Raw genomic sequence first — 57,671 nt, forward strand, 5'->3', positions numbered from 1 at the left:
GAGCCATTCGCTCATCACGACGCGCTGACAGCCGCCAGAGAAAAGCCAGCCGCCAAAAGAAAAGCCGCCACCCGAAGGTGACGGCTTGCATGAGCGTCGGCGCCCGTGAATCGACCAATGGCTGGCTAGAGCGCCGGTGTCGATATCAGCGAGAGCTGCGCGGCCAGTGCTCCAGCATGTCGGCCAGCACGCCAGCAGGCGCCTCTTCGCTGATCACCGCGCGGCCGATGCGCTCAAGCAGGATCAGGCGCAGACGGCCATCGACATTCTTCTTGTCCAGCTGCATGTGCTTGAGGAAGTCCTCGACGCCCATGTCTTCCGGAGCCGCCAGCGGCAAGCCTGCCTTGGCGATGATGTGCGAGACACGCTCCACATCCGCACTCGACAGCCAGCCCATGCGCGCCGAAAGTTCAGCCGCCATCAGCATGCCGGTGCCGACGGCTTCACCGTGCAGCCAGGCGCCATAGCCCTGATCCGTCTCGATGGCATGCCCGAAGGTGTGGCCCAGATTGAGCAGCGCACGCACACCCTGCTCGGTCTCGTCCTGCGCCACGACATCCGCCTTGATGGCACAGCTGCGGCGAATGGCGTCACCGAGCAGGGTCTCGTCCAGCGCCATCAAGGCCGTCATGTTGTCTTCCAGCCAGCTCAGGAAGCTTTCATCCCACAGCAGACCATACTTGATGACCTCGGCCATGCCCGCTGACAGCTCACGCTGCGGCAATGTCTTGAGGCTTGCGGTATCGATCAGCACCAGACGCGGCTGCCAGAAGGCGCCCAGCATGTTCTTGCCACGCGGATGATTGACGCCGGTCTTGCCGCCCACCGAGGAATCCACCTGCGACAGCAGCGTGGTCGGCACCTGGATGAAGGCCGCGCCCCGCTGATAGCAGGCCGCCGCGAAGCCGGTCATGTCACCGATCACACCGCCACCAAGGGCGATCAAGGTGCAGCGGCGATTGAAGCCGGCCTCGAGCAGGGCATCCCAGATCAGGCCGATGCTGGCCATATGCTTGGTCTGCTCACCGTCGTCGAGAATGACCTCGCGGATATCGAGCCCCTCGCCCAACGAGGCCTTCAGTGCGTCCAGATACAGCGGTGCCACCACGGTGTTGGTGACGATCATCACCTGACGCCCCGCAAGGTGCTCACGAATCAGATCACCACGTGCGGTCAGGCCCGGCCCGATATGAATGGGGTAACTACGCTCGCCGAGCGCGACATCAAGACGATGAGCAGGTGCCAGGGACATCAGAATTCTCCTTGGGCGAAACAGATGACAGCGACTGATGCCCACCAGGGCCACCAGCCGCTGATGAGACTAGCCAGGGGCGTGCAGCGGGTCCGCCAGCGCCTTGATACGGCGACGGATCTCGTTGGTGACCGCCCGAGGACTGCGCCGATCGGTACGCACGATGATATCGGCCGTCTCGCGGTAGAGCGGGTCACGCAACTCGAACAGCCGCTTGAGCACCCGCCCGGGGTCATCCTGCTGCAACAGCGGACGATTGCGATCACGGCCGGCTCGCTTGAGCTGCTGCTCGACCGGCGCGTAGAGATACACGACGGTGCCGCGTTCGCGCAGTACGCGCCGATTGGCCTCCGCCATGATCGCGCCACCACCGGTGGCCATCACGACTTCCCTGAGCGAGGTCAGCTCATCGATGACAGCCTGCTCACGCTCACGAAAGCCGGACTCGCCCTCGACGTCGAAAATCCACGGAATGCTAGCTCCGCAGCGGTCTTCAATCACATGGTCGCTATCGCGAAATTCACGATGCAAGTCGGCCGCCAGCAGGCGGCCGATAGTGCTCTTGCCGGCCCCCATGGGGCCGACAAGGAATACGTTGGGAATCACATGCATCAGCGCACCGCCAGGCCGTCCTCGATGATCTTCGGGGTAATGAATACCAGCAATTCTACCTTCTCGTTGGACTCTTCGGTATAGCGGAACAGATTCCCGATCACCGGCAGGTCTCCGAGGAAGGGCGTCTTGAAGACGCTGCGAATCTGCTCGGAGGTCAGAATGCCACCCAGCACCACGGTTTCGCCATCATTGACCAGCACCTGCGTCTCGATTTCATTGGTATCGATGGCCGGTTCGCCATTGAAGCTGTCATCGGAGACATCGTCATTGTTGATCAACAGATCCATGATGATGCGGTTATCAGGCGTGATCTGCGGCGTCACTTCCAATGCCAGCACCGCTTCCTTGAACTCGATGTTGGTCGCGCCGCTGGAGGTCGCCTCCTCGTAGGGAATTTCCTGACCCTGCTTGATGACGGCCTTCTTCTGGTTGGCGGTGATGATCTTGGGCTGGGAGATGGTCTGGCTCTTGCCTTCGCTTTCCAGCGCCGAGAGTTCCAGGTCCAGCAGGATATCGCCGGACAGGTAACCGAAGCTGAAGGTGCTTCCCGGACTGCTATCATCCCCCAGATCTACGCTTAGACCACCGTTGCTGGTCGTACCGGTAGACGCGCCTTCCAGGCCGAACTTGCCGTTGCTGCTGTTGGAAAGCCCCCAATTGACACCAATCTCGCTGGAGACGCTGCTGCGCGCAATGACGATGCGCGCTTCGATCTGCACCTGACGCACCGGGATATCGAGGTATTCCAGCGTGCCGCGAATGGACTCGAGCGTGTCGCGGGTGTCCTGGATCAGCATGGTATTGGTGCGCTCATCGACCATCACGCGGCCCCGCTCGGACAGCAGACCGATACCGCCTTCACCGCGCAGCAACGCCGCCAGGTCCGCCGCCTTGGCATAACGCACCTGGATGTATTCGGTGGTCATCGGCGCCAGTTCCTTGACCTGCTGATTCGCCTCGAGCTCCTTGCGCTCGAGTGCCGCCAGCTCTTCGGCCGGTGCGACCATCAGCACGTTGCCCATGCGACGACTGGCCAGACCGTTGGACTTGAGCACCAGATCCAGCGCCTGATCCCAAGGCACTTCCTTCAGGTTCAGGGTCACGTTGCCGGTGACGTTGTCACTGGCGACCAGATTGAGCCCCGTAAAGTCAGCGATGATCTGCAGCACGGAGCGCACTTCGATGTTCTGGAAGTTGAGCGAGATCTTCTTGCCGGTGTAGGGGAACTTGTCCTTGATGCGCTCCGCCTGCTCTTCACGCGTCAGCGGTTTGACCTCGAGCACCAGCTCGTTGCCTGCCTGGGTGGCCAGCTGGGTGTAGTAGCCACTGGCGTCCACCACCATACGCACACCATCACGGGTACGCTGCGGATCGATACGGGTCACCGGCGTGGCGAAATCGCCGACATCCAGCACCTGATTCATCTCCGGCGGCAGCTTCACGCCCTTGATGTCGACATAGATCTTGCGTCCGCGCTCGGTGACACGTGACTCGACATTGGAGCGATTGAAGTTGATCACGACGCGGCCTTCACCATCCGTGCCACGTCGGAAATCGATACCACTGACGGCCGGCTCGCTTGCCACTTCCAGGGCACGGTTGTCCGGCGGTACGCTGGCGGCGTTCGCCTGAGAGGCAGTCGCAGGCTGAGCGCCCGGCGCACCGCCCTGCTCGCCGACGATGACGTAGAGGCTGTTGCCCTCGGTGCGCGTGACGTACGGCTTGGACTGGTTGAGCTTCATGACCAGGCGCGTGCGCGAGCCAGCCTCCAGCGCCACCAGCTCGTCCACGCCGCTGAGCCCCAGATCGAAGCGACGCTTGTCGAGCTGGCTGCTGGTATCCAGGAGGTCGATGGTGATGCGCGGCGGCGTCTCGATACGGTAGCCCTTGACCTCCGGCACTCCACCGACGAAGTCGAGCTTGAGCTCCATACGGTCGCCCCCGAGGGCGGTGAAGTTGAGGTCCTGCAGCGATGACGCGGCCATCGCCACATTTGCCATCAGACTTCCGACTGCCGCCAGCCCCAGCAGACTCATTCGTTGCAATCGCGTCATGTTCCCTAGTCCCCTGTCTCGCCGTGGCTCCGTTCAACCGTCGGGCTGATCGCGCCTTATTCTTATCGAAGCGTTATGGTGTCGGTCGTCAACTCTTGCAGGTCGACCGTTCGTCTTCCGTGACAATATGGCTACTGCCAACGCCAGTGATCTCAACCACCTGTCGACACGGGCTCTTTCAGCGCCATGGCGCGAGACCGCTCTATCCAACCGCCCTGACCATTGGGTACGATTTCCACCATATCGATCTGCGTATCACCGATACGGGTGATCCTGCCGAAGTTGCTGCCCATATGGTTGCCGACCCGCACACGCTGGACTTCCTGCTCCGGCGTCAGAATCAATGCCGAGCGCGCGCCATCGACATCCAGCGTCCCGACCATGCTGAGCTGTTCCATCGGCCAGGCTTCCAGTGGTTCACGAGGGCGATCGAGGTCCGGTCGCACACCGTTGTCGACGGCCGTCAGCTCCTCTTCGGGCTCCGGCAGGCGTGACTGGAAAGGACTGCGTGCATCCGCCATGTCATAGGTGACGGGATGATACTCGGGTTGCGGCGGCAACTCCTGCACCTTACCAGAAGGACGCCCTCTCAATGACTCGAGCTCCCCTTCCAGCGCGCCCAGCTGCGGGTCTCCACAACCCGCCAGCAGAGTGACCAGCAACACAGTTCCCATCACGGTATTTCGACGTGTCATCAGGCTCATTGCTTGCCTCCTGATGTTGCCGGGGTCTGACGATAATTGTAGGTCTTGGCCAGCAGCGACAGCTCGAGGTCATCGCTGTTGGCGACCGGCGTCAGCACGAAATCATGCAGCGTCACGATGCGTGAAAGCCCCGCGACACCGGAAATGAAGGCGGCGATACGATGATAGTCGCCGCGCACCTTGATATCGAAAGGTTGCTCGACGTAGAAGTTGCGATTCTCCGCCGGCTTCAGACGGATGTACTCGACCGCCAGCTGGTTGTTGATCGCCGTCTCGCTGATGTCATCCAGCAGCGCCGGGACTTCCGCGTCGGTGGGCAGCATTTCCAGCAGCTGCCCCATGCGAGACTCCAGCTCCACCATCTGCTCGCGCATGGCCGGCAGGTTGGCGGCCTTGAACGCCTTGCTCTCGAACTGCTGGAGCAACTGACTTTCCTGGGCACGCAGACGCTCGAGGTCATCCGCCTTGGGCGCCGCAAGAAACCAATGGGACGCCCAGAACAGGGCGCCCAGCACGATGAGCGCCAGCACGGCCTGCAGCGTGACCGGCCAGATGCCGGCTTCCTTCAGATCAAGATCACGAAAATCCGTCGACTTGAGGCGGCGGATTTCAGCATCGATGAAACTCATCGCCGACCTCCTTTCTTGTCATTTTCCGCATCGGAAGCGTTCAGCGCCGCCCCCATCGGGCGCTCCGGAATCATGATATTGAAGCTACGCTGACCGTCGTCATTGCTCTGCACATCGGAAAGCGTCGGGGTGCCGAAGGAATCCGACAGGGCAATGGCGCGCATCAGGCCGGAGACCTGACGCGTGCTTTCCGCCGTGCCATTCGCCTTGAGCTGGCGCCCGCTACGACTGATGCTCTGATACCAGGCACCGTCCACCAGAGACGTCACCAGCTGATTGAAGATCCGAACCGTTTCCGGACGCGAGAACTGCAGACTGCGGATCAGCTCTATCTGGTCGAGCATCTGGGTGCGGCGTGCCTCGATGTCCTCGACTTCCTTGATATCACGATTGAGGCGGGCCATTTCCTTCTCGATGAAGGCATGGCGCTGCTGCTGCGCCTCGAGCTGACTCTGGTAATACTCACTCATGCCATAGCCGCCACCGATGCCGACGACAGCCGCCAGCGCCAGTATGCCCATGAAGCGCTTGCTGCGCTTCTCACGCCGATCTTCACGCCAGGAAAGCAGGTTGATCTCGATGGTCATGAGCGCTTCCTCATCGCAAGACCGCAGGCCGTGAGCATCGCCGGGGCATCGCCCGCCAGCGCCTGGATGTCGACGCGCGGATTGACGCTCATGTGAGTGAATGGGTTGGCCATGATCACTTCAAGCCCGGTGTGCTCCGCCAGGCCTTCACGCAGCCCGGCGATGGCGGCCGTACCGCCCCCGAGCAGGATGCGCTGAACCTCGCGGCGCTTGCCAGCGGTGTAATAGAGCTGCAGTGAGCGTGCGATCTGCTGGATGAGCGTCTCGCGGAACGGACCCAGCACTTCGCTGTCATAGGTATCCGGCAGGCCGCCCCGCTTCTTGGCCAGACCCGCCTCATCATTGGAGAGATCGAAGCGATTCATGATCTCGTCCGTCAGCTGACGCCCCCCGAAGACGGCGTCGCGACTGTAGACGATGCGGCCATTCTGGATGACGTGGAAGGCGGTCATCGTCGCGCCGATATCGACGACGGCAACGCACTCTTCGTTGTCGTAGGTCGGCGGCAACTGATGACGCAGCTCGCCGAAGGCGCGCTCAAGGGAGAAGGTCTCGACATCGACGGCAGCCGGCTCGAGGCCGGCCTGGGAGAGTGCCGAGGTCAGCTGATCGACATCCAGGCTGCGACACGCCACCAGCAGCAGATCCTGCTGATCGGGATTGCGCGGATTGACGCCCAGATGCTGGAAGTCGAACGCGACATCGTTCAGCGGAAAGGGAAAGTGCTTCTCGGACTCGAGCGCGATGCGCTGCTCGATCTCATCATCGGCGAGGTTGGCCGGGAAGCTCAGTGTCTTGGTGATGGCAGCACTCGCGGGAACCGCGACCACGGCCCGCTTCGAGCGCGGCTGTGCCTGCTCGACCGCGCGCTTGATGGCGAGCACCACTTCGTCCATGTCCCGTATCCGTCGCTCCACGACTGCGCCTTCCTTGAGTGGACGCACCGCATAGCTATCGATCTGGTATCGATTTCCTTGCCTGGACAGCTCCAGGAGCTTCACCGTGGCCGACGTGATATCGACCCCGATGAGTCCCTTGCCGGCGGATTTGAGTCCCAGCAATTGGCGTTCCCCTGCTCTGATGACGATCTTGCCAGACTGGCTGGCCGCCGGTTCCCTGACGACGTTGCCGCGACACCCTCTATCATTCCAGGATGTTACATTATGTTTCCCAGAATAACACAACAGGCGCGCAAGTCAGGGTTCAACGCTGGCCGCACCTGAACCCGCTACTTATAATGCCCCAGCAATGGAATTGCCAATCACCGCGCAGCCACTCGCTCTTCTTACCCACGGACCCTGTCTTGCCCATGAAGCTATTGAGACGACTATTTTCGCCAGTGTTCTGGCTGCTGCTATCACTATGTGCCGCGGGACTTCTGGCCATCGTTGGCGCTTCGCTGTACTTCTCGCCGGGCCTGCCCGACGTCCATCAGCTTCAGGACACCAAGCTGCAGACGCCGCTGCGCATCTATACCCGCGATGGCAAGCTGATCGGCGAATACGGTGACCAGCGCCGCATCCCGGTCACCTACGACGAGATTCCCGAGACCTTCGTCGACGCCCTCCTCGCCGCCGAGGACAGCAACTTCTTCTCCCACCCGGGCATCGACCCCAAGGGGCTGGCGCGCGCGGCCGTGCAACTGGCCTCCAGCGGCAGCATCCAGTCCGGTGGCAGTACCATCACCATGCAGGTGGCGCGCAACTATCTGCTGACGCTGGACCAGACGTTCACGCGCAAGATTCGCGAGATTCTGCTGTCGCTGCAGATGGAAGAGATCCTCTCCAAGCAGGAGATCATGGAGCTCTACGTCAACAAGATCTTCCTGGGCCATCGCGCCTACGGGATCGCCGCCGCTGCGCGCACCTACTACGACAAGTCCCTGGATGAACTGACACTGGCAGAGCAGGCCATGCTGGCCGGCCTGCCCAAGGCGCCGTCGAGCTTCAACCCGCTGACCAATCCGCAGCGCGCACTGATCCGTCGCAACTGGATCCTGCTGCGCATGAAGGAGCTGGGTTACATCGAGCCGCAGGCCTATGACGAAGCCGTCAAGGCGCCGATCACCGCGGCACGCCACTCCTCCAGACCGGAGGTGCAGGCACCCTACGTCGCGGAAATGGCGCGCAGCTTCGCCGTCGACCGCTTCGGCGACAAGGCCTACACCGACAACGTCCGCATCACCACGACGCTGGACAGCTCGCTGCAGCCAATGGCACGTGATGCGCTGATCAAGGGGCTGATCGCCTACGATACCCGCCACGGTTGGCGCGGGGTCGAGGAATCCGACATCGCAGCCTCCCTGGCGGAAGCCCAGGACCAGACCGATCAGGCCGGCCTCGAGGAAGAACTCTCCAAGTCGCCGGAAGTACTGGAAACCGCCAGGCAGGCAGCCCAAAAGAGCGAGAAGCGCATCGCCGGCATCGACCGAGATGTCTCGAACTGGCTGAAAGTGCTCGACCGTACCCCGGATTACGGCCCGCTGAAGGCCGCCATCGTAGTGGAAAGCACCGGCAAGCAGATGAAGGTACTGCTGGCCGACGCCACAGCCGTGACCCTCGACTGGGACGGTCTGAAGTGGGCGCGTGAGTACAAGAGTGCCAAATGGCGTGGCGGCGTGCCGGGCTCGGCCGCCGAGATCGCCAATGCCGGTGATCTGGTACGCGTGATCAAGCAGGACGACGGCTACCGTCTGGGCCAGCTGCCGGACGCGCAATCCGCCATCGTCTCACTGGACCCGGAAAGTGGCGCCATCCTCGCCCTGCAAGGTGGCTTCAGCTATTCCGCCAGCAAGTTCAACCGCGCCATCCAGGCACGCCGCCAGGCAGGCTCGATCTTCAAGCCGTTCGTCTATCTGTCCGGGCTCGAGCAGGCCGGCATGTCACCGGCGACCATCATCAACAACGCCCCCGTCGTGCTTCAGGATGGCGGCAAGGTGTGGCGTCCGGAAAACGCCGGCGGCAAGTTCACCGGCCCGACCCGCATCCGCGTTGGCCTGTATCGCTCGCTGAACCTGGTCTCCGTGCGTCTGCTGCAGACGGTCGGCCTCGACAAGACCCTCGACTTCCTGGTCAAGCTGGGCTTCCAGCGTGACGAGCTGCCCAATGGCCTGTCACTGGCCCTGGGCAGCGCCTCGCTGACCCCGCTGGAGATGGCACGCGGTTACGCCGTGCTCTCCAATGGTGGTTTCCGTGTCGAGCCCTGGTACATCGATACCATCACGCGCGGCAATGACGAGATCGACTACGAGGCACATCCGGCGGTCGCCTGCGCCAACTGTGCACCGGGCATGGTCACCGTCAATCGTGACGGTCGCCAGTACCCGCTGGCCGAGCGTGTCGCCTCCCCCGAAGCCATGTACCTGATCCGTGACATGATGCAGGATGTCATCAAGCGCGGTACTGGCCGTGGCGCGCTGGCGCTGGGTCGCGATGATCTGGCTGGCAAGACCGGCACCACCAACGATCAGCGCGATGCCTGGTTCTCCGGCTTCAACAGCAAGCTGGTGGCCACTGTCTGGGTCGGCAAGGACTCCAACGACACCCTGGCCGAGTATGGCGCCCAGGCTGCCCTGCCCATCTGGGTCGACTACATGCGCGGCGCCCTCAAGGGCATGCCGTCCTCCACCATGGAGCGTCCGGACAACATCGTGACGGCGACCATCGACCCGGACTCTGGCAAGCGCCTGCGCAGCGGCCAGTCCGGCGGCATCAGTGAGCTGTTCCGCAAGGATAATCTGCCGCCCTACAAGGAACGCACCATCCGCAAGGAACTGGAGCAGGAAAGCGGTTCGGAAGGCACCGGAACTTTCGAGGCCATCTTCTGATCTGATCTCCAGCCCTCGCCCGCCAACCTAATCGGCAGGGGGAGAGCCCAAGGAAGAGCGGCCGCTGGTCGCTCTTCTGCCATCTGAGCATTCAAAAGGCTCCCCCGTGTCGCGCCCCACTGGTAGCGTGCGGATGATGCGCCAGGCCGCCTCGCTCAGCACGCGTCATCTCACAAGTCACATTCCCGATGATGATGTCATGCCACAACCATGCCGGAGTTCGCATGCTTCACCCACTGCCCACACTGCGCAGGACCGCGTTTCTGTGCCTGGCCCTGCTTCCCCTCGACACGGCTGTCGCAGACGACCTCTTCTATGCACCGCCACCCGCCAGCGAGGACTCTGAGCCCTTCAGCGGCCAGGCCGAGCTGGGCTTCACCAAGCTGTCGGGCAACTCGAACAGCGAGACCCTGCTGGGCAAGACAAGCCTGTCCTGGCACCTGAAGCCCTGGACTCACACCTTCCGAGTGGAGGCCAAGCGCGTCTCCAGCAGCGGCGAGACCACGACCGACAAATACCTGGTCGGCCAGCGCGAGCGCTACGACCTCAGCGACGACCACTACGCCTTCGGCCTACTGCGCTGGGAGAAGGAGCGCTTCTCCGGCTACAACCACCAGGTCACCTCCATCGTCGGTCAAGGCGTCACACTGCTGGATGGCCCCGAACACAACCTATCCCTCGAGGCCGGGCCGGGCTATCGTTTCGATGACATCACGGCGGGGGATCACGAGAACTACCTGCTGGGCTATGGCGCCATGGACTATCGCTGGCAGCTGTCCGACACCTCCAAGTTCGAGCAGCAGTTCTCGGCGGAGGCCACGCGCGAGAACGTGATCAGTCGCAGCTATACCGCGCTGACGGTCGCCATCAATGCAAGCCTCGCCCTCAAGCTCTCACATGAGATCGAGAACAACACCAACCCGCCCGATGAATCGGACGCCAACACCGATACCACCACGGCGGCCTCCATCCTCTACAGCTTCTGAGCAAAGCCTACCCTCGCCTAGGCACAAACCATGCCTGCCGGTGGCTCATGCCCGCAATGCATGACGGAAAGCAGCCACCAACAAAAAGCCCTCCCCGGAGGCTCCGGCGAGGGCTTTTTCATATCTTGCATCACCTTGGCGACGCTACCAACCGGCCATCAGGCCGTAGGCACTCAACCGTAGACCTGGTCTGTGCTGGTCAGCGGGTAATGCGCCGGGAACGGCTTGCGCGCGACACCGGAATCGATGGCCGCCTGGGCCACAGCAGCCGGCAGACGCTCGAGAAGACGCGAGTCCATCGGCGTCGGGATGATGTAACCCGGGCCGAATTCGAGGCTATCGATCTCGTAGGCATCCAGCACATCCTGGCTGACCGGCTCACGCGCTAGGTCTTTCAGAGCGTGGACGGCAGCCAGCTTCATCTCTTCATTGATACGCGTCGCACGCACATCCAGCGCGCCGCGGAAGATGAACGGGAAGCCCAGCACGTTGTTGACCTGGTTCGGGTAGTCGGAGCGACCTGTCGCCATGATGACGTCCGGGCGTGCTTCGCGAGCGGTATCCGGGTGAATTTCCGGATCCGGATTGGAGCAAGCAAAGACGATCGGGTTGGTGGCCATCTTCTTGAGCTGCTCAGCCTTGAGCAGGTTCGGGCCGGACAGGCCGACGAAGACGTCGGCGCCATCGATGGCGTCGTCCAGCGTGCGCAGCTCGGTCTCGGTGGCAAACATCGCCTTGTACTGGTTCAGGTCGTCCCGGCCGCTGTGGATCACGCCCTTGCGGTCGAGCATGAAGATGTTCTCGACCTTGGCACCACTGGCCACTAGCAGCTTCATGCAGGCGATGGCGGCAGCGCCGGCGCCCAGGCAGACGATACGCGCGTCTTCCAGCTTCTTGCCGGCGATATCCAGGGCATTGAGCATGCCGGCCGCGGTGACGATGGCGGTACCGTGCTGATCGTCATGGAAAACCGGGATGTTGCACTGTTCGATCAGCGCCTGTTCGACTTCGAAGCACTCCGGTGCCTTGATGTCTTCCAGGTTGATGCCACCGTAAGTGGTATGGATGCGACGCACGGTGTCGATGAAGGCCTGCGGGCTTTCCGCATCCACTTCGACATCGACGGAGTTGATACCAGCGAAGCGCTTGAACAGCACGCCCTTGCCTTCCATGACCGGCTTGGAAGCCAGCGGCCCCAGGTTGCCCAAGCCAAGGATGGCAGTCCCGTCAGAGATGACCGCGACCAGATTGCCCTTGCCGGTGTACAGGTAGGCGTTTTCCGGGTCGGCGGCGATTTCGCGGCACGGCTCGGCAACGCCCGGGCTGTAGGCCAGCGCCAGGTGCTTGGCGGTCTCGGTCGGCTTGGTCAGCTCGATGGAGAGCTTCCCGGGAATCGGTTCGGCGTGATATTGCAGTGCTGCTTTCTTCATGGCATCAGACATGCGTGTCATCCGGTATTTTGGCGGGGGTTGGCTGCTCCAGAATATAGAAAAAGACACTTCTGAACAACCGACGCAACTTGCTGTTATGCATGACTTTAAAACGAATGTTTAAAAAATGTTTTAGCCATTCGTCTAACGTTATGGATGCCCTATCCAGCCATAAACCTTTCCTTATCACTGACAGGATTTCTCGTCGATTTTGCCCCTTGTTGACGCCACGATTCGCGCAAGATCCTCGATTTTCGACCGCTCACCGACGCAACCCGCCATTCCCGGTACGCTTGATGCAGAGGCAGAGCAGAAAAAGTGCCAAATCGGAAACAATCTTTCCCTTCAGCAAGTACAGCGCAGGGGTGACATCTCCGCAAGGGCGTCTCGAACCAGCTGTCGTGGTCGCGGCCCTCTTCAGAGGGGCCTGAACGACAGACACAAAAAAACCCGCTCGTGAGCGGGTTTTTCGTCCATGACGCTGCAAGAGGCGCAGCGCCATGAAAGCGACAAGCAGCTGAAGGTATCAGCGCTTGATGGCAGCACCGAAACGCTTGTTGAAGCGCTCGACGCGACCACCGGTGGTAGCCTGCTTCTGCTTGCCGGTGTAGAACGGGTGGCACTCGGAGCACACGTCAAGCGCGAAAGCCTGCTTGGAAGTGGTACCGATTTCGTGCTGCGCGCCGCAGGAGCAAGTTGCGGTCTGGCGCTGGTAGTCCGGATGGATACCCTGTTTCATGATGTGTAACCTCAGGTCGCTGTGCACCGCCACCTGATCACTTGCCAGGCACCGTACACGGGTTTTGGATTGAACCGGTCATTCCGCCGTTTCCGACGGAAGGCCGGGCATTTTACCAGTCATCTGCCGCAAGACCAAACTTTGTGCCGTTTATTGCGAGCAACACTCTGTAGACTGCGTGCCACGGCATATTCCCGTTTTCCTGAATGCTTCATATCACCTCATATCCGGATACCTTGCGTGCCTGACACTACCGACAAGACTGCGACTCACCTGCCGGGACCTGTGCTGGGCATCGCGATTCCCGGCCCGCTGCGCGATCTGTTCGACTACCTGCCATCCCGCCAACCGCCCCGCCACGGCTGGCAGGTGGGCCTGCGCGTGCGCGTCGAATTCGGGCGTCGCCAGCTGGTCGGGGTGATCGCCGAGCTGCGCAGCGACTCAAGCTTCCCCATCGACAAGCTCAAGCCAGTCAGCGAAATCATCGATGACGAGCCGCTGCCGGCCGACTGGTTGTGGATATGTCAGTTTACCGCGCGCTATTACCAGCACTCGCTCGGCGACACCTTCGCCCAGGCGATGCCCTCGCTGCTGCGTCAGGGGCGCGCCCTGGAGGCGCGTACCCGTGAGCGCTGGACGCTGACCGACAAGGGCCGCACCACCGAGCCGGCAAGCCTCGGGCGAGCCACCCGCCAGATCGCGTTGCTGGGACTGCTCGCCCAGCATCGTCATGGCCTGGTGCACAGCGCCATCACCGCCCAGGGCTTCACCCGCCAGCAACTGGAAACCCTGCGCGGCCGCGGCTACATCGAATCCCGCGAGGAGCCGGTGACCGGCGCCACGCCGGAGCAGGCCAGCAAGGGCGTGCTCGCCGAACCCAGCCTGGCCCTCAACGATGAGCAGTGTCGCGCCCTCTCACGTCTGCACGACGGCCTGAGTCAATTCTCACCCACGCTGCTGGAGGGCGTGACCGGCTCCGGCAAGACCGAGGTCTACCTGCAGCTGATCGAGGCGGTGCTGGACCGCGGCGGCCAGGCGCTGGTGCTGGTGCCCGAGATCGGCCTGACGCCCCAGACGCTGGAGCGCTTTCGCAGACGCTTCCGTGTGCCGCAGGTGATGCTGCACTCCGGCGTCAGCGATGGTGAACGCCTCGATGGCTTCGAAGCCGCCCGCAGCGGCCGGGCGCGCATCGTGATCGGTACCCGCTCCGCCATCTTCACGCCGATGGCCAGACTCGGCGTGATCATCGTCGACGAGGAACACGACGGCTCCTTCAAGCAACAGGACGGCCTGCGCTATCACGCTCGCGATCTGGCGCTGGTGCGCGGCAAGCAGGAAGGCATCCCCGTGGTGCTCGGCAGCGCCACGCCATCCCTTGAGAGCCTGCGCCATGCCCGCGAGGGGCGCTTCACGCATCTGCACCTGCATCAGCGCGCCGGACGCAGCCAGCCGGCCCGACTGCATCCGGTCGACCTACGCGGCCGCATGACGCTAGGCGGTCTCTCGACCCAGAGTCTGGAAACGATCGAGAAGCGCCTCGCCCAGGGCGATCAGGTGCTGGTATTCATCAATCGACGCGGCTTCGCGCCGACCCTGACCTGCCATGCCTGCGGCTGGATCGCCGAATGCGACAACTGCGATGCCCGCATGACCCTGCATCGCCATCCGCCCCAGCTGACCTGCCACCACTGCGAGCGCACCCGCCCGCTGCCGGACGCCTGCCCGGCCTGTGGCAGTGGCGACGTTCGCCCGCAGGGCGCAGGCACCGAGCGTACCGAAGAGCTGCTCGGCGAGAAATTCCCCGACATGCCGGTGCTGCGCATCGACCGCGACAGCACCCAGCGCAAGGACGCCATGAGCGAGGCGCTGGCGGTGATCCGGCGCGGTGAGCCCTGCCTGCTGGTCGGCACACAGATGCTGGCCAAGGGCCACCACTTTCCTCACGTCACCCTGGTGGTGGTAGTCAACGCCGACAGCGGCCTCTACGCCGCCGACTTTCGCGCGCTGGAGCAGTCCGCGCAGCTGCTGGTGCAGGTCGCGGGTCGCGCCGGACGTGCCGAGCGTCCCGGCGAGGTATTGATCCAGACCCGCCACCCGGAAGACCCCAACCTGCTGACACTGATCCAGGCCGGCTACCCGCAGCTGGCGGGAGAGTTGCTCGAGGAACGTCGCATCGCCCAGCTGCCGCCCTTCAGCCATCTGGCGCTGCTGCGCGCCGAGGCCAGCGACCAGCAGCAGGTCGAGCAGTGGCTATTGAAGGTGGGTAGCGCCCTGCGCCAGCACCTCGAGGCTGCCAATCTCAAGGTGGATTGCCTCGGCCCGGTTCCCGCGCCGATGGAGCGTCGCCAGAATCGCTATCACGCCCAATTGCTGTTGCGTTGTGCGAAACGCGGCCCATTGCATGAAGCGGCGGCCTGGCTGGTGACGCTCTGCGAGCAGGACCGCGACGCGCGCCGCCTGCGCTGGTCGCTGGATGTCGATCCCATCGGCATGGCCTGAGCTCATTGCCAGCGGCGTGACAGCCCTGCACGCCGCTTGCGATGAACTGACCACTATCCCTGCTGGGCGCGGAATGCGGCGCGATTGATCACGACGGTTTATGCAAGCCCCAGGATCGGTGATAATGCCCGCCATCGTGCAGCGACATCCGCACTCCCCCATTGCCCGCAGGCCTGATGCCTGCAACCGCCTGCTGTATGGCACGCGGTGCGACCCGAGCCGTGAAGAGACCGATATTCCATGAAAGAGACGATCATCGAACTGCTGGGCCAGGCCCTGGAAACCCTCAAGGCCGACGGCACCCTGCCCGCCGACGCCAGCCCGCAGATCAAGGTCGACCCGACCAAGGACAAGAGCCACGGCGACTACGCCAGCAATCTGGCGATGATGACGTCCAAGGCCGCCGGCATGAAGCCGCGCGATCTGGCCGAGAAGCTGATCGCGGCGCTGCCGGCCTCCGATGCCGTCTCCAAGGTCGAGATCGCCGGCCCCGGCTTCCTGAACTTCTTCGCTGACACTGGTGCGGTAGCCGACATCGTGCGTCGCATCTTCAGCGAAAACGACAGCTTCGGTCACAGCGATGCGGGCGCCGGCGAGAAGGTCCAGGTCGAGTTCGTCTCCGCCAACCCGACCGGCCCGCTGCACGTCGGCCACGGCCGCGGCGCCGCGGTCGGCGACGTGCTGTGCCGACTGCTGGCCGCCACCGGCCACGATGTCACGCGCGAGTTCTACTACAACGACGCCGGCGCCCAGATCAACAATCTGGCACTCTCCGTCCAGGCACGCGCCAAGGGCCTGGGCCCGGACGACGCCAGCTGGCCGGCCGATGGCTACCGCGGTGACTACATCAGCGAACTGGCCGCCTCCTACATGGCCGGCGACACCGTCGAAGCCGATGGCAAGCAGGTCACCGGCGCCGCGGATACCGATGACCTGGAGGCCATCCGCGTCTTCGCCGTCGCCTACCTGCGTCACGAGCAGGACCTCGACCTCAAGGCCTTTGGTGTCGAATTCGATGTCTACTTCCTCGAGTCCTCGCTCTACCGCGACGGCAAGGTCGAGGAGACCGTCAAGCGTCTGGTCGACAACGGCTATACCTACGAAGACGATGGCGCCATGTGGCTGCGTACCACCGACTTCGGTGACGACAAGGACCGCGTGATGCGCAAGCGTGACGGCGGCTACACCTACTTCCTGCCCGATGTCGCCTACCACCTCGACAAGTGGCAGCGAGGCTTCACCCAGGTCATCAACGAGCAGGGTGCCGACCACCACTCCACCGTGACCCGCGTGCGTGCCGGTCTGCAGGCTCTGCAGGCGGACATTCCCAAGGGCTGGCCGGACTATGTGCTGCACCAGATGGTCACCGTGATGCGCTCCGGCGAGGAAGTGAAGCTCTCCAAGCGTGCCGGTAGCTACGTGACCCTGCGCGACCTGATCGAGGAAGTCGGCCGCGACGCGACCCGCTACTTCCTGGCCGCACGTCGCGCCGACTCCCAGCTGACCTTCGACATCGATCTGGCCCGTTCCCAGTCCAATGACAACCCGGTCTACTACATCCAGTACGCTCACGCCCGCGTGCATAGCGTGCTGCGCAAGGCCAGCCGCGAAGAGAAGCCCTTCGACGAGGCCCTGGCCATGGCGCAGCTCACCCTGCTGACCAGCGATCAGGAAAAGGCCGTGATGAACCGCATGGCGCAGTTCCCGGATGTCATCGCCCACGCCGCCAAGGTCCGCGAGCCGCAGCAGCTCGCCCAGTACCTGCAGGACCTCTCCTCCGACTTCCATACCTGCTACAACGCGGTGAAGGTGATGGTCGAGGACGACGCGACCCGCAATGCGCGCATGGCGCTGGGTCTGGCGACCGCTCAGGTCATCCGCAACGGCCTGGCCCTGCTGGGTGTCAGCGCTCCCGAGGAGATGTAAGCCATGGCTGCTCGCCGCCCCGCCAGCAAGAAGCCCGCCTCCCGCCAGGGGGCGAGCCCCCGTCGGCAACCCGCTGCCAGCCAGAGTCGTGGTCTGCCCGGCTGGCTGTGGGGCATCATCGGTCTGATCGCCGGCTTCGCTCTCGCGCAGTACTTCGAGAAACAGGCTCCGCGTCTGCCGGTCGCGGCCATCGTGCCCAAGGCCAACACTCAGCAGAGCGGGCAGCAGAACGGACAACAGAACGGGCAGCAGGCCGCCAAACAGGGCAACCAGCAGCAGAGGGAAGCCGCCGAAGAGTCCGCCGGCAACATGCCGACCTTCGAGTTCTACACCCTGCTGCCGGAAACCGAGGTGATCGCGCCCAAGGTGGATGAGTACAAATCCACGCCGCGTCCGGGCAGCGCCGAGAGCACCAAGAAGACCGAGGCCTCGCTGACCAACTACATGTTGCAGGCCGCGTCCTTCCGCGAGATGAGCGATGCCAGGAAGCTGGCCGGCAAGCTCAAGGACCTTGGCCTGCTGGCCAAGGTCAGTGATGTCAATGCCTCCGGCGGCACTGTCTGGCACCGGGTGCAGGTCGGCCCCTACAAGGACACCCGCGAGCTCAATCGCGCCCAGGACCTGATGAACACCCAGGGCATCGAGCCCCTGTTGATCAAGCTGCAGTAAGCCAGGCGTGAGCCTTGCGACAGACGGGCCCGCTCATTTTTGAGCGGGCCCGTTGCATGAGGGCGCAGACCAGGGCCGATCGCAATCAACGCTGAGTCGCCGATGACTTGAAACCCGTATCGGCGCCCCCATCTACAGCATTCCGGTGAGACATCAGGCCCGCGTGCCGCCCATCAGGCGGTGCAGGAGCGCGGCAAGCAGTGGCAAGCGCCAGACTGACGATCACCACCCGTTTTACGCGACGAGGCCACGGCCTCGTCTGCCCAGAAATGCCATGCCCGGCCCCGTTCACCTTATTCCAATCGCCGGCATGCTCTCTCAGGAGTTATCCATGACCACGATCGTCTCCGTGCGTCGCAACGGCCAGGTCGCCCTGGCTGGTGACGGCCAGGTATCCCTTGGCAACACTGTCATGAAAGGCAACGCCGCCAAGGTGCGTCGTCTGTATCGCAACCAGGTACTGGCCGGCTTCGCCGGCGGTACCGCCGATGCCTTCACGCTGTTCGAACGCTTCGAAGCGCAGCTCGAGAAGTATCAGGGCCAGCTGGTGAAGTCCGCCGTGGAGCTTGCCAAGGAGTGGCGCTCAGACCGCGCTCTGCGCAAACTTGAGGCCATGCTGGTGGTCGCCGACAAGCATGCCTCCCTGATCATCACCGGCAATGGTGACGTGGTCGAGCCCGAGCACGGCGTGCTGGCCATCGGCTCCGGCGGCAACTACGCCGAGGCCGCCGCGCGTGCCCTGATCGAGAATACCGAGCTTTCCGCCCGCGAGATCACCGAGAAGTCCATCTCCATCGCGGCCGACATCTGCGTCTTCACCAACCACAATGCCATCATCGAGGAGCTGTCCTGAGATGTCCCAGATGACCCCGAAGGAAATCGTCAACGCCCTCGACCAGCACATCGTCGGCCAGCCGGAAGCCAAGCGTGCCGTGGCCGTCGCCATGCGCAACCGCTGGCGCCGCATGCAACTCAATGACGACCTGCGTCCGGAAGTCACGCCGAAGAACATCCTGATGATCGGCCCGACCGGTGTCGGCAAGACCGAGATCGCCCGTCGTCTGGCCAAGCTGGCCGGTGCGCCCTTCCTCAAGATCGAGGCGACCAAGTTCACCGAGGTCGGCTACGTCGGCCGTGACGTGGAATCCATCATCCGCGACCTGGTCGAGGTCGCGATGAAGCTGGTACGCGAAGATGCCATGAAGGAAGTGCGCGACAAGGCCGAAGATGCCGCCGAAGAGCGCATCCTCGACGCCCTGCTGCCGCGTGTGCGTGGCGAAGAGTACGACGCTGCCGCCAACAACAGCAGCACGCGCCAGATGTTCCGCAAGAAGCTGCGCGAAGGTCAGCTGGATGACAAGGAAATCGACATCGAGCTGAGCCCGGCCAGCCAGAGTCTCGATTTCGCCACCCCGCCGGGGATGGAAGAGATGACCAGCCAGCTGCAGTCCATGTTCTCCAACATGGGCAAGCAGCAGAAAGAGAGCCGTCGCATCACCGTCAAGGAAGCGCTCAAGCTGGTTCACGAGGAAGAAGCGGCCAGAATGGTCAGCGATGAAGACCTCAAGAGCCGTGCCATCGAGGCCGTCGAACAGAACGGCATCGTCTTCCTCGACGAGATCGACAAGGTCGCCAAGCGTGGCGAATCCGGCAGTGGCGGCGATGTGTCCCGCGAAGGCGTGCAGCGCGATCTGCTGCCGCTGATCGAGGGCTCCACCGTGTCCACCAAGCACGGCATGGTCAAGACCGACCACATCCTGTTCATCGCCTCCGGTGCCTTCCACCTGTCCAAGCCGTCGGACATGATTCCGGAGCTGCAGGGCCGTCTGCCGATCCGTGTCGAGCTCAACGCCCTGACGCCGGAAGACTTCAAGCGCATCCTGACCGAGCCGTCCGCCGCCCTGATCCGTCAGTACAAGGCCTTGCTGGCGACCGAAGGCGTCGAGCTGAGCTTCGCGGACGATGCCATCGAGCGCATCGCCCAGATCGCCTATCAGGTCAACGAAGGCACCGAGAACATCGGCGCGCGTCGTCTGCACACCGTGATGGAGCGCCTGCTGGAAGAGATTTCCTACGAGGGCGGTGATCAGGCCGGCGAGCTCAAGGTCGATGCCGCCTATGTCGATGCCCGCCTGGGTGATCTGGCGCGTGATGAAGACCTGTCGCGCTACATCCTCTGACGACACGCTCACGCGCCTGACAGCCCCTCATGGAAGCCAGTCCCGTTCCTGAGGGGACTTCTGACGCCCGATCCGGCTTGGCCCGGATCGGGCGTCAGTGCATCATGCGCACCAGACACATCGACCGGCCAAGCGCCGCGCTCGACGCCTATCTGCCTTCGCCATGCCGCCCTGCGCCACCGCGCGGCATGCCAAGCCCGAGGATGCCCCGATGAGCCACGACACCCCCAGGAATGCCGCCGCGTCCCACGACGCTGATCCCAGCGGCCAGCAACGCGACTACCGCCTCAACGAGCGCCATGCCCGCGATGGCGAAGAGGCCCCGGTACCGACACGAGTGCACTACCACAAGTCACAGCGCGAACTGGAACTGGGCTACGCCGATGGCCAGAGCTTCCGCCTGAGCACCGAATTCCTGCGCGTGATGTCGCCGTCGGCGGAAGTGCGTGGCCACGGTGTCGGCCAGGAAACCCTGCAGGTCGGCATGCGCTACGTCGGGCTGACCAACATCACCCAGAGCGGCCGCTACGCGCTGAAGCTGCACTTCGATGATGGCCATGACAGCGGCCTGTATACCTGGGAATACCTGTGGGAACTGGCCAATCGCCGCGACGCCATGTGGGCCTACTACCTGCGTCAGCTAGAAGAGGCCGGCGCCTCGCGCGAACCACTGGGCATTCCGCTCAACCAGCTGTAAGCCACTGATGTCACTGGCGCGGCAAGATGTCCGAGTCGACGTCTTGCCAAAAGACAGCCCGCTGGCCAGCGGTTACAATCGAGCCACTGCGAAAGCTCACCATATCGTGCTGACGTCGCCACGGCGGCGTCACAACAGGGGAAGTCATGGACAAGCGTACGACTCACTTCGGTTATCAGGAAGTTGCCGTGGACGAGAAGGCAGGCCGCGTCGCGGATGTCTTCCACAGTGTCGCCGCCAAGTACGACGTGATGAATGACCTGATGTCGTTCGGCATCCACCGTCTGTGGAAGCGCATCACCCTGGAGCGTGCCGGCGCCCGTCCCGGCCAATCGGTGCTGGACATCGCCGGCGGCACCGGTGACCTGACGCTGAAGTTCTCGCGTCTGGTCGGCCCGAAAGGCCGCGTGGTGCTGGCCGACATCAACGCCTCGATGCTCAACGTCGGTCGCGACAAGCTGCTCGACCGTGGCGTCGGTGGCAATGTCGAATACGTACAGGCCAATGCCGAAGCCCTGCCCTTCCCGGACAACACCTTCGACATCATCACCATCGCCTTCGGGCTGCGCAACGTCACCGATCAGGCCAAGGCCCTGCGCTCCATGCAGCGCATCCTCAAGCCGGGTGGCCGCCTGCTGGTGCTGGAATTCTCCAAGCCGGTCAACCCGCTGCTGTCCACCGCCTACGACCAGTACAGCTTCCGACTGCTGCCGAAGATGGGCGAGATGGTCGCCGGAGACGCCGACTCCTACCGCTACCTGGCCGAGTCCATTCGCATGCACCCCGACCAGAAGACCCTGGCCGGCATGATGGAAGAGGCCGGTCTCGAGCGTGTCGAGTACACCAACCTGACGGGCGGCATCGTCGCGTTGCACCGCGGTATCAAGCTCTGAGGCTGTCATGGCATTGCTGACCCCCCTGCTGTTGGCGACCGCTGAGCGGACGCTGAATCAGCTGCTGGCTCGCGACCCGGCCTCGACGTCGCGCCTTGAGGCACTGGCAGGCCGACGCCTGCTGGTACGTGTCGAACGCCCCGCCTTCGACCTGCTCGTGCATTTCGACCTGCAGGGCCTGCACCTGTTGCGCCTGCCCCAGGCCAACGAGAGCGATGGCGACGTGGTGGTGGAGCTCGACATGGAGACCGCCGCCGCCCTGCTGTCCGGTGAATCCATCGAGCGCCTGATGTTCGAGGGCCGCCTCGCGGTGCGTGGCCGCATCCATCTGCTGGAAAGCGCCCGTGACCTGGTGATGGACCTCGACCTGGATTGGGAAGGCGCGCTCAGTGAGTGGTTCGGCGAAGCCCCCGGCCATAGCCTGGCCAACGGCCTGCGCAGCCTCGGGCGCTTCGGCCTGATCAGCCGCCGCGAGCTGGAGCTGGACCTGCGCGAGTACCTCACCGAGGAGGTGCGCTGGCTGCCCGGTCAGGCGCAGATGCGGGTCGCGCGTGACGAGCTGACCGAGCTGACCCAGTGTCTGGATCGCACCGAAGCGCGTCTGGCGCGGCTGCGCCGTCATCTCGAGACCGCCACCTCTCATCAACCTGCCGAGCGGGAGTGCCAGCCGTCGTGAGACTCTATCGCCTGCTGAGCATCCTGTGGGTCATCGCCCGCTACCGCCTCGACGACCTGGTGCCGCCGGGGCGCGTGCCGGCCCTGCTGCGCCCGCTGCTCAAGCTGTCGCCGCTGCGTCTGTTCCCCATCGGCAGACGCACGCGCGGCGAGCGTCTGCGTCTCGCGCTCGAGGCCCTCGGCCCGATCTTCATCAAGTTCGGTCAGATGCTCTCGACCCGCCGCGACCTGCTGCCGCCGGACATCGCCGACGAACTCAAGCGCCTGCAGGATCAGGTGCCACCGTTCGAGAACCAGGTCGCGCGGGAGCTGGTCGAGCAGGAACTCGAGATGTCGGTCGAGGAAGCCTTCGCCGAATTCGAGGCCCAACCCCTGGCCTCCGCCTCCATCGCCCAGGTACATGCCGCACGCCTGCACGATGGCTCGGACGTGGTGGTCAAGGTCATACGGCCGCGCATCGAGGAAGTGATGCGCAAGGATATCGGCCTGCTCTACATGTTCGCGCGCCTGTTGATGAAGGCCTCACCGGAGGCCCGCCGCCTGCGCCCGGTCGAAGTCGTCGCCGACTACGAAGCGACGCTGTTCGACGAGCTCGACATGCACAAGGAGGCCGCCAACACCTCCCAGCTCAAGCGCAACTTCCTCGACTCGCCGCTGCTCTACGTCCCGGCCATCCACTGGCCACTGACGGGCCGCCGCGTGATGGTGCAGGAACGCATCCGCGGCATCCCGGTGGCCGATATCGAGGAGCTGACCGCGCAGGGCACCGATCTCAAGAAGCTGGCCGAGCGCGGCGTGGAAATCTTCTTCACCCAGGTATTCCGCGACAACTTCTTCCACGCCGACATGCACCCCGGCAACATCTTCGTCTCGCGCGAGAACCCGCACGACCCGCAGTTCATCGCCATCGACTGCGGCATCGTCGGCAGCCTCACCCGCGAGGACCAGGACTATCTGGCCCGCAACCTGTTGGCCTTCTTCCGCCAGGATTACTACGAGGTCGCGGCGCTGCACATCGAGTCCGGCTGGGTCGGCGAAGGCACGCGCGCCAACGAATTCGCCGCCGCCATCCGCGCCGTCTGCGAGCCGATTCTCGAGAAGCCGCTCAAGGACATCAGCTTCGGCCAGGTTCTGCTGGGGCTGTTCCAGACCGCGCGCCGCTTCAACATGGAAGTCCAGCCACAGCTGGTGTTGCTGCAGAAGACACTGCTCAACATCGAGGGCCTCGGCCGCCAGCTGTATCCGGACCTCGACCTGTGGGCCACCGCCCGCCCCTATCTGGAGCGCTGGATGAAGGAGCGCGCCGGCCCCAAGGCGTTCTGGGCCGAGATGGTCAAGCAGGCACCGGAGCTGTCACATCAGCTGCCCCAGCTGCCGGCGATGGCTTTCCAGGCCATGCAGCGCATCGAGGACGAGCATCGCGCCCGCCAGCGCCAGACCGAAGCACTGGCGACCCTGCGGGACCGCGTCAACCACGCCTCCAGCACCGGCTGGCGCCTGCGTGCCGGCGGACTGCTGCTCGCCATCGCCTTCGGCTGGCAGCCCCTGATGGCCTGGGCGGAGACCCAGCCCGTGACGGTACTGGTGGGCGCAGGCCTGGGAATCGTGTTATTGCTGTGGCGCTAGCCGCAGGCAGACATGATGGCCTGACTGGCCCGGCGCGCAACGACACTTGCCGCCCCATGGGACGCAGTGCAATATGAATGACATATAACACTTGCATCCTGAGTCGCCTGCCCACGCCGTGCCGTTTGCCGTGCAAGATGTGCCGTCAGCGCAGAACTCGATGACTTAACGCAAGACCCAAGCTTTCAGGAATGATGATTCATGAGTGATATTCTCAACCGTCTGTCAGTGGTACTGGCAGAACGGCGCGACGCTGACCCGACCTCCTCCTATGTCGCGAGCCTGCACCACAAGGGCCTCAACAAGGTACTGGAGAAGATTGGCGAAGAGGCGACCGAAACCGTACTGGCCGCCAAGGATTTCGCTCACGACGACGTGGACTCGCAGCGTGCAGTGATCGGTGAGACCGCTGACCTGTGGTTCCATTCACTGGTCATGCTGTCGCATCTGGGGCTGGATCATCAGGAAGTGCTGGATGAGCTGGCGCGCCGCTTCGGTGTTTCCGGCCATGATGAAAAGGCCGCTCGCGGCCAGTGAAGGACCCATATCATTCCGGCGCAAGCCGGCTTTCCGGCAGAGGTGCCAGCACCCTGCAAGTCTCAAGGCCCAATGACCCGGTGTCAGCGGCCCAAATGGAGAATTCCCCATGTTAGGTGGCATCAGTATCTGGCAGCTTCTCATCGTGCTCGGCATCATCATCCTGATCTTCGGAACCAAGAAGCTGCGCAACGTCGGCTCTGATCTCGGCGGTGCCGTGAAGGGCTTCAAGGGCGCGATGAAGGAAGAAGAGAACAAGAGCGACGAGCCGACAGCCCAGCAGAAGGTCGCGCATGAGGAAAAGCGTGGCGACACCATCGATGTCGAGGCCGAGAGCCGCGATACCGCTGACAAGCGCTCGTAACCCGCATGTTCGATATCGGCTTTTTTGAACTGGCATTGATCGCGCTGCTGGCGCTGATCGTGCTCGGCCCGGAGCGTCTGCCCCGGGCCGCCCGCACTGCGGGTCTGTGGCTGGGACGCATCAAGCGCAGTGTCTCGGGCATTCAGCAGGAAATCAGTGCCCAGCTGGAAGCCGAGGAACTGCGTCAGACACTCAACGAGCAGAAGAAGCAGCTCGATGAGACGCTCGCTCATGCGCGCAACGAGGCACGCGATGTCGAGCGCGGCATCACCGAGTCCAGCACGCCCCGCGATGCAGGCGCTTCCGGCGCTGAGACAAGCCCCCGTCCTGCCGAGAATGGTGCGCCGGCCACCGAGCCGAGCACTGCTTCCGACACCCGTGAATCACGAGAGCCACGTTCCTGATGAGTGATCCACATGCCTCACCGTCAGGTGGTCAGGGCGACGCCGCACATGCGCCGCTCATCGAGCATCTGATCGAGCTACGCTCACGCCTGCTGCGCGCCACCCTGGTGGTGCTGGTGGTATTCGCCGCGCTGTACGGCTTTTCCAACCAGATCTACCTGTATGTCGCCGAACCGCTGATGGCATTGCTGCCACCGGGTTCGCAGATGATCGCCACCGAAGTGGCCTCGCCCTTCCTGGCGCCCTTCAAGCTGACATTGGTGGTAGCGCTGTTCCTGGCGATTCCCGCCGTGCTCCATCAGGCCTGGGCCTTCATCGCGCCGGGCCTCTACGAGAACGAGAAGGCGTTGGCGTTGCCACTGCTGGCCTCCAGCATCCTGCTGTTCTATGCCGGCGCGGCCTTCGCCTACTATGTCGTCTTCCCACTGTTGTTCCAGTTCTTCACTACCACGGGCCCCGAGAGCGTGGCGATCATGACGGACATCAATCAGTATCTGAATTTTGTCCTCAAGCTGTTCTTCGCCTTCGGGGTCGCCTTCGAGATCCCCATCGCGACCTTCCTGCTGATCTGGACTGGCGCGACGTCCGTGGAAGCCCTGAGCAAGAAGCGTCCCTACATCGTGATCGCCTGCTTCGTGGTCGGCATGCTGCTGACACCGCCGGACGTGATCTCACAGTCACTGCTGGCGATTCCGATGTGGTTGCTGTTCGAGGTCGGTATTCTGGCCTCGCGCCTCTTCAAGCGTCGGCGTGCGGTCTCAGACGATGAGGCATCGCAGGACACGCCCTGAACGTGGCTGCCAGCAGTTGGGCATTAGAAACAGGGCGCCCGAAACAGAGCCTCAGAATCAAAGCATCAAAACAGAAAGCCCCGCCGGTGAACCGACGGGGCTTTCTGTTTCTAGGGTTTTTTGTTTCCAGGGCTTTCTGAGGAACTTGCTCATACCAGGCGCGCGCTATCACGCCAGACGCACCGGCGTGTCGAGGTCAGTCCTGCTCGGCGGCACGCGCCTGGTCTTCCTCGATCCAGCTGTCGATACGCTCGACCAGCTTGAAGATGCCTTCGGCCGCCTCGGAGATGCGCTCCGCCAGCATGTAGGCGGGAGTGGTGACGATACGATTGGCGGCGTCGACCACGATATCCGTCACCTCACAGCTCTTGTGCAGGCCGCCCTGAGCGCTGATCGCCCCGGAGACACTGGCGTCGTTGCCGATGGTGAGCGAGATGCCCTCACCCAACAGCTTGGGCACCATCACCGGTGCGATGCACATCACGCCGATCGGCTTGCCGGCCGCGTGGAAGGGCTGTACCGCGTCCTGCAGGCCGTCGACGAGTTCGAGGTCCTCGCCCTTGACGGCAAAGTTGCTGAGGTTCTTGGCGGCGCCGAAGCCACCGGGCAGGATCAGTGCATCGAAGTCGTCCGCTGACAGCTCTTCCAGCGGGCGCACCTTGCCACGTGCCAGACGCGCGGACTCGACCAGCACGTTGCGGGTCTCCTCCATCTCGTCGCCAGTGCCGTGATTGATCACGTGATGCTGCGCGACATCCGGTGCAAAGCACTCATAGGCAATGCCCAGCTGATCGAGACGCAGCAGCGTCAGGGTAGTTTCGTAGATCTCGGAGCCATCAAAGACACCGCAACCGGATAGGATCAGGGCTACCTGCTTGGTCATGGGTTACTCCATTGACGATGAGCTGTGCGCGGCGATTGCCGGACAGGTCAGAAAAGACTAATACAAGCGCGTGACTGATTCGAATACCGAGCCTCATTTCATGCCCGGCGTCATGCCAAGCACAAGACGCTTCAGCGGCACCGAAGCTGCGCGACCGCCACGCGGCAGACAGTGACAGGCGTGCAGGCGAGGCATGTCACTGCGCATCCTCTCAAGACTATGGGCGGCCCTGGCACAACTCAAGTGCTGCTCCTCGTCCACTCGCATGTCATCAAGGCTCTGGTGCCGGAGGCTTGCCGCAGTTGTCCGGAGGGGTCTGTCAGGCCCAACACCCGCCCCATCAGGGCCGTGCATGAGGCGCGACACCGCGACACATCTCCTGCGCCTGTGGCCACAAGTCAACGCTGATATACTCAATTGACCCTGCCACAGGGACGACGGCTTCCGTCACGGGCCACCCACTTGCAGGCCGCAAGCCAGGTCTTCTCGTCGCCCGACAGACGCCTTGTCGTCATGTTCAGCCCCTGCTGGCACCTCACGTGACCGGCCTTGCCCCATGACCGCTGGCATCACTGTAATATTAATGAAATATTATAGACCTAGACTGCCTGCGACCATCACGGGAGCGGACCACCCGACCCGGAGAGCATTTCTTGAGCCAACGTACCCCGCGCCAGTTTCCTGCGACTCGTATGCGCCGTATGCGCAAGGACGACTTCTCTCGCCGCCTGATGCGTGAAAATCAGCTGACGGCCGATGATCTGATCCTGCCGGTCTTCGTTCTCGAAGGCTCCCAGCGTCGTGAAGCCGTGCCCAGCATGCCGGGCGTCGAGCGCCTATCCATCGACCTCATGGTCGAAGAATGCCGCGCCGTCCACGCGCTGGGCGTACCGGCCATCGCGCTCTTCCCGGTGGTCGATGCCGAGGCCAAGACGCTGTATGCCGAAGAATCCTACAACGCCAACGGCCTGGTGCAGCGTTGCGTGCGCGCCTTGAAGGAAGCGCTGCCGGAGCTGGGCGTCATCACGGATGTCGCGCTCGACCCCTACACCGTTCACGGTCAGGACGGCATCCTCGACGAAGACGGCTACGTGCTCAACGACCGCACCGTCGAGACCTTGATCAAGCAGGCGCTGTCACACGCGGAAGCCGGTGCCGATGTCATCGCGCCCTCCGACATGATGGATGGCCGCATCGGCTCCATCCGCGCCATGCTGGAGCAGGAAGGCCTGATCAACACGCGCATCATGGCCTACTCGGCCAAATACGCCTCCAACTACTACGGCCCGTTCCGTGACGCGGTCGGTTCGAGCGGCAATCTGGGCAAGGCCGACAAGCAGACCTACCAGATGGACCCCGCCAACAGCGACGAAGCCCTGCATGAGGTGGCGATGGACATCGCCGAGGGCGCTGACATGGTGATGGTCAAGCCGGGCATGCCCTATCTTGATGTGGTAACGCGTGTGAAGCGCGAACTGGAAGTGCCGACCTTCGCCTACCAGGTCAGTGGCGAATATGCCATGCACATGGCGGCCTTCCAGAACGGTTGGCTGGATGCCGACAAGGTCATTCTCGAGTCGCTGATGTGCTTCAAGCGTGCGGGTGCCGACGGCATCCTCACCTATTTTGCTCGCCAGGCGGCCGAGTTGCTGGCGCAGAAAAACCGCCTTTGACAACCCCGGCCATTGCGGATGCGGCTGACCGGGATCATGGAGTTGATGATGGAACAGACGCCCAAGCAAGACACCGACAACAACACGGCGACCCTGCCGAAAGTCGCTGACAGTCGCGACAAGGATGCTGCCCCCAAGGCAGCATCCACCCCACGGGAAGGCGAGATCGAGCTGGCGGCGGATGAGCCGCCGGCTCAGGAACCGCTGCCCCTGCGCGTCAACCGGACGCGTACCGGTATCCATGCCAAGGCCACCCCCTCCCCCGAAGCTGATCTCAGCGATCCGGCGCTGTACTTCAATCGCGAGCTGTCCAACCTGCAGTTCAACATCCGCGTACTCGAGCAGGCCAGGGATACCTCGCATCCGCTGCTCAACCGCTTGATGTTCCTGCTGATCTTCACGTCCAACATGGACGAGTTCTTCGAGATTCGCGTGGCAGGTCTCAAGCATCAGATCGCCTTCGATCGCACCGATCCCGGCTGTGACGGCATGCTGCCGAGCAAGGTGCTCGATGAGGTGTCCCGCATCACGCATGAGCAGGTAGAACGCCAGTACCGCATGCTCAACGAGGACCTGATCCCCGCGCTGGAAGAGCAGCACATCCGCTTCCGTCGTCGCAATCAGTGGAACGATGCCCAGAAGGCCTGGGTGCGCGATTACTTCGAGGAAGAGATCCAGCCGGTCATCAGCCCGATCGGTCTCGACCCGTCGCACCCGTTCCCGCGCCTGGTCAACAAGAGCCTCAACTTCATCGTCGAGCTGGAAGGCAAGGATGCCTTCGGCCGTGAAGGTGGCCTGGCCATCCTGCCGGCCCCGCGCTCGCTGCCGCGCCTGATCCGCATCCCGGATGGCCTCGTCGAGCCGGGGTACACCGAATACGTCTTCCTGTCCTCGATGATCCACGCTCACGCCCAGGAACTGTTCCCGGGCATGAAGATCAAGGGCTGCTATCAGTTCCGCCTGACCCGCAACGCCGATCTCTCGGTGGATGCCGAGGATGTCTCCGACCTGGCCTCCGCGCTGCGTGGCGAGCTGCTGGCGCGCCGCTACGGCGACGGGGTGCGTCTCGAGGTGGCCGACAACTGCCCGGAAGCGCTCTACACCTTCCTGCTCCAGCAGTTCGATCTGGAAACGCGCGACCTCTATCAGGTCAAGGGCCCGGTCAACCTCAACCGCCTGATGGAAGTCATCGGCGACGTCGGCCGCGAGGACCTGCTCTACGCCCCGTTCACCCCGGGTATTCCGAAGGCGCTCAAGGGCGACAACAGCCTGTTCGATGCGATCCGTCGCGAAGATATCCTGCTGCATCACCCCTTCCAGTCCTTCTCCCCGGTCGAGAACCTGCTCGCCGAGGCGGCACGTGACCCGAACGTGCTGGCCATCAAGCAGACCCTCTATCGCACCGGCGCCGACTCCAACATCGTCTCCTCGCTGGTGGAAGCCGCACGTCAGGGCAAGGAGATCACCGTGGTGATCGAGCTGCGGGCGCGCTTCGATGAGGCCGACAACCTGCAGCTGGCCTCACGCCTGCAGGAAGCCGGCGCCATCGTCATCTACGGCGTGATGGCCTACAAGACCCACGCCAAGATGCTGCATATCGTGCGACGTGAACACGGCGAGCTGCGTCACTACGCGCACCTTGGCACCGGTAACTACCATGCCAAGACGGCACGCCTGTATACCGATTACAGCCTGCTGACCGCCAACGAGACGCTGTGCGAGGACGTCCACAAGGTCTTCCAGCAACTGACCGGCATGGGCAAGCAGCGCAATATCGAGAAGCTGCTGCACGCGCCCTTCACGCTGCATGAGCGCATGGTGGAGATGATCGACCGTGAAGCGCGCAACGCCGAGAAAGGCAAGCGCGCCCACATCATCATCAAATGCAACTCACTGACCGAGCCCAAGCTGATTCGCGCCCTCTACCGCGCCTCGCGGGCTGGCGTGCAGTGTGACCTGATCATCCGCGGCGTCTGCTGTCTGCGCCCTGGCGTGCCGGGAATTTCCGACAACATCCGCGTACGCTCGGTGATCGGTCGCTTCCTCGAACACACGCGCACCTTCCATTTCCACAATGCCGGTCAGCCGGAAACCTGGTGCTCCAGCGCGGATTACATGGAGCGCAACATGTTCCACCGCGTCGAGACCTGCTTCCCGCTGCTCGACAAGAAGCTGGCCCAGCGTATCCGCAAGGACCTGGACACCTATCTGGTCGACAACTGCCAGAGCTGGCGTCTGGAAAGCGATGGCCACTACACCCAGCTGGATGCCGGCGACGCGGAACCGATCAGCGTGCAGGAAACCCTGCTGTTCGCCTACGCCGCCAAGGCCTGATCGCGCTCGACGAGGTCAGGACAGAACAAAGCTCATGAACTCTCGGCCCTCACGCTTGCGTGGGGGCCGTTGTCGTTGGCCCTCCCCACCCGCTTGATCGACCAAGCACCCTCAAGCGAAGCGGGGCCAGGTTCAGGCGCATGAAAAAGCCCCCGTATCATCGATACGGGGGCTTCGCGTTCACACCTGACGCGCGGCTTTCATCAGACGCCGATCTGGCCGCCGTCTTCGCGCTGGATGACCACGGTCGCGGCGCGGGCACGCACACTGCCATCGGTCGCGGCGGTGGCGTCATCGCTCTGCGGCCAGTTGGCCGGGTGCTGGATGTTGATGAACATCGCGGTCTTGTCCTGGGTGGTGAAGATCCCGGTGACTTCACAACCATTCGGACCCACCGCAAAGCGCTTGAGCTGCGCCTGGTTGTCGGCACCGATCACGGCCGCGTCACCCTCGCCCTGCTCGAGACCTGCCGGCACGACCGCCAGCAGCTGGTCATTGGTGACCTCGGTGATGCCTTCGTAGCCGTTGTCCGTCTGGATCCACAGGATGCTGTCCTGCCCTTCGCGGCCGTCGAAGTAGAGGCCATCGGGACTGGCGAACTCGTTCATCTCGGTCAGGCCGGACAGGTTGTCGGCATCGCTGGCCGCTGCGCCGAACACGAATATCTCCCAATCGAAGGCCTTGTGATCGCCCGCTTCACGCCAGCGGATGATCTGACCCGCTTCGTTGTTGCCACGCGGATTGGCCGCGTTGGTCGGCGCGGTCTTGTAACCGACACCCGGCTCCTCGATGGCGGTGCCATCGTTGGTGAAGGCGGCGTCAGTGCCTTCCTCGGTGCGCTTGGAGTTGTTGGTCAGCGTCATGTAGACCTCACCGGACACCGGGTCCACCGCGCCCCACTCCGGACGGTCCATCGGGGTCGCGCCCATCAGGTCAGCCGCATCGGTGGTGTGAATGATGATGCCAGCCAGGTCATCGGCCGCCAGTCCCAGTGCCTCAGCCAGGGTGCGGCCATCCTTGGTCACGGCGTCCGGGGTCAGCTTGAGCCACGTGCCGGTGCCATCGGCGGAGAACTGGGCAACATACAGCGTGCCCTTGTCCAGGTACTTGTCGCCGATCGCCAGGCGGTCCTTGAAGTCACCGGCGCCACGGGCATCAGCGGCGTCCCACTTGGCGTCCGACACGAACTTGTAGATGTACTCGTTGCGCGAATCGTGACCGGAGTAGAAGACCACTGGCTCACCCTCGACCAGCTTGCCCGGCCAGCAACCTTCGTGACGGAAGCGGCCCAGCGCGGTGCGCTTGATGGCCTGCTCGCCGGTGTAGGGGTCGATCTCGACGATATAGCCGAAGGTCCGCGGTTCGTTGCGGTAATCCTTGTCGGCGCTGTCTGCCGTCGGCGTGTTGTCGAAACGCGCGAACTCGCCATCGACTTCACTGGCATCCCCGGCGGCGGTTTCCCAGCCATAACGGCCGCGCTCGGTCTCGATACCTAGACGATCGTCATCGGTCTGGCGATCGCTGCGCTTGACGAAGTAACCCGGCCAGTTCTCTTCACAGGTCAGGTAGGTGCCCCACGGGGTGTAGCCGTTGGCGCAGTTGTTGTTGGTACCACGGGTGCGCATGCCATCCGGCGAGAAGGCCGTCTTGACGTAATCGCTGCCCGCCACCGGGCCGCTCAGCTTCATTTCGCTGGCGCTGGTGTAGCGGCGGTTGTAGCGCGAATCGCCCACCACTTCCCACTTGCCATTGCTGGCCTTCTTGACCTCGACGATGGTCACGCCGTGGGCATTGATCTCGGTGCGCACTTCATCGGCCGGACGCTTGCCGGAATCCGCATTGGTCGCACCGCCCTTGGGTGCCCACAGAGCATCCTGATCGATGTATTCGTTGTTCATGACCAGCAGGAAGTTGCTGGAGGCCGTGTCGTCGTTCAAGGCGAAGTTGTGCATGCCATCGTGATGCATGCCGACGGTGTTGAGCTGGATCTCCGGCGTCATCGCCAGGTCCTTGCTCCACTTGGGTGCCTTGGCATTGAGCGGCGTGCCCCACGGCGCCAGCACCTGTGCGGTATACCCCTTGGGAACCACGACTGCATCCGTGCGTGAACCCTTGATCGATTCGAAGGCCAGTGCCAGAGCCGTCTTCTCGCCCGCAGCATTGCTGGCGGCGTTGGCCGTGGTGCTAAGCCCCGCAAGACCGAAACCACCCAGCATGCTGGCCGCCGCCATGCCCAGGCCGCCCTGCAGGACACGACGACGCGAGATGTGTCGTTCGATGACGGATGAGAACGTCTCGTTGCTGCTGGGATTCAGCAGGCGATGGTCTTCGATTTCCTTGCTCATGTCGCTTCCCCGTAGTCAGGTTTCGGGTTGTTCTGTTCAGGCATGCCGCATGCGGGCTTGCCAAAGGCAACAAGAGTGATACGCGAGCCCGATGACAATTCCGTGACGAACGGGCAACAAAGGCAAGAGACGACAGCGCCCAACGGCCTTTCGACCGTTGGGCGCTGGGGACCTCAGAGACATTCGGTGAATTCAGCAAATAGCGTGCAAGCGCTGAGTCATCTTCGGCCGTGACGAGTGGCTGACACCTGATGTCAGACTTGACGCAGGCGCTCGGCGGCCAGGCTCAGCAGGTGCTCGGTGGTTTCCCAGCCAAGGCATGCATCGGTGATGGACACGCCATGACGCAGTTGGGAGAGCTTCTCCGCTGCCGGCAAGGCCTGCTTGCCTTCATTGAGGTGACTCTCGAGCATCACGCCGATCAAGGCATCATCCCCCGCCAGGCGCTGGGAGAGCACATCCAGCATCACTTCACTCTGGCGGCGGTGGTCCTTGCGGGAATTGGCGTGGCTGCAATCGACCATCAGGCGCGGCGTCAGGCCAGCGCCTTCCAGCTCACGCCGGCAGGCGGCCACCGAGGCGGCGTCATGGTTGGGCTGGCCATGACCGCCGCGCAGCACCACATGGGTATGCGGGTTGCCCGCGGTCTCGATCAGCGCCGGACGTCCGCTGTCATCCATGCCGAAGTGGCGATGCCCATGCGCCGCCGCCCCGATGGCCTGCACGGCGACCTCGACGCCTCCGTAAGTGCCGTTCTTGAAGCCCACCGCACAGCCGAGGCCGGAGGCCATCTCGCGATGGATCTGCGACTCGGTGGTGCGGGCGCCGATGGCCGCCCAGCCGAGCAGGTCTTCCAGGTAGGCGGCGGTCAGCGGCTGCAGCAGCTCAGTCGCCACCGGCAGGCCCAGCTGGTTGATCTCGCGCATCAGCTCGCGTGCCTGACGCAGGCCGGTAGCCATGTCATCGCTGCCATCCAGATGCGGATCATAGGCCAGCCCCTTCCAGCCCACTGTGGTGCGCGGCTTCTCGACATAGACACGCATCACCAGCTTGAGGCGATCACGCACCTGCGGTTCGATCACCGCCAGGCGCTGGGCGTACTCACGCGCGGCCTTGAGATCATGGATGGAGCACGGCCCGACCACCACCAGCAGACGATCATCGTCGCCGGCGAGAATGGCGTTGATCTCATCGCGATGCTGGCGAATCTGGCCGGCCAGGGCGGCGTCCACCGGCAGCTGCTCGCGCAATTCGCTGGCGCTGGGCAGGGCTTCACGACTGATGCGTCCGGGTGTGGTCAGTGTCTGGGCGGCATCAGAGCGGGTCACGGTGGCGTTCTCGGCAGTCAAGGGGTCAACAGTGGCGTCGGCAGTGTGCGGGTTGGCGGTCAACACGCGTTCAAGGCTGGCGTTCATGGTCTTCTCTCCTGTGATGAAGCCTCGGCTCCATCACGCAATATTCATTCTGACAGACAGGGACTTCGCGAATCGTCACCCCGGTGTTGCTCGCCCTGCCCCGCGGTGACAGCGGAAAGAGGCAGGACGCCGCTAAATCGCCAGCGCCAATAACCATGCACGACCCGAGCGGAGGCAAGAGAAAAGCGGGTAGTCAGGATAGTGGTGCGCATGGTCATTCCTCTCGTCATTCATGCTGCAATCATTGTCGGCACGTTAGGGTGACATGCCTCTCGTCATGGATTTCGCAAGGCCCGAAACGCAAGAACCCCCGGCCGTGGCTGCGACCGGGGGTTCTTCAAGGTGGTGGCAGCCCGTGCGAGACAGGCGCGCCGTAACCTCAGGCGCGCCCCTGTGTAAACCAATACCAATAGCCGGCCGCACACGCCGCCGTCACGACCTGGCCCGAAGGGCAGGCAGCGACAGTGAACGGGCGGTGGCTGGTGGTCTGATTCATGGGGCGGGCCGATATCCAGTGGTGACGATGAAAAAGGTGTTAGGCCTATCCTTGCACTCCAGATCGTCCTGCGCAAGCGTGAACCGGCAACAAACCGTTGCCCGCACGCATAAAGAAGGGCTATCAGCCTGAAGTGGCATCAGTATAATCTTTGGTTGTCGAGCAACATGATCGGCAACACGCATTCGTCCAGCGGTGCCTGACACCGCGCCCACAGCTTGGAATGCATGCATGCAGGATTCCCGAAATGATGCACTGATTGAGTATCTGTCGGGATGCGCCCGGCAGGATGCCAAGGCACTGGATCAGCTCTATCGAGCGACCAGTGCGCATCTATACGCTCAGTTGCTGCGTATCTTGAGACATGAGGCATCCGCGCAGGATTGTCTTCAGCAGGTCTACATCCGGGTATGGGCCGCCGCCAGCCAGTACGACGCCGGCCGCGCCCGCCCGATGACCTGGCTCGGCACCATGACCCGCAACATCGCCATCGACTGGATACGTCGACAGCGACCCAGCGAGCATGACAGCGATGAATTGATCGCCGCCATGCCGGGGCGGAGTGATATCGAGGCAGATGTCGACCTGGCCCAGCACAGTGGTGAACTCCACCAGTGCCTGGCCGAGCTGAATGACGATCAACGCCGCGCCCTGGAACTGGCCTACTTCGAAGGCCTCACCCACCAGGATCTGGCCAATCAACTGGACCAGCCCTTGGGCACCGTCAAGAGCTGGGTCCGTCGTGGACTCGAGAGGTTGAAGACATGCATGAGTCATTTGATCTGAGCGACCCGGAACTGCGCGAAGCCGCAGCGGGCGAGTATGCGCTCGGCACATTGACACGCGACGAGCGCGCGGCATTCGAGTCACTGCTGGCCGTCAGCCACGACCTGCAACGTGATGTGGAGCGCTGGCGCGAGCATCTCAACGTGTTCAATGAACAGCTTCCCCCCGTCACGCCACCGGCCCATGTCTGGCAAGGCATCGCCGAGGCGACGGGGACCGCCCGTCAGCCCTGGTGGCGTCGCCTGGGCCTGTGGCAGGGCATGACCGCCACGGCGTTCAGCCTGGCGCTGGCAGTCACCCTGACCTTCAGCCTGGGGCACAACGCAGGCATGGAGAGCGACTACGTGTTCGTGGTCAACAACCCTGACAGCAGCCCCGGCTGGATCGTCAACGCCTCCCACTCGGGCGAGATGATGGTACAGGCCGTCAGGCCCGAAGCGCCGGCCCCCGGCAAGGTCTGCGAGCTGTGGCTGATGGCCAAGGATGGCAAGGAACCGATGTCACTGGGCATCCTGCCGCACTCCGGCACCATGAAGGTCGAGGTGCCCAAGGAGTATCTGGCCGCCTTCCCCGACAGCGATCTGGTGATCACGCTGGAAAGCCCGCAGGGCGCGCCCTCCGGCAACCAGATGGGCCCGACCCTCAAGAAGGGTCAGCTGACGCCGGTCGAGGGCCGCCACATCCTGTAAGCGCTTCGCCAGTGCAGGATGTCATAACAACGGTCGCAACAACGAAAAAAGCCCCCGCTAAGAAGCGGGGGCTTTTTTGTGCGGTGCTCAGGTCTCGAATGTCACGCCTCGAAAATCAAAAGCGATAACCGAAAGACCACTGACACACGCTATCAGCGCAGGTGGCGCCCCCCATCCACCGGCAGGGTCGTGCCCGTGACATAGGGACTATCCAGCAGATAGCGCAGTGCCTGCCAGATGACGCCTGGCCCGGGCACCTGCTGCATCAACGACTTGGCGCGCGCACGCTCGGCATAGTCATCATCATCGCCTGGGCGCAGCATGATCAGCGCCGGCGCGATGGTATTGACCTGGATGCGCGGCGCGAACATCGACGCGAACGACAAGGTCAGGTTCTCGAGCCCGGCCTTGCTGGCCGCGTAGGCCGCATGCTTGCGCGAGCCCTTCTGGACCACGAAGTCACTCATGTGGACGATATCCGCCTGCGTCTCGACCCCGGCTTCCAGCAGGTCGCGCAATCCCAGGTTGATCAGATAAGGCGCCTGCATATGGACACGGAACAGATGCTCGAATACCTCATCCTGCCCCTCGCCGTCACCATCCGGTGCCCAGTCGCTGGCATTGTGCACGATGGCCCGCAGCGTCGGCGTCAGCTCGCGAATCGCGGCGATGAAAGTTCGGATGCCCGCCTCGCTGGAGAAATCCGCCTGAACGGTGCGGATACCCAGCGCACGCAGAGCATCGAGCTCTTCGCGTTCGCGTCGATAGCTGACGATGACGGGGTGCCCATCATCGATCAGTCGCTCGGCACAGTAACGCCCCAGCCGCTGGGCACCACCGGTGATCAGGATCGGGGACTGACTCATGTCACGCTTTCCTCGTACCGGAAACTCATTCAGGCAGGCATCAGAGCCGGGTCCAGCAGCGGCTCGCGTGGCGCATAGCTGAAGACATCGGAGCTCAGCGCGCTGGCCTCGACTCCCAGGGGCGTCAGTGCGTCGACGCAGGCATAGACCATGCCCGGCGACCCAGACAGATAGACCCGCTTGCCTGCCATGCTGTCGGCGTGCTCACGCAGCGCCTGGTCGATACGACCGATATGGCCCTTGAAGCTCGCCTCGACCCCGGCCGCTTCCAGCGCGCGATGATGGGCGTCACCGTGTGTCGGTGCCTCCTCCAGCACCGGCACATAACGGAAATTCGGCTGGCTGGCAGCCCAGTTGAGTGCCGCACTCTCCAGATACAGATCGCGACGCTCACGCGCGGCCCACCACAGCTCGATGGGCTGGGTCAGGCCACGCGCAAACGCCGCCTGCAGCATGGCGTGCATCTGCGAAAACCCGGTGCCGGCACAGATCAGCACGATGGGGCTGGGGTCGTCGAGGTCCAGCACGCACTCACCACTGGGCAGGCGTAGCTCAAGTTGATTGGCCGCGACCAGCAGGCTGCGCAGACGCGCGGAATTACTGCGTTCCGGCCAATGCTGGATATGCAGCTCCAGCACGCCATCATCACTGGCGGCATTGGCGATGGAGAACGGTACCCAGGTGGTGTCATCGAGCTTCATCTCGAGATACTGGCCCGGCGCGTGCGCCAGGGCCTCGGGACGTGCGGCGAAGCGCACACGAAACACGTCCGGGGTCAGATCTTCCACACTCTCGACATGACAGGTCAGGGTCCGCGCCGTCATCGTATCCTCTTGTTGTCTGATGCCTGCCGCCAGCGCGCCGCGCGACGACAGGGTAAATGCATGGGTGTTGATGGTCTGTCGCGGAATCAGTCCAGAATGCCCAGACTGTCCCAGCGTTCATCGACACGGGATGTGATCTCTTCGCTCATCACGATAGGCTCGCCCCACTCGCGGTCCGTCTCGCCGGGCCACTTGTTGGTCGCGTCCATGCCCATCTTGGAGCCAAGCCCCGCCGTTGGCGAGGCGAAGTCCAGATAATCGATCGGCGTATTGTCGACCAGAACGGTATCACGGCTCGGGTCCATGCGCGTGGTGATGGCCCAGATGACATCTTCCCACTTGCGGGCATCGACATCATCATCCAGCACGATCACGAACTTGGTGTACATGAACTGACGCAGGAAGCTCCAGACTCCCATCATCACGCGCTTGGCGTGGCCGGGGTACTGCTTCTTCATCGTCACCACCGCCATGCGGTAGGAGCAGCCTTCCGGCGGCAGATAGAAGTCGACGATTTCCGGGAACTGCTTGCGCAGAATCGGCACGAAGACTTCATTGAGCGCCAGGCCGAGAATCGCCGGCTCATCCGGCGGACGCCCGGTATAGGTGGAGTGATAGATCGGGTCGCGCCGATGGGTGATGCGCTCGATGGTGAAGACCGGGAAGGTCTCCACCTCGTTGTAATAGCCGGTGTGATCGCCGTAGGGGCCTTCCGGTGCCACGTCATCCGGATACAGATAGCCTTCCAGGATGATCTCGGCGCTGGCCGGGACCTCGAGATCCGACAGGCCACATTTGACCAGCTCGGTGCGCGAGCCGCGCAGCAGACCGGCAAAGGCATACTCGGAGAGTGAATCCGGTACCGGCGTGACAGCGCCGAGAATGGTGGCCGGATCGGCACCCAGCGCCACCGCGACGGGGAAGGGTTCGCCCGGATGGGCCTTCTGCCACTCGCGGAAGTCCAGTGCACCGCCACGGTGTGCCAGCCAGCGCATGATCAGGCGATTCTTGCCGAGCTTCTGCTGACGATAGATGCCGAGGTTCTGGCGCTCCTTGTGCGGACCACGCGTGATCACCAGCGGCCAGGTCACCAGCGGCGCGGCATCCCCGGGCCAGCAGTGCTGGATCGGAATCATGTCGAGATCGACCTCCTCCCCTTCCAGCACGATCTCCTGACAGGGCGCACGCTTGACCTTCTTCGGCCCCATGCTCATCACCTGCTTGAAGATCGGCAGCTTGTCCCAGGCATCGCGGAAGCCCTTGGGCGGCTCCGGCTCCTTGAGAAAGGCCAGCAGCTCGCCGACTTCACGCAGCGCCTCGACGGACTCCTGGCCCATGCCCAGCGCCACGCGCCGCGGCGTGCCGAACAGATTGCCCAGCACCGGCATGCTGTGGCCCTTGACGTTCTCGAACAGCAACGCCGGCCCCCCTGCCTTCAGGGTGCGATCGCAGATCTCGGTCATCTCCAGATAGGGGTCCACCTCGGCACGAATGCGCTTGAGTTCGCCCTTCTCTTCCAACGCCGCGATGAAATCGCGTAAGTCTCGATACTGCATGGGAGTTTCCGCTCGGCTTGATCAAGCCCCGAGCATACCATTGCCAGCCGGCACTCGGCAGACCAACAACGCAAGACGCCCACTTCCCGGGCGGGAAGTGGGCGTCTCAGGCAGCGCACGTCGTGGACATGGCCCGCCATCGCGGCAGGGCCGGCCTCGATCAGCGGCGCTTCATGGCCTCGAAGAACTCGAGGTTGGTCTTGGTATCTTTCAGGCGATCGATCAGGAACTCGGTGGCAGCCACATCTTCCATCGGGTTGAGCAGCTTGCGCAGGATCCACATGCGCTGCATTTCATCCTCGGACGCGATCAGGTCTTCACGACGCGTGCCGGAGCGACGGATGTTGAGGGCCGGGAAGACGCGTCGCTCGGCCAGCTTGCGGTCGAGGTGAGCTTCCATGTTACCGGTGCCCTTGAATTCCTCGAAGATGACTTCGTCCATCTTGGAGCCGGTATCGACCAGCGCCGTGGCGAGAATCGTCAGACTGCCGCCTTCTTCGATATTGCGCGCGGCACCGAAGAAGCGCTTCGGCTTCTCGAGGGCGTGGGCGTCGACACCACCGGTCAGAACCTTGCCGGAGGACGGCACCACGGTGTTGTAGGCACGTGCCAGACGCGTGATGGAATCGAGCAGGATGACGACATCCTTCTTGTGCTCGACTAGGCGCTTGGCCTTCTCGATCACCATCTCGGCGACCTGGACGTGACGGGCCGGCGGCTCATCGAAGGTGGAGGCCACGACTTCGCCGCGTACGGTACGCGACATCTCGGTGACTTCCTCGGGACGCTCATCGATCAGCAGCACGATGAGGTGACATTCGGGGTTGTTGCGCGTGATGGAGGCGGCGATGTTCTGCAACATCATCGTCTTGCCCGCCTTGGGCGGCGAGACGATCAGGCCACGCTGACCCTTGCCGATCGGTGCGGTCAGATCAAGGATGCGTGAGGTGATGTCTTCGGTGGAACCGTTGCCGATTTCCATCAGCAGACGGGATTGCGGGAACAGCGGCGTCAGGTTCTCGAACAGGATCTTGTGCTTGGCATTCTCGGGGCGGTCAAAGTTGATCTGATTGACCTTGAGCAGCGCGAAGTAACGCTCCCCTTCCTTCGGCGGACGAATCTTGCCGGAGATGGTGTCGCCCTTGCGCAGATTGAAGCGACGGATCTGAGACGGTGAAACGTAGATGTCATCAGGACCCGCGAGGTAGGAAGAGTCTGCACTGCGCAGGAAGCCGAAGCCGTCCTGCAGGATTTCCAGAACGCCGTCGCCGTAGATGTCCTCACCGCTTTTCGCGTGCTTCTTGAGGATGGCGAAGATGATGTCCTGCTTGCGCGAACGTGCCAGATTGTCGATGCCCATCGTCTGGGCAAGTTCCAGCAGTTCGGGGACAGTATTTTGCTTGAGTTGGGTAAGATTCATCGGCTTTGTTTGAACGTGGCTCAGGTCAGCGGAGCTGATAGATAAGAAGGGAATCGAGAAGACGGGCAGAAGGCAAGGACCGGCACTGCAAGGGTGCAGACAGAACTCGACAGCATTCCCGGAGGCAAGCGCCTGAGCTGGATGAAGACAGGTGCCAAAAGTTCAGGAAAGATCACTCACCACGGCGAACAACGGATTCAGCGACGGAGTGTCGAGCTACGGATGTCCAGCGACGACGGACCGGTCGAAGGGACACGGCGCATCATGCTTGCTGACGGAAAAGTCTTCTCGATATGAAATCTAGCGGTATGAATCGCCTGGAGGCTGGCCGGCGAGTCGCGGGCAGCATTACCAGAGGGCTGGCTGACAACTGGGGGACCGTGGGACGGTCGACATGACGCAATCAGAGAGCGTGTAATCAGGCGAACGCCTCGATGGTAGTCAAGCCGGCCCCTGAACGCAAGCCCCGGCGGCCTGGTGGCGCACCCGGCGCTGCCTGAAGCGCTCGCTAGCGGCCAGCCAGCGCTGCGATAGCCGCCGCTGACGTAGCGCTTTCACTGACGCCTCAAGGCCCCCGAGGGCAGCAAGGCCCGATTCACAGATTGGCATCCAGAAAGGCAGCCAGCTGCGCGCGCGGCATGGCGCCCACCTTGCTGGCTTCGACATTGCCGCCCAGAAACAGCATCAATGTCGGCACACCGCGCACGCCGAAGCGGGCAGCGAGCTCAGGGGCTTCATCGACATCGACCTTGACGATCTTGAGCTGCCCTTCGTATTCCTCTGCCAGGGATTCCAGCGTCGGTGCCACGCTCTTGCACGGCCCGCACCAGGAAGCCCAGAAATCTACCAGCACCGGATGCTCGCTTTCCAGCACCACGGATTCGAAGTCCCTTTCTGCAATCGGTACCACACGTTCGCTCATCGCGACGTTATCTCCCAGACCCGGTTGGTCTTGCTGATTTTGCTGCGTGATGGCTTGCGACTCATTGTGCGTGATGATGACCCGCGACTTCGTCGTTCTGTCATATCACGCCGCTAGAATAGCATGCCCCATGCGCTGAATGTGCCGCCAGCCCCTCGTGGTGATGGCTCCGTGGGTGCCACCGGTTTGACACCTCTGGCCAGTCGCCGCAATCTTGCGAGAGTCGCCGCCGCGACCTGCTGCCAGCGTCATCTTCCCGCAGCAGGCTCGCGTCCGGTGACCACCCACGCTCACGACAACTTCATTGCGCCATGGTCGCCACGCAAGGAAGCCGTCGCAGGAGTTGGCGTGAAGGAGGCAGTGCATGATGCCTGCCATGAATGACCCGCCGTAAAGGACTCCGCCCTTGAGTGAATCAGCACCCTTCCAGCACCCGCAACCCGCCACCTCTGATGAAGGCAGCGCCGGCAACGAGGCCCCGCTGCTGAAGCTGGCCGCCATCGATCTGGGTTCCAACAGCTTCCACCTGCTGCTGGCCAACCATCAGGCGGGGCAATTGCAGGTCGTGGCCAAGCAGGGTGAGAAGGTCCAGCTGGCGGCAGGGCTGGACGAAGACGGCATGCTCAGCGAAGAAGCCATGGAGCGCGCCCTCAACTGTCTCGCCCAGTTCGCACCCTTCATCGATGGCATCGAGGCCGACCATCTGCGGGTCGTGGGTACCAATGCCCTGCGCGCCGCGCATAACAGTGAAGAACTGATCGAGCGTGCCGAGGCTCTGCTGGGGCATCCCATCGAGATCATCGCCGGGCGCGAAGAAGCCCGCCTGATCTATCTGGGCGCGGCGCATGCACTGGCCGATGTGCACGGCAAGCGTCTGATCGTCGATATCGGCGGCGGCTCCACCGAGTTCATCATCGGCGAGCAATTCGAGCCACGCTTGCTGGAAAGCCTGCACATGGGCTGCGTTGCCTATACCAAGGCCTTCTTCCAGGATGGCGAGATCAGCGAGAAGCGCATGCGCCGCGCCGAGCTGGCCGCACGCTCGGAACTGGCCAGCATCCAGCGCACCTATCGCGAGATGGGCTGGGATGACCCGGTCGGCTCCTCCGGCACCATCAAGGCCGCCGCCAACGTGCTGGAAGCGCACGGCTGGGCCCCGCATGGCGTGGTCACACGCGAAGGGCTACACAAGTTGCGCGCGGCGCTACTGGAATTCAAACGTCTCGACAAGGTCAGCCTGCCTGGCCTGAAGAGCGATCGCGCCACCGTCTTCCCGGCGGGCATCGCCATTCTGTGCGGTGTCTTCGAGGCACTGGGGCTGGAGCAGATGCGCTACTCCGACGGCGCGCTGCGCGAAGGCGTGCTGTTCGATCTGATCGGGCGCAACACGCCGGAGGATTCACGCCTGTCAGCCATCGAGTCGCTGCAGCGTCGTTATGGCATCGATACCCGCCACGCCAGCAATGTGCGCGACACCGCCCTGCAGCTGTTCGATCAGGTCGCCGGCGACTGGGCGCTGGGGACGACGTCACGTCAACTGCTGAGCTGGGCCGCCGAACTCCACGAAGTCGGCCAGGCGATTTCCCACAGCCAGTTCCATCGCCATGGCGCCTACCTGCTCGAGCATTCCGACCTGCTCGGCTTCTCGCGTCCCGAACAGCGCGCGCTGGCCTTCCTGGTCCGTGCCCACCGTCGCAAGTTCCCCAAGAACGAACTGGCGGCGCTGCCGGGGCCGCAGCAACCGCGTCTGGCGCGCCTGGCGCGCCTGCTGCGCATGGCGGTGATGCTCAACCATTCACGCTCAGAAGCGCCGATACTCGGCATGCATCTCAGCGCCGAAGGCGACGATCTGACGCTCAATCTGACCGAGGAATATCGCGATCACAGCCTGATCAACGATGACCTCAGCCAGGAAAGCGAGTTGCAGAAAGCCGCCGGCATGACGCTGACACTGGCCGATTCCTGAGCGAGCCCCAAGCAAGATATCGGCGAGATCGCCCGCCGGCCTCACTGCGATGTGAGTGAGGCCAGTAGCCACCAGCCCCGCGAGGGGTGCCACAACCCCGCGACTGTCCCATCGTGCATGCGCGCCACTCGCAACTGCTCACGCTGCCAGGGCGGGATGCCGGCTTCCTGCAGCAAACGCTTGATATCGCGCCGCCCCCGCCCTGCCACTCGCAGTACATCTCCCGGCTGACGCGACGTGAAGGCAACATGCTCTTCCCCCCTCCCCAGCGCCCGCCATGCCTTGCGTGCCTCAGAATCCCACTCGCAGGAAGGCGTCTCGCCGGGTTGGCGACCACTTCTCGCGTAGCCGGTATCGCCTTGTCGATGACGCACACCCTGCTCAATAACGGTATCTGACACCTGCCACCACAGCTGACCGCGCCACGCGCGCACGCTGAGGGTGTATTTGGCGTTGGCCCAGTGCACCTCGGCCACCGAGTCGGGCGGCGTGGCGATCAACTGCTGCAGGCTCATCAAGCGACCCCGCGGCGGCACCGGCCAGCCACGCGACTGGCATAGATGGCGCAGGACCAGCCGTTGGCGTGACTCACTCAAGCCTGCCAGCTCCGCCAATGACAACTGCGTTTCTTGCTCCCGCACCTGATTCAGGCCCTGATCAAGACCCTGTACCTGCCCCTGCCCTTGTCTCTGAGCCAGGTGCTTTGCGCCTGATACCTGAACCTTCGCCAGCAGCTCGGCCGCCAGCTCATCAAGCAAGGACTGCTCTTCCTGCAATTGCTGCGCCGAGCGCGCCAGGCTGGCCACGGCCTGCGGCCAGCGCGCCTGCAACAGCGGCACGACACTGTGGCGCAGGTAGTTGCGATCAAACTGCTGATCGACATTGCTGGGGTCTTCGCACCAGTCGCGCCCGGCCTGCAAGCCATGCCGGCTCGCCAGTGTCTGGAGTTCATCGCGCGAGATCCCCAGCAGCGGCCGTAGCAGTCGTGCCCGCTCATGGGCGGACTGGTCTTGCCCGGGGAACGCCTCGCCCACGGCCAGCGCCCGCTCAGGCGGCATGGCCGCCAGCCCGCGCCCGCCACTGCCACGCAGCGTGTTGAGCAACAGCGTCTCGGCCTGATCATCCTGATGCTGCGCCAGCCACAGGCTATCCCCCGCCGCCAGACAGGCGCTCAGCGCCACAAGCCGCCCTTCGCGAGCTGCCGCCTCCAGTCCTCGCGACTTGAGTGCCGTCTCCGCCAGCGCCAGATGACGCACGCTAAGCGGCAGCCCGAGACGCGAGGCCAGCCTGCGCGCCAGCTGCTCGAAATCATCGTTGGCTGCCTGCAGGCCGTGATGCACATGCACCAGCCGCAGTCGACGCGGGCAGTCCTTGACCGCACGTGCCGCCAGGCGCGCCAGCATCACCGAATCCAGCCCACCCGAGAGCGCGACCCATACCGTGCGCCTGGCATCGCTGGCCTCGAGCGCCTCGCGCACGGCGACGAGTGCACGCGACTCTGCCATCTCGCTCAGCGGTTGAGCACGCAGGTACAGCGAATCCAGTGAGGGGGACAGAGACATGTCGGGCTCCTGTCGCGAAGCGGAGGAAGGAAGTGGTGGAGAAGAGGAAGTGGAGGCGAAAACGCCGGCCCTGAACGCAAGAACGCCCCCGGAAGAATCCGGAGGCGTCCTGGTCACGCGGGCATGAGCCGATCGCGCATCACGCGAGAGGCACCGGGATCATGCCGGTGCGCCGTAGCTCATCAGGCGCTGGTAACGACGCTCCAGCAGGGCATCGGTATCCATGGCGCCAAGACGCTCCAGACCCTCACCCAGCGCAGCCTTGATGCTGTCGGCAGCAGACTGCGGGTTGCGGTGCGCACCACCCAGCGGCTCCTTGATCAGGTTGTCGACGAAGCCCAGCTCCTTGAGGCGCGAGGCAGTGATGCCCATCGCATCAGCGGCGTCGGCGGCACGCTCGGCGCTCTTCCACAGGATGGAAGCACAACCTTCCGGCGAGATCACCGAGTAGGTGGAGTACTGCAGCATGTTCAGCTCGTCACACACGCCGATCGCCAGTGCACCGCCGGAACCACCCTCACCGATGACAGTGGAGATGATCGGCGTCTTCAGACGCGACATCACCGCCAGGTTGTAGGCGATGGCCTCGGACTGACCACGCTCCTCGGCACCGATGCCCGGATAGGCACCCGGGGTGTCGATGAAGGTCAGGATCGGCATCTTGAAGCGCTCGGCCATCTCCATCAGACGGCAGGCCTTGCGGTAGCCTTCCGGACGCGGCATGCCGAAGTTGCGACGCACCTTTTCCTTCACGTCGCGGCCTTTCTGGTGACCGATCACCATCACCGGCTTGTCGTCGAGACGCGCGATACCGCCGACCAGCGCTTCGTCGTCCGCGTAGTGACGGTCGCCGTGCAGCTCATCGAAGTCCGTGAACAGGTTCTCGAGATAATCGAGGGTATACGGGCGCTGCGGGTGACGTGCCAGCTGGGAGACCTGCCAGGCGCCGAGGTCCTTGAAGATGGACTCGGTGAGCTTGGTGCTCTTTTCCTGCAGGCGAGCGATCTCGTCAGACAGGTTGACCTGGGAGTCGTTACCGACCAGACGGAGTTCCTCGATCTTGGCCTGCAGCTCGGCGATCGGCTGTTCAAAGTCCAGATAATTGGGATTCATAAGGCGTTTCGTTCGTCGTCTCGGGCAGCCAGGAAAGCGAGTCGGCCGGGTCACTCCCCCTGAGCACACGCTCAGGCGATCTGTGGCTCGCGGCGGTCACAGTCGGCATGGAATTGGGTACGGAAAAGATGGACAGGCATTATCGCACCCTGTTCGACAGGTGCAAACCTTGCCCGCCTGTTAGGCGTGGATTAACTCTGCGCCCACGCCGCTCATCTCGGTGCTGTGCCTGCCCCGCCGCTTGGCGAGGCAGGCATCATCCTGTCGGCCAGCAAGTCAGTCACGGTACTTGAGGCGCACACCTCGCTGACCTTCCACCTCACCCAGCTGGATCAACAACTCATCACTGGGCGCAACGCGCCATTGCTCGCCCAGCTCCAGCCAGGCCTCCGCCGCGGCGTTGCGATAACGCAGGCGCATCGGCAGGCCTTCACTGGCCAGGTGTGGCGTCAGCAAGGTGGTCAGCTGCTGGGTGAAGCGACCGCCGATGTCCTCGGCGGCGATGCTCATCTCGACCGCCTCACCGAAGCGCGCCCGCGCGTCGATGATCGGCGTGACATCCTTGCCGCGCAGACGCAGGCCACCGGAATAGTCATCCTGGCTGACCTCGCCCTCGACGATCACCACGCTGTCAGGTACCAGCTTGTTGCGCACCTGATCGTAGAGCTCACCGAACATCGAGGCCTCGATGCGTCCGGTGCGGTCATCCAGGGTCACGAAGGCCATGGTGTCGCCCCGCTTGGACTTCATGGTGCGCATGGCGATCACCAGCCCGGCTATGCGCTGCGGCTCACGCGACGGTTTGAGATCACTGATGCGCGCATTGATGAAGCGCTTGAGCTCACCCTCATACTCATCGATGGGATGGCCGGTCAGATAGAGCCCCAGCGTGTCCTTCTCGCCGGTGAGGCGCTCCTTGTCGGTCCACTCGCGCGCCTTGCGATAGCCGGCATAGACATCGGTTTCCGGCTCGCTGAAGGCATCGCCGAACATGTCGGTGATGCCGACATCATTGTTGGCGTGATTCTGGGAGGCGGCCTTGAGCGCATCCTCCACTGCCAGCATCAGCACCGCACGCGACGGACCGATGTTGTCCAGCGCGCCAGAGCGGATCAGCGCTTCCAGGGTGCGCTTGTTGATCTTCTTGGCATCGATGCGCTTGCAGAAGTCGAAGATGTCACTGAACGGCCCACCCTGGGCACGCGCACTGACGATGGCATCAATCGGGCCCTCGCCCACGCCACGGATGGCGCCCAGGCCGTAGACGACATGCCCTTCCAGGTCGACGGTAAACTTGTAGCCGCCGAGGTTCACATCCGGTGGCGTGACCGTCAGGCCAATATGGCGGCACTCCTCGATCAGCGGCACCACCTTCTCGATGGTCTGCATCTCGGTGGAGATCACCGCGGCCATGAACGGCCCCGGATAGTGCGCCTTCAGCCAGCCCGTCTGGTAGGAGACAAGACCATAGGCCGCCGAGTGCGACTTGTTGAAGCCGTAACCGGCGAATTTCTCCACCAGGTCGAAGATGTTGCCGGCCAGGTCCTTGTCGATGCCCTTGCCCGCACACCCTTCCATGAAGCCGGCACGCTGCTTGGCCATCTCTTCCGGCTTCTTCTTGCCCATCGCGCGGCGCAGCATGTCGGCCTGACCCAGCGTATAGCCGGCCAGCACCTGCGCGATCTGCATGACCTGCTCCTGGTACAGGATGATGCCGTAGGTCGGTTCCAGTACCGGCTTGAGCAGCTCATGCTGGTAATCCGGGTGTGGATAAGACACTTCGGAGCGGCCGTGCTTGCGGTTGATGAAGTCATCCACCATGCCGGACTGCAACGGCCCGGGACGGAACAGGGCCACCAGGGCGATCATGTCTTCCAGGCAATCGGGCTTGAGCTTCTTGATCAGCTCCTTCATGCCGCGGGATTCCAGCTGGAAGACGGCCGTCGTCTCCGCCTTCTGCAGCATGTCGAAGGTCTTGGCGTCATCCAGCGGAATGTCATCGATATCCAGCGGTGCCAGCCCCTCGCGCTCGCGGACCTTGTCGACCATCTCGATCGCCCAGTCGATGATGGTCAGGGTACGCAGGCCCAGGAAGTCGAACTTGACCAGTCCGGCCTCCTCGACGTCATTCTTGTCGAACTGGACCACCAGACCACTGCCGTCCTCATCACACAGCAATGGCGCGAAGTCGGTCAGCTTGGTCGGCGCGATCACTACCCCGCCGGCATGCTTGCCAGTTCCCCGGGTGGTGCCCTCGAGCTTGAGCGCCATCTCCCAGATTTCCTGGGCTTCCTCGTCGTTGTCGATGAATTCCTTGAGCTGCGGCTCCTGCTCAATGGCCTTCTCCAGCGTCATGCCGACCTCGAAGGGAATCAGCTTGGAGAGCTTGTCGCCCAACGAGTACGGCTTGCCCTGGGCGCGCGCCACGTCACGCACCACGGCCTTGGCGGCCATGGTGCCGAAGGTGACGATCTGCGAGACCGCGTTGCGCCCGTAGCGCTCGGCCACGTAGTCGATCACGCGGTCACGCTTCTCCATGCAGAAATCGACGTCAAAGTCGGGCATGGAGACACGTTCCGGGTTCAGAAAGCGCTCGAACAGCAGGTCATATTCCAGCGGGTCCAGATCGGTGATCTTCTGGGCGTAGGCCACCAGCGAGCCGGCACCGGAACCGCGCCCCGGACCGACCGGCACGCCGTTGTCCTTGCCCCACTGGATGAAGTCCATGACGATCAGGAAGTAACCGGGGAAGCCCATCTGCAGGATGATGTCGAGCTCGAAATCCAGCCGCGTGCGGTAGCGCTGCTCGATCTCGGCCCAGGCCTCGCTGTCGCGCGGATGCCTGGCATGGGGATACAGCTTGTCGAGGCGCTCCGTCAGGCCATCATGCGAGACCTTGCGGAAGAACTGGTCCATCGTCATGCCTTCCGGCACCGGGAACTCGGGCAGGAAGTAGGTGCCCAGCTGCACGGTCACCGAGCAGCGCGCCGCGATCAGCACACTGTTCTCGAGCGCTTCGGGAATGTCGGAGAACAGCTCGCTCATCTCCTCGGCGCTCTTCAGGTACTGCTCATCGCTGTAGCGGGTCTCGCGCCGCGGGTCATCCAGCGCCTTGCCTTCGCCGATGGAGACGCGCGTCTCATGGGCCCAGTAGTCTTCACGCTTGAGGAAGCGCACATCATTGGTGGCCACTACCGGCGTATCGGTGGCCTCGGCCAGCGCCACCGACAGATGAAGGCACTCTTCCTCGTACTGACGCTGGGTGCGGGTCAGCTCCAGATAGAAGCGATCCCCGAACACCGCCTTCCATTCGTCGAGCAGTGTCCGCGCGGTATCTTCGTGATCAGAGAGCAGATGGCGGCCGATCTCGCCTTCACGACCGCCGGACAGCACGATCAGCCCCTCGGCCTGCTCGAAGATCCACTCTTTCTCGAGGTAGGCGCGGTCCTGCTTCTGGCCATCGGTCCAGCCGCGCGAGATCAGCTCGGTAAGATTGCGATAACCGGTGTCGTTCATCGCCAGCAGCGTGAGGCGATACGGCCGCGCGGCATCCTGGGGATTGGTCATCCACATGTCGGCACCGATGATCGGCTTGATGCCGGCACCGCGTGCATTGGAGTAGAACTTGACCAGTCCGAACAGGTTGGCCTCGTCAGTCACCGCGACAGCCGGCTGGCTCGCCGCGGCGGTCGCCTTGATCAGCGGCTTGACGCCGGGCAGACCATCGACGAGAGAGAACTCGGTGTGAACGCGCAGGTGAACAAAGGGCGTGGTCATGGAATCGGCTCGTGAAGTCGGCGTGACGGTGAAGGATTCGGTTGCGGCTGGGGCTGTCGTCGCTGCGCGTTCTGTCGGCGGCGGCGAGGCTGAAGGCTCGGGCTCGGGCTCGGGCTCGGGCTTCAAGGATAGCCTGTCAGCGCCATCGTCTGAAGGTGCAGCGTCTGGCCGGGCAGGCTCGACTGACGGGGATGCCGTGGTCTCACTGGCATCAGTCAGACCACGGCTGCCGGCTTTTTTGCCGTGGGACGCTGGCTCGGCTCGCTTGCATCGCTCAGCGTCGCACTCGGCTCTGGTGTTGGCTCGACCTGCACTCCTGTCTGCGGCCCTGCCGGCGCGGCGCTGTCATCCAGCTCTGGCGTCGCCGTTTCTGGAATCGCAGCCTGCGGGGTCGGAAGCGCGATCAGCGCGTCCGGCGGCACGGCCCGTGGCACGTGCCCCGACATGAACAGCCGCTTGACCGGCCCGAAGCTCTTGCGGTGCAGGGTGAGGATGCCATGTTCCTCGATGGCGGCTTGATGCTCGCGGGTCGGGTAGCCCTTGTGACGCGCGAAGCCATAGGCGGGGAAGTGTGAATCCAGCGCCGCCATCTGGGCGTCGCGATGCACCTTGGCCAGAATCGAGGCCGCGCCGATGGCAGCGTGACGCAGATCGCCCTTCACCACCGCCATGCCGTGAATCTCGTGCCCCGGCAGGCGATTGCCATCCACCAGCAGGTATTCCGGGCGCACGCCCAGTGCATCGATGGCGCGACGCATGGCCAGGTGCGTGGCCTGATAGATGTTCAGCTCATCGATCTCGTCACTGGTGGCCTCGGCGATCGCCCACGCCCAGGCGCGCGCTCGAATCTGCTCGTAGAGGGCCAGACGCTTCTTCTCGCTGAGCTTCTTGGAGTCGGTGATGCCCTCGATGGGGTCATTCGGGTCCAGAATCACCGCTGCCGCCACCACCGGGCCGACCAGCGGCCCACGCCCGACCTCGTCGATACCGGCCAGCAACTGCCCCTGATAGGGAATCACCAGCGGCGGAAAATCATCGGCGGGTTTACGCTTGCGCGCAGAAGGCGTGGTGGCGTGGCTGTCGGCAGAGTCGGTCATGATATCTCGAGGCGTAAGACAACAGGCAGAGCGCCAATGCGATCTGCCTGTCGAGGTGATTCAATCAAGGGTAGCGCAATGTCTGGCGGCGACACGCGGGATCAGCGTCCGGCCAGTTCACCGATGGCGATGGCGGCCGCGGCGCTGGCATCACAGGTCAGTTCACGATGCATGGCGGTGAAGCGTTCCCGCAGTTCGCGCTGGCGAGCGACGTCACCGGCGGCACGCGACAGCAATGGCGCAAGGCTTTCCTCGATGGACTCCGGCGTGGCGGCGTCCTGGATCAGCTCCGGCACCAGCGTCTCGCGGGCGATCAGGTTGGGCAGGGATATCCACTCGGTCTTGACCATATGCCGCGCGATGCGATGCGTCATCGGCGCCATGCGATAGGCCACCACCATCGGACGATGACAGAGCAGACATTCGAGCGCCGCCGTGCCGGACGCCAGCAGCACGGCATCGGCGGCGGTCATCGCTTCACGCGATTGACCATCCACCAGATGGATGCGACTGCGATCCAGCCCTTCGTGCTCCGCCATCAGGGACTCGAGCTCGGTGCGCCGCAGCGGTGTGGCCGCCGGGATCACCACCTCAAGGCCGGGATAACGCTGACAGAGACGCTCGATGGCGGCCAGGAAGGTCTCGCCGAGAAAGCGGATCTCGTTGGCGCGGGAGCCCGGCAATACCGCCAGCAGCTGCACATCACTGTCGATCCCCAACTGCCCACGGGCAGCAGCACGATCATCCTCGAGCGGCAACTCATCGGCCAGCGGATGGCCGACGAAGGTCACCGGCACCTGATGCTCACGATAGAAGGCGGCCTCGAAGGGCAGGAAGGTCAGCATGCGATCGACGGCGCGGCGAATGGTCTTCACGCGCCCCTGACGCCAGGCCCACACGGAGGGGCTGACGTAGTGCGCGGTGGTGATGCCCTGCTTGCGCAGGCGCAGCTCGAGCCCCAGATTGAAGTCCGGGGCATCGATGCCGATCATCACGTCGGGTTGCCACTCGAGGGCGTCGCGCAACAGATGGCGACGCACCTTGATCAGTACCGGCAGATGCTTGAGAACCTCGACCAGCCCCATCACCGACAGGGTTTCCAGCGGATAGAGGCTGTCGAAGCCCTCGGCCTGCATGCGGGGGCCGCCGATGCCACGGAACTCGACATCGGGATAGCGCGTCTTGAGCGCGCGCATCAGGCTGGCACCGAGGATGTCACCGGAGAGCTCCCCGGCTACCAGGTAGATGCGCATGCTCAGCGAGTCAGACCGCGAGTGGACGCCTTGAGCGAGGCGATGAAGACATCGCGCTCGGCCAGCGGCGGCTCGGCTTCCAGCTGCTCGAGGGCCTGCGCCAGCGTCAGCCCCTGACGGAAGACCGTCTTGTAGGCCGTGTTCAGCGCGGAGATGGTCTCGCGGCTGAAGCCACGGCGCTTGAGGCCGACGCTGTTGAGACCATGTGCTTCCGCCGGATGGCCATTGACCATCACGAAGGCCGCGATGTCCTTGGTGATGATGGAGCCACCGCCCGCCATGGCATGTTCGCCGATATGGCAGAACTGATGCACCGCCGACAGACCACCCAGAATGACGTGGTTGCCGAGATGGACATGGCCACCCAGCGTCGCCTGATTGGCCATGATGCAGTCGTCGCCGATGATGCAGTCATGACCGACGTGCGAGTAGGCCATGAACAAGTTGCGGCTGCCGATACGCGTGAGGCTGGCATCCTGGACGGTGCCGCGATGCAGGGTCACGCCCTCGCGGATGACGTTGTCATCCCCGATTTCCAGACGCGTCGGCTCACCGGCGTACTTCTTGTCCTGACAGTCCTCGCCCACTGACGCGAACTGGAAGATACGATTGCGCTCACCGATGACGGTGGTGCCCTTGATGACGACATGCGGCCCCACCACCGTGCCAGCGCCGATCTCGACATCAGCGCCGATCACGCAGAACGGGCCGACCTCGACATCATCGGCCAGGCGGGCGCCGGGATCGACAATGGCAGTAGGATGTATCAAGCGACCTTCCTCTCGGCACAGATGATTTCGGCCTCGCAGACCACATCGCCATCGACCTTGGCCTGACAGGCGAACTTCCAGATGCCACGCTTCTCGCGCAGCACGCGGGCGCTGATCTCGAGCTGATCACCCGGCATCACCGGGCGCTTGAAGCGCACATTGTCGCTTCCGACGAGATAGTAGATGTAGCCATCGGCGGGACGCTTGTCGACGGTCTTGAAGCCGAGAATACCCGCCGCCTGAGCCATGGCTTCCACGATCAGAACGCCCGGCATGATCGGGTGCTCCGGGAAGTGACCATTGAAGAACGGCTCGTTGATGCTGACGTTCTTGCGCGCAACGATGAACTCGCCAAGGGTCAGGTCCATGACACGATCGATCAGCAGGAAAGGATAGCGGTGCGGGAGATACTCACGGATCTCGTTGACGTCCATAACCATTGGCTTGCAACCTCTGAAATAACGAAATGCCTGCCGCTCGCGGGCAGGCATGTAATGACGGTCCGGACCGCCGTTCGGGCAATGGCGCGCATTATAGCGTCCTTGCGCGTGGCTGGCAGCCGCTCATTGCCCGACAGTGTGCCAAGCAGGTGCGAGACCCCGCTCTGGACAGGTACTACCCGGGCTTGCAGTACTACTTGTCCTTCAAACTCTTCTCTACCTGATTCAAGCGTCGCGCCAACTGATCCAACTGTTTGAAACGCACAGCATTTCTGCGCCACAGGCCATTGTCCATCGCGCCGGTGCCGGAGGAATAGACGCCCGGCTTGGTGATGGAGTTGGTCACCAGGCTCATGCCGGTCACCTGCACGCCATCGGCGATTTCCAGGTGCCCCGCCAGACCCACACCGCCGCCCATCAGACAGTAGCGCCCGACCTTGGTGGAGCCGGCGATGCCGACACAGCCCGCCAGTGCCGAGTGATCCCCGATCTGGACGTTGTGCGCAATCTGGACCTGGGAGTCGATCTTGACGTCATTGCCGATGATGGTGTCGCCGAGCGCGCCACGATCGATGCTGGTGCAGCTGCCGACTTCGACATCATCGCCGATCAGCACGCCGCCGAGCTGAGCGATCTTGTGCCAGCCCTTGCCATCGTGGGCAAAACCGAAGCCATCGGCGCCGATCACGCAGCTGCTGTGGAGCACCGCGCGCGCCCCGATCACCACGCCATGATAGAGCGTGACATTGGGATGCAGCAGACAGCCCTCGCCCAGCACGCTGTCGGCCCCGATCACGCAACCCGCCTGAATGCGCGTGTTGTCACCGATGCTGACGCCCGGACCGATCACGACCTGCGGGCCGACCTCGACATTGGCCCCCAGGGTTGCGGTCTCGTCGATGACGGCACTGGCATGCACGCTCGCCTGAGGCTCGACCGCCAGCGGATCGAACAGACGCGACAGCTCGGCGTAGGCCAGATACGGATTGTCCAGTACGAGGGCATTGCCCTTGCACTCTTCAAGATGGCTTTCATGCAGCAGCACGGCAGTCGCGGCGGTTTCCCCGAGATACTTGAGGTAGGCGCGATTGGCGAGGAAGGCGATATCGCCGGGCTCAGCATCGACCAGCGTCGACAGACCGGTGACCCGGACAGCCGGATCACCGACAAGACGAGCGCCCAGCCGCTGGGCCAGATCCTCGAGAGTGTAAGAGAATTGTCGCTTTTTCATTCTGTCTCTGGGCGCTGAGCGCCTCTGGCTCGCATTCGCGTTGGCATGCTCGGATGCAACACATCCCGCACGCTTGCACGCGCGGGATGCACTCAGTTGAGCGAGTTGAACACCTGAGTCACTTCATTGGTCAGATCCAGACCATCCTTGCTGTAGACCGTCGCATTGCGGTCGACCAGCAGCTCGATGCCATGCTTGTCGACGACCTGCTGGATGGCCTTGTCGAGCTTCGGCTTGGACTGCTTGAGGAAGGTCTGCTCCGCCTGCTGCTGCTGCTGCTGGACCTGGCCACGCAGCTGCTGGAACTGGCCACCCTTCTGGCGCAGCTGCTGCTGCACGGACTGACGCTCGGAGTCGGACATCACGGCGCCGTCCTTCTGCAGCTTGGCCTGCAGGGATTCCAGTTCCTTGGCGAGTGCCTTGGCCTGATCCTGCTTGCCGGCCAGCTGATTCTTGAGCTGGTTCATGGAAATCTTGGCCGAGTCGGAACTCAACAGCGCCTGGCGCCAGTCGAGGACCGCGACTTCGGTGGCCTGTGCCAGCATCGGAGTCGCCATGGCGGCAAGGCCACCAGCCAGACACAGGGCGCGGGTCAATTTACGCATCACACAAACTCCTTGTAGGCCTGTTGCTCGGTCACTGATGACTCAGCGACCGACGGTGCGAGGACCGGCGACGGAACAGGGACAGCGCCGCCGGTGGTCGTGACGAAGGCCGCACCGGCTCAAGCGGGTGCGGCATCGTACGGCCTTAGAAGGTCTGGCCCAGCGAGAACTGGAAGATCTCGGTGTCATCGTCGTCATCGTCACCGATCGGCTGGGCGACACTGAAGGTCAGCGGGCCCACCGGCGTGATCCACGACAGGCCGATACCGGCACTGTAATTCAGATCTCCAAGGTCCACGCCACTTTCACAACTGCTGGAGTAGTCGGACTCGACATCGTAGCAGGAGGTCAGATAGGTATTGCCGGCATCGACGAAGAACGACGGCTGAACGCTGCGCTTGTCCTTGATGAAGGGCATCGGGAAGATCAGGTCGACCCCACCTTCGATCAGAATATTGCCGCCCAGGGTATCGTCATCACCGTCATCGACCTCGGTGGATGCCTGCCCCAGGGTATTGGAGCTGTAGCCCCGCACGCTGCCCAGACCACCGGCATAGAAGTTCTTGAAGAACGGATAAGTATCGCCGGAGAACGAGTTGGCGTAGCCCAGTTCTGTCCGGAACTTGAGTGACCAATCATCATGCAGTTCGAACAGCTTCTGCCCCTTGTAGCGGAACTTGTAGTAATCCGCATCAGAGCCCGGCACCGCCACTTCCAGCGACAGCAGCTGAGAGCTGCCCGCCGTGGGCAGAATGCCACGGTTGAGGTTGTTGCGTGACCAGCTGGCCGTCAGCTTGTAGAGGTTGAAGTCTTCGCCTTCATCCTCGATGAACTGCGTGACCTCCGCCGGGCTGTCGTCGAAGTCCTTGACGCGCACGAACTCGTAACCGCCGCCGAAGTTCAGGCGCGACAGTTCGTTGATCGGATAACCGAAGTTGATGCCGCCACCGAAACTGTCGGTCGCGTAGCTGGCGACGTCATCATCATCGTCGTAATCGACCTTGCGGTAGAACAGATTGTAGCCGCGCGAGATGCCATCCAGCGTCCAGTACGGGTCGGTGTAGCCGAAGCTGACGTTTGTATAGTCATCCGACTTCTGGGCATTGATGTTGACTTCGTTGCCGGTGCCCAGGAAGTTCTTCTGCGACAGGCCCACCCCGTAGATGACACCGTCACCCTGGGAGAAACCGATCGACGCCGAGATGGAACCTGACGGCTGCTCCTCGACGTTGTAGTTGACGTCCAGCTGGTCCGGCTCGCCGGCGACAGGGCGCGTGTCGACATCGACCTGCTTGAAGAAGCCGAGGCGCTCAAGCTTCTGCTTGGACTGCTTGATCTTGTCGGTGGAGGCCGGTGCGCCTTCCAGCTGGGTCATCTCACGACGCAGCACTTCGTCTGCGGTAGTGGTGTTGCCCTTGAAGTTGATGCGACGCACGTAGGCACGCTTGCCGGGGTCGACCGCGAAGGTCAGATCGACGGTGTCGCTCTCCTCGTTGACCTCCGGCACCGCGTTGACCTTGGCGAAGGCGAAGCCATCGGCACCCAGTGCCTGGCGCAGCGCCTCG

The 57,671-nt window shown here is 63.3% G+C and carries 48 protein-coding genes (1 of these 48 running past the window's edge); 21 read left to right on the forward strand and 27 right to left on the reverse strand.

Annotated elements, in window-relative coordinates; all coding sequences use genetic code 11:
- Positions 1-145: 145 nt before the first annotated feature.
- From aroB to FLM52_15660, 7 genes are all read right to left on the reverse strand, one after another.
- Positions 146-1,252 (reverse strand): 3-dehydroquinate synthase, encoded by a 1,107-nt coding sequence (gene aroB / locus FLM52_15630; GenBank protein ID NVN57167.1) that lies wholly within the window; start codon positions 1,250-1,252, stop codon positions 146-148.
- A gap of 69 nt (positions 1,253-1,321) precedes the next feature.
- Positions 1,322-1,864 (reverse strand): shikimate kinase AroK, encoded by a 543-nt coding sequence (aroK, locus tag FLM52_15635; protein NVN57168.1) that lies wholly within the window; start codon positions 1,862-1,864, stop codon positions 1,322-1,324.
- A complete protein-coding gene (locus FLM52_15640; GenBank protein ID NVN57169.1) occupies positions 1,864-3,921 on the reverse strand; it encodes a type IV pilus secretin PilQ family protein in 2,058 nt (685 codons plus the stop codon). Before FLM52_15640 ends, aroK begins: the two co-directional genes overlap by 1 nt.
- Before the next feature lie 152 nt (positions 3,922-4,073).
- On the reverse strand, positions 4,074-4,625 hold the full coding sequence (locus FLM52_15645; protein ID NVN57170.1) for a pilus assembly protein PilP: 552 nt from the start codon (positions 4,623-4,625) through the stop codon (positions 4,074-4,076).
- Entirely contained in the window at positions 4,622-5,254 is a 633-nt protein-coding gene (locus tag FLM52_15650) for a pilus assembly protein PilO (protein ID NVN57171.1), read from the reverse strand. Before FLM52_15650 ends, FLM52_15645 begins: the two co-directional genes overlap by 4 nt.
- Positions 5,251-5,841 (reverse strand): fimbrial assembly protein, encoded by a 591-nt coding sequence (locus FLM52_15655; GenBank protein NVN57172.1) that lies wholly within the window; start codon positions 5,839-5,841, stop codon positions 5,251-5,253. The genes FLM52_15650 and FLM52_15655 overlap by 4 nt, the downstream gene beginning before the upstream one ends.
- On the reverse strand, positions 5,838-6,902 hold the full coding sequence (locus tag FLM52_15660; GenBank protein ID NVN57173.1) for a pilus assembly protein PilM: 1,065 nt from the start codon (positions 6,900-6,902) through the stop codon (positions 5,838-5,840). The genes FLM52_15655 and FLM52_15660 overlap by 4 nt, the downstream gene beginning before the upstream one ends.
- A gap of 248 nt (positions 6,903-7,150) precedes the next feature.
- On the opposite strand from FLM52_15660, the gene FLM52_15665 reads away from it, so the two are divergent.
- The gene (locus FLM52_15665; GenBank protein ID NVN57174.1) at positions 7,151-9,667 is read left to right on the forward strand and encodes a penicillin-binding protein 1A; all 2,517 of its coding nucleotides are present in this window, start codon (positions 7,151-7,153) and stop codon (positions 9,665-9,667) included.
- A gap of 224 nt (positions 9,668-9,891) precedes the next feature.
- The gene (locus FLM52_15670; GenBank protein NVN57175.1) at positions 9,892-10,653 is read left to right on the forward strand and encodes a DUF481 domain-containing protein; all 762 of its coding nucleotides are present in this window, start codon (positions 9,892-9,894) and stop codon (positions 10,651-10,653) included.
- Between the two features lie 173 nt (positions 10,654-10,826).
- On the opposite strand, the gene FLM52_15675 is transcribed toward FLM52_15670, so the two are convergent.
- Positions 10,827-12,095 carry a malate dehydrogenase gene (locus FLM52_15675; protein ID NVN57176.1) on the reverse strand — a complete coding sequence of 423 codons (1,269 nt, stop codon included), beginning with the start codon at positions 12,093-12,095 and terminating at the stop codon, positions 10,827-10,829.
- Between the two features lie 514 nt (positions 12,096-12,609).
- Positions 12,610-12,822, reverse strand: a complete 213-nt coding sequence (gene rpmE / locus FLM52_15680; protein NVN57177.1) for a 50S ribosomal protein L31 — start codon at positions 12,820-12,822, stop codon at positions 12,610-12,612.
- A gap of 273 nt (positions 12,823-13,095) precedes the next feature.
- Between rpmE and FLM52_15685 the strand changes: the two genes are divergently transcribed.
- The 13 genes from FLM52_15685 (at position 13,096) to tatC (ending at position 26,083) form a co-directional block, all read left to right on the forward strand.
- Positions 13,096-15,321, forward strand: coding sequence for a primosomal protein N' (locus FLM52_15685; GenBank protein NVN57178.1), 2,226 nt, complete (start codon positions 13,096-13,098; stop codon positions 15,319-15,321).
- Positions 15,322-15,561: 240 nt separating this feature from the next.
- Positions 15,562-17,247 (forward strand): arginine--tRNA ligase, encoded by a 1,686-nt coding sequence (locus tag FLM52_15690; protein ID NVN57179.1) that lies wholly within the window; start codon positions 15,562-15,564, stop codon positions 17,245-17,247.
- Between the two features lie 3 nt (positions 17,248-17,250).
- Positions 17,251-17,916 carry a sporulation-like protein gene (locus tag FLM52_15695; protein NVN57180.1) on the forward strand — a complete coding sequence of 222 codons (666 nt, stop codon included), beginning with the start codon at positions 17,251-17,253 and terminating at the stop codon, positions 17,914-17,916.
- 331 nt (positions 17,917-18,247) lie between these two features.
- On the forward strand, positions 18,248-18,769 hold the full coding sequence (hslV, locus tag FLM52_15700; GenBank protein NVN57181.1) for an ATP-dependent protease subunit HslV: 522 nt from the start codon (positions 18,248-18,250) through the stop codon (positions 18,767-18,769).
- A 1-nt stretch (position 18,770) separates the two neighbouring features.
- Positions 18,771-20,096, forward strand: coding sequence for an ATP-dependent protease ATPase subunit HslU (gene hslU / locus FLM52_15705; GenBank protein NVN57182.1), 1,326 nt, complete (start codon positions 18,771-18,773; stop codon positions 20,094-20,096).
- A 211-nt stretch (positions 20,097-20,307) separates the two neighbouring features.
- The gene (locus tag FLM52_15710; protein NVN57183.1) at positions 20,308-20,793 is read left to right on the forward strand and encodes a DUF971 domain-containing protein; all 486 of its coding nucleotides are present in this window, start codon (positions 20,308-20,310) and stop codon (positions 20,791-20,793) included.
- A gap of 146 nt (positions 20,794-20,939) precedes the next feature.
- A complete protein-coding gene (ubiE, locus tag FLM52_15715) occupies positions 20,940-21,686 on the forward strand; it encodes a bifunctional demethylmenaquinone methyltransferase/2-methoxy-6-polyprenyl-1,4-benzoquinol methylase UbiE (GenBank protein ID NVN57184.1) in 747 nt (248 codons plus the stop codon).
- 7 nt (positions 21,687-21,693) lie between these two features.
- Positions 21,694-22,362 (forward strand): hypothetical protein, encoded by a 669-nt coding sequence (locus tag FLM52_15720; GenBank protein NVN57185.1) that lies wholly within the window; start codon positions 21,694-21,696, stop codon positions 22,360-22,362.
- Complete coding sequence (ubiB, locus tag FLM52_15725) at positions 22,359-23,987, forward strand: ubiquinone biosynthesis regulatory protein kinase UbiB (protein ID NVN57186.1); 1,629 nt, start codon at positions 22,359-22,361, stop codon at positions 23,985-23,987. Before FLM52_15720 ends, ubiB begins: the two co-directional genes overlap by 4 nt.
- Before the next feature lie 201 nt (positions 23,988-24,188).
- Positions 24,189-24,524, forward strand: a complete 336-nt coding sequence (locus tag FLM52_15730; GenBank protein NVN57187.1) for a phosphoribosyl-ATP diphosphatase — start codon at positions 24,189-24,191, stop codon at positions 24,522-24,524.
- A 109-nt stretch (positions 24,525-24,633) separates the two neighbouring features.
- Complete coding sequence (tatA, locus tag FLM52_15735; GenBank protein NVN57188.1) at positions 24,634-24,888, forward strand: Sec-independent protein translocase subunit TatA; 255 nt, start codon at positions 24,634-24,636, stop codon at positions 24,886-24,888.
- Between the two features lie 5 nt (positions 24,889-24,893).
- Positions 24,894-25,292 (forward strand): twin-arginine translocase subunit TatB, encoded by a 399-nt coding sequence (gene tatB / locus FLM52_15740; protein NVN57189.1) that lies wholly within the window; start codon positions 24,894-24,896, stop codon positions 25,290-25,292.
- Positions 25,292-26,083, forward strand: a complete 792-nt coding sequence (tatC, locus tag FLM52_15745) for a twin-arginine translocase subunit TatC (GenBank protein NVN57190.1) — start codon at positions 25,292-25,294, stop codon at positions 26,081-26,083. Before tatB ends, tatC begins: the two co-directional genes overlap by 1 nt.
- 196 nt (positions 26,084-26,279) lie before the next feature.
- Here tatC and elbB read toward each other — a convergent pair whose 3' ends face one another.
- Complete coding sequence (elbB, locus tag FLM52_15750) at positions 26,280-26,966, reverse strand: isoprenoid biosynthesis glyoxalase ElbB (GenBank protein ID NVN57191.1); 687 nt, start codon at positions 26,964-26,966, stop codon at positions 26,280-26,282.
- A gap of 653 nt (positions 26,967-27,619) precedes the next feature.
- On the opposite strand from elbB, the gene hemB reads away from it, so the two are divergent.
- Both hemB and ppk1 read left to right on the forward strand, forming a co-directional pair.
- Positions 27,620-28,639, forward strand: coding sequence for a porphobilinogen synthase (gene hemB / locus FLM52_15755; GenBank protein NVN57192.1), 1,020 nt, complete (start codon positions 27,620-27,622; stop codon positions 28,637-28,639).
- Between the two features lie 48 nt (positions 28,640-28,687).
- Entirely contained in the window at positions 28,688-30,973 is a 2,286-nt protein-coding gene (ppk1, locus tag FLM52_15760; protein NVN57193.1) for a polyphosphate kinase 1, read from the forward strand.
- Positions 30,974-31,176: 203 nt separating this feature from the next.
- Here ppk1 and FLM52_15765 read toward each other — a convergent pair whose 3' ends face one another.
- A complete protein-coding gene (locus tag FLM52_15765; protein NVN57194.1) occupies positions 31,177-33,318 on the reverse strand; it encodes a PhoX family phosphatase in 2,142 nt (713 codons plus the stop codon).
- A gap of 254 nt (positions 33,319-33,572) precedes the next feature.
- On the reverse strand, positions 33,573-34,733 hold the full coding sequence (locus FLM52_15770) for a 3-deoxy-7-phosphoheptulonate synthase (GenBank protein ID NVN57195.1): 1,161 nt from the start codon (positions 34,731-34,733) through the stop codon (positions 33,573-33,575).
- A 727-nt stretch (positions 34,734-35,460) separates the two neighbouring features.
- Here FLM52_15770 and FLM52_15775 point away from each other — a divergent pair.
- Both FLM52_15775 and FLM52_15780 read left to right on the forward strand, forming a co-directional pair.
- The gene (locus FLM52_15775; GenBank protein NVN57196.1) at positions 35,461-36,015 is read left to right on the forward strand and encodes a sigma-70 family RNA polymerase sigma factor; all 555 of its coding nucleotides are present in this window, start codon (positions 35,461-35,463) and stop codon (positions 36,013-36,015) included.
- On the forward strand, positions 35,994-36,704 hold the full coding sequence (locus FLM52_15780) for a hypothetical protein (GenBank protein NVN57197.1): 711 nt from the start codon (positions 35,994-35,996) through the stop codon (positions 36,702-36,704). The genes FLM52_15775 and FLM52_15780 overlap by 22 nt, the downstream gene beginning before the upstream one ends.
- A 152-nt stretch (positions 36,705-36,856) precedes the next feature.
- Here FLM52_15780 and folM read toward each other — a convergent pair whose 3' ends face one another.
- The 5 genes from folM to trxA all read right to left on the reverse strand — a co-directional run bounded on the left by folM (position 36,857) and on the right by trxA (position 42,292).
- The gene (gene folM / locus FLM52_15785; GenBank protein NVN57198.1) at positions 36,857-37,570 is read right to left on the reverse strand and encodes a dihydromonapterin reductase; all 714 of its coding nucleotides are present in this window, start codon (positions 37,568-37,570) and stop codon (positions 36,857-36,859) included.
- 29 nt (positions 37,571-37,599) lie between these two features.
- Positions 37,600-38,394, reverse strand: a complete 795-nt coding sequence (locus FLM52_15790; protein NVN57199.1) for an NAD(P)H-flavin reductase — start codon at positions 38,392-38,394, stop codon at positions 37,600-37,602.
- An 86-nt stretch (positions 38,395-38,480) separates the two neighbouring features.
- Positions 38,481-39,950, reverse strand: a complete 1,470-nt coding sequence (ubiD, locus tag FLM52_15795; protein ID NVN57200.1) for a 4-hydroxy-3-polyprenylbenzoate decarboxylase — start codon at positions 39,948-39,950, stop codon at positions 38,481-38,483.
- A gap of 160 nt (positions 39,951-40,110) precedes the next feature.
- Complete coding sequence (gene rho, locus FLM52_15800; protein NVN57201.1) at positions 40,111-41,370, reverse strand: transcription termination factor Rho; 1,260 nt, start codon at positions 41,368-41,370, stop codon at positions 40,111-40,113.
- Positions 41,371-41,965: 595 nt separating this feature from the next.
- Positions 41,966-42,292: a thioredoxin gene (trxA, locus tag FLM52_15805; protein ID NVN57202.1), complete on the reverse strand. Its 327-nt coding sequence runs from the start codon at positions 42,290-42,292 to the stop codon at positions 41,966-41,968.
- A gap of 123 nt (positions 42,293-42,415) precedes the next feature.
- On the opposite strand from trxA, the gene FLM52_15810 reads away from it, so the two are divergent.
- Together FLM52_15810 and ppx are read left to right on the forward strand one after the other, a co-directional pair.
- Entirely contained in the window at positions 42,416-42,676 is a 261-nt protein-coding gene (locus FLM52_15810) for a hypothetical protein (GenBank protein NVN57203.1), read from the forward strand.
- A 97-nt stretch (positions 42,677-42,773) separates the two neighbouring features.
- Positions 42,774-44,258 (forward strand): exopolyphosphatase, encoded by a 1,485-nt coding sequence (gene ppx / locus FLM52_15815; GenBank protein NVN57204.1) that lies wholly within the window; start codon positions 42,774-42,776, stop codon positions 44,256-44,258.
- A 41-nt stretch (positions 44,259-44,299) separates the two neighbouring features.
- On the opposite strand, the gene tilS is transcribed toward ppx, so the two are convergent.
- From tilS to bamA, 10 genes are all read right to left on the reverse strand, one after another.
- A complete protein-coding gene (tilS, locus tag FLM52_15820; protein ID NVN57205.1) occupies positions 44,300-45,820 on the reverse strand; it encodes a tRNA lysidine(34) synthetase TilS in 1,521 nt (506 codons plus the stop codon).
- A 159-nt stretch (positions 45,821-45,979) separates the two neighbouring features.
- Positions 45,980-46,933: an acetyl-CoA carboxylase carboxyl transferase subunit alpha gene (accA, locus tag FLM52_15825; GenBank protein NVN57206.1), complete on the reverse strand. Its 954-nt coding sequence runs from the start codon at positions 46,931-46,933 to the stop codon at positions 45,980-45,982.
- A 276-nt stretch (positions 46,934-47,209) separates the two neighbouring features.
- Positions 47,210-50,710 carry a DNA polymerase III subunit alpha gene (dnaE, locus tag FLM52_15830; GenBank protein ID NVN57207.1) on the reverse strand — a complete coding sequence of 1,167 codons (3,501 nt, stop codon included), beginning with the start codon at positions 50,708-50,710 and terminating at the stop codon, positions 47,210-47,212.
- A gap of 215 nt (positions 50,711-50,925) precedes the next feature.
- Positions 50,926-51,807, reverse strand: a complete 882-nt coding sequence (rnhB, locus tag FLM52_15835) for a ribonuclease HII (GenBank protein NVN57208.1) — start codon at positions 51,805-51,807, stop codon at positions 50,926-50,928.
- A gap of 101 nt (positions 51,808-51,908) precedes the next feature.
- A complete protein-coding gene (locus tag FLM52_15840; GenBank protein NVN57209.1) occupies positions 51,909-53,060 on the reverse strand; it encodes a lipid-A-disaccharide synthase in 1,152 nt (383 codons plus the stop codon).
- A 2-nt stretch (positions 53,061-53,062) separates the two neighbouring features.
- Positions 53,063-53,830, reverse strand: a complete 768-nt coding sequence (gene lpxA, locus FLM52_15845; GenBank protein NVN57210.1) for an acyl-ACP--UDP-N-acetylglucosamine O-acyltransferase — start codon at positions 53,828-53,830, stop codon at positions 53,063-53,065.
- Positions 53,827-54,264, reverse strand: coding sequence for a 3-hydroxyacyl-ACP dehydratase FabZ (gene fabZ, locus FLM52_15850; protein ID NVN57211.1), 438 nt, complete (start codon positions 54,262-54,264; stop codon positions 53,827-53,829). Before fabZ ends, lpxA begins: the two co-directional genes overlap by 4 nt.
- 199 nt (positions 54,265-54,463) lie before the next feature.
- On the reverse strand, positions 54,464-55,501 hold the full coding sequence (gene lpxD, locus FLM52_15855) for a UDP-3-O-(3-hydroxymyristoyl)glucosamine N-acyltransferase (GenBank protein ID NVN57212.1): 1,038 nt from the start codon (positions 55,499-55,501) through the stop codon (positions 54,464-54,466).
- A gap of 92 nt (positions 55,502-55,593) precedes the next feature.
- A complete protein-coding gene (locus FLM52_15860) occupies positions 55,594-56,106 on the reverse strand; it encodes an OmpH family outer membrane protein (protein NVN57213.1) in 513 nt (170 codons plus the stop codon).
- Between the two features lie 145 nt (positions 56,107-56,251).
- A protein-coding gene (gene bamA / locus FLM52_15865) for an outer membrane protein assembly factor BamA (protein ID NVN57214.1) crosses the window boundary here: on the reverse strand, positions 56,252-57,671 show its 3' portion. 896 nt of this gene lie beyond the right edge of the window; the window shows 1,420 of its 2,316 coding nt (coding positions 897-2,316); its start codon lies beyond the right edge, outside the window — the gene reads right to left on this strand; it ends in the stop codon at positions 56,252-56,254.

It is taken from the genome of bacterium Scap17 (genome assembly GCA_013376735.1).
Lineage (GTDB): Bacteria > Pseudomonadota > Gammaproteobacteria > Pseudomonadales > Halomonadaceae > Cobetia.

Excerpts from the sequence above, each read along its gene's own strand:
- aroB (NVN57167.1), bottom strand. The coding sequence starts at position 1,252 with ATGTCCCTGGCACCTGCTCATCGTCTTGATGTCGCGCTCGGCGAGCGT.
- aroK (NVN57168.1), bottom strand. The coding sequence starts at position 1,864 with ATGCATGTGATTCCCAACGTATTCCTTGTCGGCCCCATGGGGGCCGGC.
- FLM52_15640 (NVN57169.1), bottom strand. The coding sequence starts at position 3,921 with ATGACGCGATTGCAACGAATGAGTCTGCTGGGGCTGGCGGCAGTCGGA.
- FLM52_15645 (NVN57170.1), bottom strand. The coding sequence starts at position 4,625 with ATGAGCCTGATGACACGTCGAAATACCGTGATGGGAACTGTGTTGCTG.
- FLM52_15650 (NVN57171.1), bottom strand. The coding sequence starts at position 5,254 with ATGAGTTTCATCGATGCTGAAATCCGCCGCCTCAAGTCGACGGATTTT.
- FLM52_15655 (NVN57172.1), bottom strand. The coding sequence starts at position 5,841 with ATGACCATCGAGATCAACCTGCTTTCCTGGCGTGAAGATCGGCGTGAG.
- FLM52_15665 (NVN57174.1), top strand. The coding sequence starts at position 7,151 with ATGAAGCTATTGAGACGACTATTTTCGCCAGTGTTCTGGCTGCTGCTA.
- FLM52_15670 (NVN57175.1), top strand. The coding sequence starts at position 9,892 with ATGCTTCACCCACTGCCCACACTGCGCAGGACCGCGTTTCTGTGCCTG.
- FLM52_15675 (NVN57176.1), bottom strand. The coding sequence starts at position 12,095 with ATGTCTGATGCCATGAAGAAAGCAGCACTGCAATATCACGCCGAACCG.
- rpmE (NVN57177.1), bottom strand. The coding sequence starts at position 12,822 with ATGAAACAGGGTATCCATCCGGACTACCAGCGCCAGACCGCAACTTGC.
- FLM52_15690 (NVN57179.1), top strand. The coding sequence starts at position 15,562 with ATGAAAGAGACGATCATCGAACTGCTGGGCCAGGCCCTGGAAACCCTC.
- FLM52_15695 (NVN57180.1), top strand. The coding sequence starts at position 17,251 with ATGGCTGCTCGCCGCCCCGCCAGCAAGAAGCCCGCCTCCCGCCAGGGG.
- hslV (NVN57181.1), top strand. The coding sequence starts at position 18,248 with ATGACCACGATCGTCTCCGTGCGTCGCAACGGCCAGGTCGCCCTGGCT.
- hslU (NVN57182.1), top strand. The coding sequence starts at position 18,771 with ATGTCCCAGATGACCCCGAAGGAAATCGTCAACGCCCTCGACCAGCAC.
- FLM52_15710 (NVN57183.1), top strand. The coding sequence starts at position 20,308 with ATGAGCCACGACACCCCCAGGAATGCCGCCGCGTCCCACGACGCTGAT.
- ubiE (NVN57184.1), top strand. The coding sequence starts at position 20,940 with ATGGACAAGCGTACGACTCACTTCGGTTATCAGGAAGTTGCCGTGGAC.
- FLM52_15720 (NVN57185.1), top strand. The coding sequence starts at position 21,694 with ATGGCATTGCTGACCCCCCTGCTGTTGGCGACCGCTGAGCGGACGCTG.
- FLM52_15730 (NVN57187.1), top strand. The coding sequence starts at position 24,189 with ATGAGTGATATTCTCAACCGTCTGTCAGTGGTACTGGCAGAACGGCGC.
- tatA (NVN57188.1), top strand. The coding sequence starts at position 24,634 with ATGTTAGGTGGCATCAGTATCTGGCAGCTTCTCATCGTGCTCGGCATC.
- tatB (NVN57189.1), top strand. The coding sequence starts at position 24,894 with ATGTTCGATATCGGCTTTTTTGAACTGGCATTGATCGCGCTGCTGGCG.
- tatC (NVN57190.1), top strand. The coding sequence starts at position 25,292 with ATGAGTGATCCACATGCCTCACCGTCAGGTGGTCAGGGCGACGCCGCA.
- elbB (NVN57191.1), bottom strand. The coding sequence starts at position 26,966 with ATGACCAAGCAGGTAGCCCTGATCCTATCCGGTTGCGGTGTCTTTGAT.
- ppk1 (NVN57193.1), top strand. The coding sequence starts at position 28,688 with ATGGAACAGACGCCCAAGCAAGACACCGACAACAACACGGCGACCCTG.
- FLM52_15765 (NVN57194.1), bottom strand. The coding sequence starts at position 33,318 with ATGAGCAAGGAAATCGAAGACCATCGCCTGCTGAATCCCAGCAGCAAC.
- FLM52_15770 (NVN57195.1), bottom strand. The coding sequence starts at position 34,733 with ATGAACGCCAGCCTTGAACGCGTGTTGACCGCCAACCCGCACACTGCC.
- FLM52_15775 (NVN57196.1), top strand. The coding sequence starts at position 35,461 with ATGCAGGATTCCCGAAATGATGCACTGATTGAGTATCTGTCGGGATGC.
- FLM52_15780 (NVN57197.1), top strand. The coding sequence starts at position 35,994 with ATGCATGAGTCATTTGATCTGAGCGACCCGGAACTGCGCGAAGCCGCA.
- folM (NVN57198.1), bottom strand. The coding sequence starts at position 37,570 with ATGAGTCAGTCCCCGATCCTGATCACCGGTGGTGCCCAGCGGCTGGGG.
- FLM52_15790 (NVN57199.1), bottom strand. The coding sequence starts at position 38,394 with ATGACGGCGCGGACCCTGACCTGTCATGTCGAGAGTGTGGAAGATCTG.
- ubiD (NVN57200.1), bottom strand. The coding sequence starts at position 39,950 with ATGCAGTATCGAGACTTACGCGATTTCATCGCGGCGTTGGAAGAGAAG.
- rho (NVN57201.1), bottom strand. The coding sequence starts at position 41,370 with ATGAATCTTACCCAACTCAAGCAAAATACTGTCCCCGAACTGCTGGAA.
- trxA (NVN57202.1), bottom strand. The coding sequence starts at position 42,292 with ATGAGCGAACGTGTGGTACCGATTGCAGAAAGGGACTTCGAATCCGTG.
- FLM52_15810 (NVN57203.1), top strand. The coding sequence starts at position 42,416 with ATGCCCCATGCGCTGAATGTGCCGCCAGCCCCTCGTGGTGATGGCTCC.
- tilS (NVN57205.1), bottom strand. The coding sequence starts at position 45,820 with ATGTCTCTGTCCCCCTCACTGGATTCGCTGTACCTGCGTGCTCAACCG.
- accA (NVN57206.1), bottom strand. The coding sequence starts at position 46,933 with ATGAATCCCAATTATCTGGACTTTGAACAGCCGATCGCCGAGCTGCAG.
- dnaE (NVN57207.1), bottom strand. The coding sequence starts at position 50,710 with ATGACCACGCCCTTTGTTCACCTGCGCGTTCACACCGAGTTCTCTCTC.
- rnhB (NVN57208.1), bottom strand. The coding sequence starts at position 51,807 with ATGACCGACTCTGCCGACAGCCACGCCACCACGCCTTCTGCGCGCAAG.
- FLM52_15840 (NVN57209.1), bottom strand. The coding sequence starts at position 53,060 with ATGCGCATCTACCTGGTAGCCGGGGAGCTCTCCGGTGACATCCTCGGT.
- fabZ (NVN57211.1), bottom strand. The coding sequence starts at position 54,264 with ATGGACGTCAACGAGATCCGTGAGTATCTCCCGCACCGCTATCCTTTC.
- lpxD (NVN57212.1), bottom strand. The coding sequence starts at position 55,501 with ATGAAAAAGCGACAATTCTCTTACACTCTCGAGGATCTGGCCCAGCGG.
- FLM52_15860 (NVN57213.1), bottom strand. The coding sequence starts at position 56,106 with ATGCGTAAATTGACCCGCGCCCTGTGTCTGGCTGGTGGCCTTGCCGCC.